Here is a 57671-nt window from a genome sequence, read left to right as displayed (position 1 = left end):
TATGCGATGGAGACGCTCAGCCGCGCCCGCAGGGCGGTCGAGGGCGGCGCGTTCAAGGCCGAGATCGCGCCGATCACGCTGACCGAGAAGGCTGGCCCACGCGTCATCGCCAATGACGAGCATCCGCTGAAGGTCGATCCGGCCAAGATTCCCGGACTGAAGCCGGCGTTCCGCGCCAATGGCACGATCACGCCGGCCGCCTCCTCCGCCAATGCCGACGGTGCCGCCGCGCTGGTGCTGACGAAGCGGTCGCTGGCCGATCGGGGCGGCCTTCCGGCGCTTGCCGTGATCAAGGGCCACGCCACCCACAGCCAGGAGCCGCAATGGTTCACCACGGCGCCGATCCCTGCGATCCGCAAGCTGCTCGACAAGATCGGCTGGAGCGCCGGTGACGTCGACCTGTTCGAGATCAACGAGGCTTTCGCCGTGGTGGCGATGGCGGCGCAGCGCGATCTCGGCATTCCCCGCGACAAGCTGAACATCAACGGCGGCGCCTGCGCGCTCGGCCATCCGATTGGCGCCACCGGCGCGCGGCTGATCGTGACGCTGCTGCATTCGCTCGAGGCGCAGAACCTCAAGCGCGGCGTCGCCGCGCTCTGCATCGGTGGCGGCGAAGCCACGGCCATCGCGGTGGAGCGGCTGCCGCACTAGCCGTGATGTCCGAAATTGAGGGAAGTCTGACATTTTAGACTTCCGACGAATATGCCAGATTATAACGATGACGCGAGTCCCGGGAGGGACCGCCAACCATGATTGAGGCCCAATGATCTCGAACTGGCTCGCGGCAAGGCTCAGCCGCCGCAATATCCACTACGGCTGGGTGATGGTCGGCGTGACCTTCCTGGCCGCGCTGATCAGCGCCGGCACGGTCGGTGCGCCCGGCGTGTTCATCGTTCCCCTGCAGAAGGAGTTCGGCTGGAGCACGGCGGAGATCTCTTCCGCGCTGTCGATCCGCTTCATCCTGTTCGGGCTGATGGCGCCGTTCGCCGCCGCCCTGCTCAACCGCTACGGTCTGCGCAACGTCACGCTCACGGCGCAGCTGATCGTGGTCTCGGCGCTGGTCGCATCGCTTGGCATGACCGAGGTCTGGCAGCTCATAGCCCTGTGGGGCGTCGTGATCGGTATCGGCACCGGGATGACCGCGCTGGTGCTGGGAGCCACCATCGCCACGCGCTGGTTCGCGGCGCGACGCGGCCTCGTCGTCGGCATCATGACCGCGAGCGTCGCCACCGGTCAGCTCGTGTTCCTGCCGCTGCTCGCAAGCCTCACCGAACGCTTCGGCTGGCGGCTGGCGCTCGGCTTCGTCTGCATCATGCTCGGCGTTTCCGCACTCGCGGTCCTGCTCGCGATGCGCGACCGTCCGAGCGATCTGGGCCTGCGCCCGTTCGGTGACGAGGGCAGCGAGCCCCTGCCCACCCCGCCCGTCAACCACGGCTCGATCACGGCGGTGGCGCTCGGCACGCTGCGCGACGCCTCGAAGTCGAGCGCGTTCTGGATCCTGTTTGCGACCTTCTTCGTCTGCGGCGCCTCGACCAACGGCCTCGTCCAGGTCCACCTGATCCCGATGTGCCTCGATTTCGGCATCCCGCAGGTGCAGGCCGCAAGCCTGCTGGCTGCGATGGGTATTTTCGACTTCTTCGGCACCATCTTCTCGGGCTGGCTGTCGGACCGTTACGACAATCGCTGGCTCCTATTCTGGTACTACGGCCTGCGCGGTCTCTCGCTGATCTTCCTGCCCTTCAGCGATTTCTCGTTCTACGGCCTGTCGATCTTCGCGATGTTCTACGGCCTCGACTGGATCGCCACCGTGCCGCCGACGGTGCGCCTCACCGCGCAGAAGTTCGGCCCCGAGCGCGCCAATCTGGTGTTCGGCTGGATCTTCGCCGGGCATCAGCTCGGCGCCGGCACCGCGGCCTTCGGAGCGGGCCTGTCGCGGACGCTGCTCCAGAGCTACCTGCCCGCCTTCTTCATCGCCGGCGCGCTCTGCGTGTTCGCCTCATTGATCGTGCTGGCACTGTCGCGGCAGCCGAAGCCGAAGACGCAACCCGCGATGGCGTAAGCCGCCCTAGTACCGGATCGTTGTGGTGACGCCGAAGACTGCGGCGTCACCGATCCGCGAAGTCCCGCTCGGATCGTTCGGATTGGGGACGCCGCCCGAGGGGCGGAACACGTACTGGAAATACGGCGCCACCAGCCAGCCCGGCTTGATATGCGCCTCGTAGATCATCTCGATCAGGGTCTCGTTGCTGCGCACCGGGCTCTGCACGCCGGTGAAGGCCTGCGTGTCGAGATCGAGCGTGCGGGCGGTGTTCGAAATCCGCATATAGGCCATCGCCACGCCGAAGCGGTCGAGCGGACGGCCTGGCGTGAAGCCGACGAAGCCGATGCCGCCGTCGAGATAGAGGTCGATCAGATTGCGGTCCGGCGGGCTGTAGGCGATGCGGCCGAACGCGGTGATGCCCGGGATCGAAGCTGACGTGGTGTTGTCCTTCACCTCCGGCGGGCGGTAGAGCACCTGCTCGATCACCGCGAAGATGCCGTAGTTGCCGCGGAGCTTCGCCGGAACGCCGCTTCCGGAGGGATCGGCGATCGACAGTCCCTCCGCGGTAAACCGCTGGCTGTCGAACGAGCCATAGTGCTTCCAGGCGCCCGGCGTGAAATTGCCGGCGAGCGAGCGGCCCCCGATATCGATGTCGTAGTTGAAGCGGACCTGCCCGATCACCCAGGGCGGATCGTTGACGCGGAACGCGAGGCCGTGATGGTCGCGAATCTGCGGATCGGCATCGCCCGGCCCGGACGGATCGCCGTTGAACACTGCAGCATAGGCGGTGATCTGGTCCGTCAACGCGGCCTTGACGCGAATGCCGGGCACCGCGATCGGCGGGGCCGGGCCGCCGGCCGGAAGGTTGCTCGCCTTGATCGCCGGCCAGCCGAAGGTGCCGTTGATGAAGAGGTCGTCGGTCTGGCTGTCGAAGAACTCCACATCCGCGGCCTGCTGGCCGGCCCTGATGTTCAGCCTGTCGCCAAAGAAGCTCTGCTCGAAATAGGCGTTGTAGAGCCGCTGATCCGGCAGCGCCTCGATCTCGCTGATGGTGGCGAGGTTCTGCACGTAGTTGCGCGAGAGCCCGCGGCCGTAGATCACGAAGGCGTTGGCGTAGAAGCGGCCGCCGCTCCAGCCGACGAGCTTGTCCAGATCGGCATCGACCGAGAGATCGAGGCGGCCGAAATGGATCGCGCCGCGCGCAACACCGCCGGACACATTGCCGATGTTGTCGGCGATGTAGGTGGCGCCGAAATTCAGGCCCTTGTTGGCGAGCCCGTCATGCCATTCGTTGAACCATTTTGGCGCCAGCCATTCCGCCGCGCTTTCGTCCTTGGCGCCGGCGCCCGCGCTCGTGCTCGCCAAGGTGCACGCCAGCGCAATTGCAGCCATGCTTCGCAGCAGAGAGCTATCGGCAATCGCGTTCACGGCTGGGTACGCTACTTGAAAATGCCCGTGCGCCGCATGAACAAATAGGCCGCGCCGACCGACGAGGCCATCAGCGCCGCCGCCCAGAGGAATCCGGTCTCGACGTCGGTGAGCGGCAGGCCCTTGGTGTTCATGCCGAAGATGCCGGTGATCAGCGTCGGCGGCAGCAGCAGCGACGTCACGATGGAGAGCGTGTGGAGGTGGTGGTTGCTCTCCTCCTCGTTCTTGAAGCGCAGCTCCTCCTCGAGCAGCCGGCTGCGCTCGCGGAGCTCGACGATGTCGTGATCGAGGCCATCGAGCCGCTGCGCCAGCTTGCCGGCGTGGATCCGCAAGCCCGGCGAGAGATGATCGGTGTTCTTCTGGTCGAGCCGGTGAAACAGCACGCGCAGGCCGGTGAGCTGCCGATGCAGCCTGACGCAGGTGCGGCGCAGGCGACCGAGAATGCGGCGCATCTCCGGCTTGGCATCGTCGGCGAGGATGCGTTCCTCGATGCCGTCGATCTCCTGCCCGAGCTTGTCGGCCATCCGATCAAGCGTGTCGGCGACCTCGTCCACGATCTTTTCCAGGAGATGGGCGACGTTGTCGACGCGGTAGCCGCCTTCGAGCACCCGGCGCGTCGCATCCGCCGAGCACAGCGCCTGATGGCGGCCGCTGACCAGCAGGTGCTCGGTCATGGCGAAGCGCAGGAACGCGGTCTCCTCCGTGGCGCTGTCGATGTCGCGCACGAGATCGGAGAACACGCCGTAGACGCAGTGGTCGATGACATGGAGCTGCTGGAAGGTGTCGTTGGACAGCAGCAGCTCGCGCGCAAGCGGCGGCAGCGTTGAGGCAGCAATCCACGGCCGCGCCCGCGCATCGGTCAGGTTGAAATGCAGCCAGAGCCGGCCGTCATGGCTGAACTCGATCGGCCGGTCGATCGGCAGCGCCTCGGCGCTGCCGTCGCTGTGCAGGCGGAACGCCCAGACGAGGCCCGGAATGACAGGCTCAGCCCCCGATATCGCGCTGACAAGCTTTGCCGGCTCAGCCATGGTAGCCCCAACCGTCAACAAATGCCCCGTCTCCGGAAGATGGCTGACGGCATCTTCCGGATCCACGCGGGTACTCAATTACGCCTTTGTTACAGTTTGATGATGGCGCCGCCCTACTCCGCGGCCAGCCCCGTCGCGGCCGCCGCCTCGGCTTCCCTGATATAGTCGTGCACGACGGCCGAACGGCAACGTCAGATCGGCGATGTAGTGATGCGCGCCGCACGCACAATCTCAAGGTCCTGCTCTACAAGGCCCTGGCGAAGCTGCCGGAGGAACAACTAAGCGAAGAAGAGCGCAAGCTGAAAGCGAGCCTGTGCCACATACCCGAGATCGCGATCCTGCATCTGATCTACCAGCAGAAGGCCTATGAGGGCGACGCCAAGGACCACGAATTCTCGGACACCTCGATGCGCGAGCACTGGCAGAGCGGCTTTGAGGACACCAAGCGCACGCTGAAGCGGCGCGACCGGATCAAGATGCCCGAGCAAGGCATGGGGCTGGTGGTGCACGACGTGCACCGGGAGACGGAGAGCGCGTAAGGGGCACTGGAGCGGGGGCGCAAACAAAAACCGCGAAAACAACCCCATGCACAGTAGCCGAGGCACGGCGGATCAATGACTTACGCGTCCGCAAGGCGATTTGACTCGTCGGGCAAGACACCGGCATGATGTGATCATGGCGGGATACACAAGTCGCCGATGCCCTGCCCGACATTGATGCAGGAAGCCTTGCTCAAAGCGTCGCGACGCGCGGGTTGACGACCGTATACCCCCGCAAGGAACGCGCGTGCATTCTTGTTGCGTGTCCGCCCGAGTTGGCGTCATACGCCATCCAGAGGTCTCCCCCGAGGTGCTGCTCCAGGACGAACACGTGGCCGCGTCGTGCCGCCACCATTCCCGGCGCTGGCGATGTACGCGGAAAACGTAGCCAGTTAGCCGCGAGATTCAATTCCGGCACCATACGACCAAACACGCGCAGGGCCGCGCCGCAACCGCAGAAGGACGACGGGCAACCGGCCGGTCGACCGCCGACGACCCGATCGCCAGGGGCATTCACCGCCGGAACGGCATTGCCAGCGGCGACCATTGTGAGTTGTCTTGAATGGGGCGTCTGTGACGAGTAACTGGAAACGCGCTCGCGGCGCGTTTGCGAAGACGAGAAGTCGCAGGGCATGATGACATTGCACTCGGGCGCGTGATCAATGCGGTAGGGTCGTGCTTCCGAAGCAATAGAGCTGACGGCAACAAAGAGACACGCAGAAAGAACTAGCTTGAACATCGCAGGACTCCAAATTGAAAGGTCCTGCCCCGGTCGACGAGCAACTGATAACAGTTTGGCTGAAATGGGCCTAAAGAGCGGCCGAAAATGGCTGCATTTGCGGGCGGCCCTCTTCAATCCCCATAAGCCACACGTTGCGACCGATATGATTAACCCGCAGAGTACGAACTCTTGCCTTGCCAGCACCAAGCGGTGGCCTCGCGCCAGATGCCACGTGCACCTATCGGACCGTTTGACACGTCGGACAGCGGCATCACGCCAGCATTGCCCGCCTGCATCCCGGTTAACCGGCGCCGCGTCGCGACGCTAGCAGGTCTTCTGCTGCAGATGCTGGACGCATGTGCACGTCGTCGTCGCCGGATACTTCACGTCGTAGTATGGGAAGCTCGAGTTGGCCGGGCTGTTGGTCGAGCAGCGCGGGAACAGGTAATAGCTGTCGGTCAGCTGCACGGTGCCGGCGATCGTATAGCCGAGGTTGGGCGTGTAGTCATAGGACACCTCGCTCAGGATGAGCGAGATGTTGGCGTTGTTGGGATTCTTCGGATCGGTGGCGGTGAACTGGGACAAGGTCATCTGCTGACCCACGGTTCGCGCTGCCCCCGATTTGGTCGACGTGCTCCATTGCACCGTCGCATTGCCCTTGCTGTCGGTCGAGACTCCGGAGACCGTGATCGTCATCAGGGAGGTACTGCCGCTCTTGACGGCATAAGGCGCCATGATGGCGGTCGAAGCGGCAAGGATGCCGGTCATCTGGGACGCTGTGACCTGGGTGTTCTGCGAAACCATGTCCGCGACACTGTGCGCGGTCGCGGAGACCTTGACGTTCATGGCCAACCCGTTCCCGAGCTCGACGCCGCCGATATAGAGCAGCAGCATGAACGGGCTCACGATGGCGAACTCCGTCGCCGCAACGCCGCGAGCGTCGGTCCACAGGTCCCGTGCGCGAAACGACAGGCCGGCGATCATCAGTCAGCTCCCTGGCTCATTCTGGAACGCGGCGGACGCCATGATCAGCCGGTTGCCGTTGGAAAGATTCGACAGATTGAAACCGAGTGGCCCGAGCATGACAGGCCAGACATACATCACCCGGAGGACGACGATATCGCCGGAGTCGCCGGGATTGAACTGCCAGGTGTTGGTGACCGCACCCGTAGCGTCGAAGGTCAGGGAGGGCATGGCCGTGTTCGCGGAAGTCCACGACGTGGCGACCTGCATGTCCACCATGATGCCGCTGCAGTTGAACAAGATCACGATCTGGTCGCAGACCTTCTGCTTGAATGCGGACTGCGTCATCTGCGCGGACTGAACCTGTCCCGTCATGACCAGGCGCGCCGATTGACGCACCACGGATTCGAGCAATTCCTGCGCAAAGAAAACGATGAACGTCTGAATGAGCGCAATGATGAGGGCGAGGAACGGCGCGGCGACGAGCGCGAATTCGACGGCCGTGGCACCCCTGCTGTCCCGGGCGAAAGCTGCGCAGCGACCGCCGCGCCTCGTTCTCGTTGTAGCCTTTGGACCAGTCATGGCGCTTGCTCTACTGCACGAGGCTGGCAGTGCTTGACGCCACCTTGATGAAGAGGTTCGTCAGCGCGTCGGAAATGTCGCCACCGGTTTGGACGGAGGCATAGAAGCCAGGCGAGGCGCATGATTGCAGTTTTTGCGCGATGGTCCCGGTCAAGGAAGTAGGCTCGTTGTACGGGTCCACCCAGCTCATGTACCAGCTGTTCGTGACCGGGATATTGGGGGTCTTAAGTTGCAAGTATTCCGTGTAGAGGACAGCGATCTTAATGCCCCGGTTCTTGATGGTCGTGCAGATCGTCGTGTCGAGCGGCTGCTGGCATCGATTGTTGGAGGCGAGGCTCGCGTTGGGGCAAGTCGAAGCGCCCGAGACGATCTTGTCCTCCACGCCGTCGGTGACAAGGAACACCACTTCCTGCGGCGTATCTCCCGACGCGTTGCTCCCAAGCCCGGGAGTGGGCATGACGTCGTTGAGGCTTTTAAGCGCGCCGGCGATATCTGTGCCATTGTCGGTCTTGCAGTTGGTCGTCACAACGACGCAGTTCTGGTAGGCGACCGGCATCAGCGCGATGTTGGAAACCTGGGTTCCGGCGCTGGTCGGGGTGGTCAGTGTGGCCAGTGCGTTCAAACCCAAATCGAACGTATAGAGCGCCGCTTTGTAGGTGGTGTTGTTCAACGCCGACATGCACTGCATGACGCCGCCCGAAACGCCCGACTGCGGGCAGTTCGACCAGCTATTCAGCAACTGGTTGACGGCACTCGTCACGAGATCGATCCGCAAGGTGATATTTCTTTGTCGCGCGATCGCGAGGTTATCCTTGGTCCCGCCGTCGTGAGCGATATTGGTTTCATGACAGGCGAAGCCGCAGTTCTGCGAGCCCCCTGCCGACTGGTACGCGGGGGCGGTGTATTTGATGAGATTGCTGATGTCGGTCGTGGTCGCGCCGATCCCCATGGACGGCGAGTCATCCATCAGCAGATAGAAATTCATGTTGGGCGCGCTCGACGCCCTCGCCGTCGCGGAACCGGCGACCTGCCAGGTCTGCTTGCCGAGAACGCCGGGGAAATTGTTCGTGGACTGCGCGGTGTAGGAAACCGTGATGGTTCGCGCGAGACCGGAATCGACGATAGTGACCGTCGGTGTCGGAACCGCGGACAGTCCGGGAAGATTCGCCTTCGCTGCGAAGACGGCTTCCGCGGTCGCCTTGACGACGGTGGTGTCGCTCTGCGTCAGCATCGCCGGCCTCACGGCCGCGATCGCGGCCGCGTCGGCAGCTGCGTTCAATTGCTCCCGCTTGCGCAGGGCCAGCGTATAGTCGAGCGCCATGCCCAGTAGAAAGATCGTGGGGACCATCATCAGCGCGAAGATGATGGCGACGTTGGCCTTCCTGTCTCTCGCGAAACGAAGCATTGCGCTGCGGAGCATGAGTTTCATCCTGGCTGCCGTCGCTACGGCAGCGGCCCTTCCCCTGAAATCGACGGAAAAGACTGCCGGGTTTCGATCCCGGCGCTCGCCGTCATGGGCGGAATATGCGGAGGGCTCCCTTAATCAAGACTTACGAGCAATCCACAACATGGGCTGCAACAGGTTGGATGTATCATATTGAGAAGGCATCATTAACGTCGGTTAAACGCGATCGCAGACACCCGCGGGTAAGCGGTAACAGGTGCCCCCTACGCCCGTTGCGGCCTCACGACCGGCGCTATCAGGCACGGCCGCGCGCCGTCTCCAGGCAGATCGCAAGCGGCGGAAAACCCGTCCCGCTCTTGGCAAGGGGGGGCCTGTCGGTCCGATTCGGGACTTTCGCGCCTCTGTGACGCGCCGGGCCGCCTACGGCCTGATCGTCATGTTCTCCGGCGGTCCGGCTTTTCGCAGCGGCTCGGCCAGCCTTGCGAACTCGCAGAGCAACGATCTCGTCTTCCTGGGATCGATGATCTCCTCGACCCAGAACTTCTCGGCCGAGCGGAACGGCGAGCGCAGCTTGTTCAGCCGCTCCTCGATCTCCCTCAGCTTCGCCGCCTTGTCCTCGGCCGCATCGATGTCGGCGCGGTAGGCCGCTTCAATGCCGCCTTCGAGCGGAAGCGAGCCCCAATAGGCCGACGGCCAGGCGTAGCGGATCGAGAAGCGGTCGGCCGGCTGATGCACCACGCCGGCGACGCCGAACGCGTTACGCAGGATCACGGTGCACCAGGGCACGGTGGTCTGGTTGACCGCGGCCATGACGCGGACGCCGTGGCGGATGGTCGCCGCCTTCTCGGCATCGAGCCCGATCATGAAGCCGGGGCAGTCCATGAGATAGACGATCGGCAGATGGAAGGTTTCGGCGAAATCGACCCAGCGCACCACCTTCTGGCACGCATCCGCCGTCCAGGAGCCGCCATAGTGAAAACTGTCGCTGGCAAGCAGCAGCACCGCCCTGCCCTCGAGCCGCGCGAGGCCGACGATGATTGGTTTGCCGAAATTCTTCGCGACCTCGAAGAACGAGCCCTTGTCGACAACGGACTCGATGATCGGCCGCATCTTGTAGACCTGCTTGCGGTTGCGCGGCACCGCGTTCATCAGCGCTTCCTCGGTGCGCTCCGGATTGTCGGTGCAGGGCAAGGTCGGCGGCAGCTCGTAGACCGACGACGGCAGATAGGACAGGAAGCGCCGCGCGCAGGCGAACGCCTCTTCCTCGGTGTCGACGGCATGGTCAATCGCGCCGGCGCGGGTCTGGATGTCGGCGCCGCCGAGTTCCTCCTTCGAGAGGTCCTGTCCCAGCGCCTTCACCACAGGCGGCCCCGCGACGAACATCGCGGACTTTCGGGTCATGATGGAATAGTGGCTGGCGGCGAGGCGCGCGGCACCGAGCCCTGCAACCGAACCGAGGCCGAGCGCGACCACCGGCACCTGCGACAGGTTTTCCGTCGTGAAGCGGTACCAGCGCGTGCCGCCGATGCCACCCGGCAGGTTCGCCGCGCCCTTGGTCTCGATGGTCTTGACCGAGCCGCCGCCGCCGGAGCCTTCGATGATGCGGACGATGGGCAGACGGAAGTCGTGCGCCATCTCCTCCGCCATCAGCGGCTTCGCGGAGATCGATGCATCCGCCGAGCCGCCGCGCACGGTGAAATCGTCGCCGACCACGACCACCGTGCGGCCGTCCACGCGCGCGCGGCCGAACACGCAGTTCGCCGGCGTCAACTTCTGCAACTCGCCGCTGGAATCGTACTCACCGTTGCCGGAGACGGCACCGATCTCGTGAAAGCTGCCTTTGTCGATCAGCTTGTCGATGCGCTCCCGAACAGTCAGCCGGCCCTGGTCATGCTGCCGCTTGACCTTGTCAACGCCGCCCATCTCCCGCGCGAAGGCTTCGCGCCGGGCGAGCTCGTCGAGTTCCGGCTTCCAGGTCATTCACTCCCTCCGAATTGATCGGCTTGTTATTGTTGTGCACGGCCATTGCGACCGGTTTGCGCGGGATACGGTTGCTGAAGACGTCGCCTTCCGCACCCTCGAGCAGGCTGCCCAGCGATCGGCCCAGCGCGAGCATCAGCGGCGCGACTTCCGCATGCAGACGCTGCTCGTCGTACATCGCAGACAGAAGGCCGATCGTGATGACGACGAAGGTCTGGTACTGCGGCGACCAGATCGGCACCGCGAGGCCGTTGATGTGCGGGCTCCAGAGGCCGCAGGCCGTGACATAGCCGCGCTCGCGCAGCGATTGCCGGTTGGCTTCGATGCGAGGCTTCAGGATCTTGGCCGCCTCGGGAGCTTCGCGCTCCATGTCCGCAATGAAGGCATCGCCGACCTCGGGCGCCAGCGCCGCGGTGTAGGCTGCGCCTGCCGCGGTCGAGGCCATCGAGATGCGGCTGCCGGTGCCTTCATGCAGGCCGAGCGCAGTCGCGGATCGCGCGAACTGGAGATAGACGAGATGGAAGCGATCGGGGACCACGAAGCCGACCGTCCCCGGCAGTTGCTCAGCGACCTCTTGCAGGCGTTGCCGGATCATGCTGCGCAGCTGCGCGCCCTTCATCATCGAGGCGCTCATCGCCACCGCGCTCGGGCCGATGCGATATTTCTGGTCGCGCGGCAGATAGACGAGCTGGCCCATGCGCGTCAGCGTGTGCGTGAGCCGCGACACGGTCGAGCGCGGCAGTCCGCAGCGATTTGAAATCTCGAGATTGCCGAGCCGCGCCTCGTGGCCCTCGAAGCATCGCAACACGTCGAACGCGCGCGACACCACCTGGATGACATCACCCTCACCGGCTTCGCCAGCGAGCGCACCTTGCCTACTCAACCGCTCCGAACGTCGTCCCATGTTCCCTACCATCTGTTCCGCTGTGCGGAATTAAATTCCACTTGCAGACGACGCTACCTCAGGCATTTTGCGACGACAACAAAAAGGCGATGGCATGCCAGAAATTAAGATCGTCACGGAGGTCGCTGGACGTATCTGCGCAACTCCCGTGCAAGTTGGAGGAACCGTTGCGGATGGTGACGACGTTGTGGTGGTCGAGGCGATGAAGATGGAGATCCCGGTACCCTCGCCTGCTTCTGGCACGATCACATCGCTTCTCGTCAAACTCGACGACGTCGTCGCCGAGGGACAGGCCATCGCGATCGTCGCGAGCTGAAGCGCATGCGCATCGCCTGACGTGGTTGCGCAATCTTTTTGTGGCCATCCTTCGAGACGCCTGCTTTTGGCAGGCTCATCGGGATGAGGCTGGTTTTCGCAGCAAATCACACATCCTCATGGTGAGGAGCGCCGCTCACGGCGCGTCTCGAACCATGGCCGAGCGATGCGCTATCGCCGTCAGTGGCCCGCGACAATCTGTCAGACCTCCGCTTCACCTCCGCGGTACGACGTTGCCATCGCCTGATACGGATGACATGATCTTTTCAAGCAAGAAGGTCTTCGCGAACCAAGCGAGGATGTTGGGAGGAAAACATGCTTCGTGGGCTGCTCGTGCTCGCGCCTGCCTTGGTTGCGGGCATTTCTTTTGCGTCTACACGCTATGCGTCGGCCGAAGACATCAAGCTGCCGCCGACATTGACGTTCACCGCCTATGACACCGGCACTGCCGGCTTCAACATCGCGGTCGGCGTCGGCAAGATGATGAAGGACAAGTACAGCACCGACGTGCGCGTGCTCCCCGCAGGCAACGACGTCGCGCGGCTGGCGCCGCTGCGCGCCAAGCGTGCCGCGGCGGCGGCGATGGGATCGGGCACCTATTTCGCGCAAGAAGGCGTGTTCGAGTTCGGTAGCAAAGAATGGGGGCCGCAGTCGCTTCAGATCCTGCTCTCGAGCGTCGATTGCAATTGCGGTTCGCTTGGCGTCGCAGCCGATACCGGCGTGAAAGATCTGAAAGACCTGAAAGGCAAGCGCGTCGGATTCGTCGTGGGCTCGCCCGCGCTGAATCAGAACTCGCTTGCGGTGCTCGCCTTCGCCGGGCTGACGCAGAAGGACGTCAAGGTCGTCGAGTTCGCCAGCTACGGCGCGATGTGGAAGGGCCTGATCAACAACGACACTGACGCGGCCTTCGGCACCACCATCACCGGCCCCGCCAAGGAAGCCGAGACCTCGCCGCGCGGCCTGATCTGGCCGCCGCTGCCGGCCAAGGACAAGGAGGGCTGGGCGCGGATGCAGAAGGTCGGCTCGTTCTTCTTCCCGCAAGTCGCGACCTGCGGCGCCGGCATCTCGCCGGACAAGCCGATCGAGCTCGGCAACTATCCCTACCCGATCTTCGTGACCTACGCCTCGCAAGCACCCGACCAGGTCTACGCGATCACCAAGGCGATGATCGTGAACTACGACGCCTACAAGGACTCCGCGCCCGGGGCCGGCGGTCTCGCCGCCGAACGCCAGACCAGGAACTGGGTGGTGCCGGTGCATCCCGGCGCGGTGAAGGCGCTGAAGGAGGCCGGGCAATGGAGCGATGCGCAGGACGCGCACAACAACAAGCTGATCAAGCGGCAGGAGGTGCTCGCGGCCGCCTGGGCGGACTACGGCAAGTCCAGTCCGCCGTCCGACGACAAGGCGTTCCTCGACGGCTGGATGAAGGCGCGCGCCACTGCGCTTGCGAAAGCCGACATGCCGAACGGGTTCGAGGACTAATCCACAGCGGTTAACTGCCTACGATCGGGGTCGATCATGTCGTCTGCTTCAGTCTCCACGGCCCCCAAGGACGAGGCCAAGCGGGTCGTGTTCGACGATCCGCACGGCGCCGCCGCCAACATGCAGGAGGCCGAGGTGACGCGCGTGCGCGCGTTGCGCGGCGCCTGGCGCTGGACGCTGGTGGCTGCGACCGCGGCGACCATCCTGCTCTGCATCAATCAGCAGTTCTCGCTGCGCTTCTTCATCGGCTACACCCAGCTCAACACGGAGTATTTCTATCTCCTGATCGCCTTGATGCTGCCCTTCACCTTCCTGATCTTCCCGGGGACCGAGCGCGCGCCGCTCGACCGCATTCCCTGGTACGACCTCGTCTTCTTCGTCGTGACCTTCGCGGCCGCGCTGCTGTTGATGTCGAACGTGCGCAAGGCGGCGGAGGCCGGGTGGGAATTCGGCGGCGCGCCGAGCAGCGTGATCGCCGCGGGCCTCGTGATGTGGGTGATGCTGATGGAGGCGCTGCGCCGCACCGGCGGCTGGAGCCTGCTGCTCAGCGTGTTTCCCTTCACCGTCTATCCGCTGTTCGCCGAATCCGGCTGGTTAGGTCCGTTCCGCGGCACGCAATCGACGCTGGAGCAGGCCACCGCCTATCACGTGCTGTCGGGCGAGAGCCTGCTCGGCATTCCCATCCAGGCCTTTGCCGACACCGTGATCGGCTTCCTCGTGTTCGGCACCGCGCTGATGATGACGGGGGCCGGCAAATTCTTCATCAACCTCGCCTTCGCGCTGTGCGGCACGTTCCGCGGCGGCGCGGCGAAGGTCTGCATCTTTGCCAGCGGCCTGCTCGGCATGATGTCGGGCTCGATCATCTCCAACGTGCTCACCGCGGGCACCATGACCATCCCCGTGATGAAGAAGAGCGGCTTTCGCGCCTCCTATGCCGGCGCGATCGAGGCCTGCGCCTCCACGGGCGCGGTGCTGGCGCCGCCGGTGATGGGCGCGACCGCCTTCGTGATCGCGCAGTTCCTCAATGTCAGCTACGCCGACGTCGCGGTCGCCGCGATCATTCCTGCCGCGCTCTATTATGTCGGCCTGTTCATGCAGGTCGACGCCTACGCGGCGCGCCACGGTCTCAAGGGCATTCCGCGCGCCGAGCTGCCGCGGATCATGGATACGATCAAGGACGGCTGGTACTACGTCTTCGTCATCGCGCTCCTGATCGTGATGCTGCTCTACTTCAAGCGCGAGAGCCACGCGCCGTTCTACGCCACCGCGCTGCTGCTCGTGCTCAACCAGCTGTTCTCCAAGGACACGCGCTGGACGCTCGCAACGATCGGCAAATTCCTCGAGGTCAACGGCCGTACCTTCGTCGAGCTGGTCGGCATCCTCGCCGGCTGCGGCCTCCTGATCGGCGCATTCTCGATGACCGGCGTGGTGTCGAGCCTCGCCAATGACCTGCTGCATATCGCCGGCGACAATCCCTTCCTGCTGCTCGGCATGTGCGCCCTCACCAGCCTCATTCTCGGCCTCGGGCTGACGACGACGGCCTGCTACATCTTCCTCGCCATCCTGGTCGCGCCGGCGCTGGAGAAGCTCGGGCTGAACAGGATGGCGGTGCACATGTTCATCTTCTACTGGGGCATGCTGTCGTCGATCACGCCGCCGGTCGCGATCGCCTCTTTCGCCGCCGCGGGCATCGCCGGCTCGCCCGCGATGAAGACGGGCTGGGAATCGATGTGGGTCGGCAGCATCATCTATTTCATCCCGTTCTTCTTCGTGCTCAATCCGGCGCTGGTGCTGCAGGGGTCGAGCCCCTATCTCGCCGGCCTCGGCCTGATGGCACTGGCCGCGTTCGGCACGCTGTTCATCTGCGGCGGCATCCAGGGCTACCAACCCTTCGTCGGCGACCTCCGCGGCGCAGGCGCGCTGGAATGGCCGATCCGCGTGCTGCTGGTGATCGGCGGATTCGTGGTGGCGACCCCCGGCGGCGGAATCATGCCGCTGTCGCAGATGCAGGTCACCATGCTGGGCCTTGCGATCCTCGCGCCAACGATTTTGATCGCGCTGCTGTTGATCCGACGGCAAGGGCCGATACCGGACGGGTTGCGCGTGCCCTGATTGCGTTGCACAAGGAGGCGATGACACCGCCGCACGCCTCCGCCTGGACCCGCTCGAAGCCGCCCTTGCTGCGGTTTCTCGACACCTGCCTCAACGAATTCTCCGCCGAAACCTCCGGCGCGGTGGCCGATTACATTCCGGAGCTGGGCAAGGCCGACCCTGCCTATTTTGGCATCAGCCTCGCCACGCTGGACGGCCATGTCTACGAGGTCGGCGACTCCAGGGTGCCCTTCACCATCCAGTCGATGTCAAAGCCGTTCGTGTTCGCGCTGGCGCTGGATCTTTTGGGCGCCGGCCGCGTCGAGAGCGCGATCGGCGTCGAGCCGTCGGGCGATCCCTTCAACTCGATCCGGCTCAATTCCGACAACCACCCGTTCAACCCGATGGTCAATGCCGGCGCGATCGCCTGCACCGGACTGATCTACGACAGCAAGGGCGCGGAGGCCTTCGAGCAGATCCGCCTTGCGCTCAGCCGCTTCGCCGGGCGCGATCTCGCCGTGGACGAGGCCGTCTACAGCTCGGAGAGCCAGACCGGCGACCGCAACCGCGCCATCGGCTATCTCCTGAAGACCAATGCGGTGATCTCGGACAACGTCGCCGCCGTGCTCGACGTCTATTTCCGGCAATGCGCGGTGCTGGTCACGGCGCGCGACATCGCGGTGATGGCGGCAACGCTCGCCAATCGCGGCATCAATCCGGTGACCGGCGAGCAGGTGATGAGCGCTTACGCGATCTCGCGCACGCTGTCGGTGATGACGTCTTCCGGCATGTACGACTATGCCGGCGAATGGATCTACCGCATCGGCATTCCCGCCAAGAGCGGCGTCGGCGGCGGCATTCTGGCGGCGCTCCCTGCCCGGCTCGGGCTCGGCAGCTATTCGCCGAAACTCGACAAGCACGGCAACAGCGTACGCGGCATCAAGGTCTGCGAGGCGCTGTCCTCGCATTACGACCTGCACATGCTCAACCGCAGCGACGACGCGCGCAACGCCGTCATCGCCGACTACGACATCGGCAAGAGCCCGTCGCGGCGCGTGCGCCGCGCGCAGGAGCGAGAGATCCTGGCCGCGCACGAGCAGGAGGTGCGGATCATCGAACTGGTCGGCACGCTGTCGCTGTCGGCGGTCGACTACGTGTCGCGGCGGCTCGCGGGCCGGCCACGGCCGCAATTCGTGATCTTCGACCTTCACCGCGTCACCTCCACCACGCGCGCCGGCGCGCGGCTCGTGGCCGAGGCTTTCGAGGAGCTCGCCGCGCTGAACGTCACGGTGGTGCTATCGGGCGTCAGGCGTGCCTCGAAGGAGTGGAATAGCCTGCGAGAGTGGACCGCGGAGCTGAAGAACGTCCGCGACTTCTACCTGCTCGACACCGCGATCGAATGGGCCGAAGACCAGATCGTCTACCGCTATGGCGGTTCGATCGATTTCCACGAGACCACCGAGCTTGCCGAGCAGCCGCTGCTGGAAGGTCTCAGCGCGGACGAGCTGGCGGAGCTCGGCGCGATCTGCACCATCAGGACCTATCAGTCCGGCGCAAAGATCCTCACGACAGGCGATCCCGCCGATGCCCTGTTCTTCCTGCGCAGCGGCGCGGTGCATGTCACGCTGCCCGACGGCGTGCGGCTGGCGACGCTCACTGCCGGCATGGCGTTCGGCGAGATGGCGCTGCTCGAGCAAACCCGCTCGGCCGACGTCTTCGCCGACATGGCGGCGACGGCCTTCGAAGCCCCGCTGAAGGATTTTGAGCGCTTCCGCGAGCAGCACCCGCGCGCCTCCGAGCGCATCATGCGCAACCTGGCGCAGCTGCTTGCCGATCGCCTGATTGTCGCCAACGCCAAGGTGGATATTTTGACGTCGACCTGAGCGACGCCGGTATGGCTTATCGGCTTGCCGCCTCGCTGATCCGCCGCCTGATCTTGGCGGCGCTAGCCTTGAGCAATTCGGATGGCTGCTGGCCGGTCGCGGCGCACAGGCAGGCCCAGTAGTAGATGACATCGCCGAGCTCTTCGACGAGACCCGCCTTGTCGAGCCAGTCATCGCGCAGCAGCTTCTTGATGTGGTCGGCGACCTCACCCGATTCACCGGCGAGGCCGAGCCCGAGATAGGACAGCCGCTCGTTCGACGGATGCTCATCGACTTTCGCAACGCTTGCGGCCCAGGCCGCATATTCATCGATCGTCATCGGCATCCCTCGCCCCGGCTTTCGGATCAGCCAACCACTTCCGTGACCGGCTGAAGATCGATCTCGAACGTCTCCAGGAATTTCGACGTCATGATGTAGAAGCCGACCGAGAGCTGCAGCTCGACCAGCGCGGCCGGCGTCAGCTTCGATGCGATCGCCTTGAAGGTCGCGTCCGTCGGCTTGTTCAGCTTGACGATCTCGTCGGTGAAGGCGAGCGCGGCGCGTTGCACCTCATTGAAGCAGCTCGCGGCCTGCCAGTTCTCGAGCGCCTCGTTCTGCTCGTCGGTGACGCCGACATTCTTGCCGATGCGCTTGTGGGCGACGATCTCGTACGGCGCCTCGCACAGGATGCCGGTGCGCGTGATGGCGAGCTCGCGCACGATCGGGTCGAGCTCGCCCTTGTGGCGGATGGCGCCGCCGAGCCGGCAATACTGCTCAAAATAGCTCGGCGAATGCGACATCATCCGGAAGATGTTGGCGTGGCGGTTCTTGTCGAGGATTTCGCGGGTGCGATCGGACGCCTTGGACGGGTCGCTGTAGTTGATACGGGCCATCAGTCACCTTGGGTCTTGGTCTTGTTGTCGTTTTTTCGGAGTTCCCAAGACTAATCTTGCGCTGACGCAAGCGCAACATCATCGCGCATCGCGTCATCGCTATGCAGTCGACGCTTTCGGCGCCTGGAACGGCGTGGAATCGGCAAAGCGGCGGACGATATTGGTCACCAGCAGGGCCGCCACGTTGTTGTAGCCGTCAACCGGCAACGCACCGATGAAATTCATCGAGCCGACGGAAAAGACCGCGCCGCCATTCGGCGTCTCGAAGAAGGTCAGGTCGGAACGGATGATCTCCTCGCGCGACGCCGGCCAGGTGTGGTCGTAGCGCTCTTCATTGACCGGCTGATAGGTCGGATCGGTAAGTACGGCCCGGCCGATGATGATCGCATGATGCGGCGTGCCGAGGCGCGTGTCGGCGCGGTCGAGCTCGTGGCCTGCGGCGCCACCGCCCATGAAGCCGCGCTCGCCGAGCTTGGCGCCCGGCCTTGCCAGATCCTCGATGCCCTCGCGCATGAATGCGACGCGGGGATCGAGAATGCCGTCGAGGAAGGTGTAGGGGAAGCCCATGTACTCCCCTTGCGTACTGAAGCCGACGCCGACCAGCGCCTGCGGCGGGCGGCCGAGCCGTCGCCAGAGGCCGCCATAGGACCCGTCGAAAGCATGATAGCTCTCGCCGGGGAGCGTTTCCCAGAGCCGGATGCCGCCCTCGGCGCGTCGCAATTCGAAAGCCCATGTGCCCGTCGCGTGCGGCACCACTTTCCAGTAGAAGCCGTTGCCGCCGAGATACATGAAGCGGCCGCCATTGCCGATATAGGCACCGAGCGAGTCGAGCGTCTCGTGCGTGTGGTATTCCGGATGCTGGCCGGTGAGAACGACGCTGTATTGCGACAGCAGGTCGACGCCTTCGGCATGGACGTCGTGATCGGTGATGACCTCGAAATCGATGCCCTTGCGGGTCAGAAGATCGGTGATGGCGCTGTCGGCGGAGATCCAGTACAGGCCGGAACCGTAGTCGCTGGGATCGACGAGGTGGATCTGGTTCACGCGCTTGTCGATCAGCGGCCGGCGCATGGTCGACATCACCACGCCGCTGCCGTCCGAATGGAAGTTGTAGGGCGACACGCCGTATTCGGGATGGCCGTCCGGCGCCTGCGCCAGCGCGCCCCAGGCGAGCGACCGCTCCGTGATCAGGGCCTGCCTGCCCTTCTTCTGATACTGGCTATAGACCGTGTAACTGAAGGTCGGGGCGAGGAATGCCACCTTGGCCTGCGATCCCGGTATGCGGGCGCGGACATAGAAGACGATGTTGTCGCGCGCGCCGTCCTTTTCCAGGTGCAGCGCATAGACGCCGCTCTTCCAGTCTTCCGGCACGGTGAAGGTCAACGACGGCTGCCAGCCGGAATCGCCGATATCGTCGTCGTGGAAATGGATCGCGCCCCAGAGCTTCGGCTGTTCCGTCCAGCGATGCGTCACGCCGCCTGTCCAGCGCGATCCCGTCATCGCGCGCGTCGGCAAATTGATGCAAACGCCGTGCGCCCTGGAAGGACCGATATCGGTGGCAATGTCGGTCGGAATGCCGATGGAAAAATCCCATTCGGCGATGGCCCGGGCCGCGGCTCCAGAGCCTTGCGCGGCGATGACATCATCAAGGCCGTTGCTGCCATCGGTGATGCGCGGCCGTTCGATCTTGCCGTTGAAATGGTGGACTGCGCCTTGCCCTGCGCGCTCCGCCGCAATCGCGACGGCCCCCATGCCGGCCAACGCGGTGCGCGGCGCGCCCAGCGTTTTCGTCGCGCGCTCGTCGCGGTCGAGCCTGATCTTGCGGGGGGCCTGTGCGATCGCCAGCGATCCGGTCACCGGGTCGAACAGACACGCGATATCGTGCCACGCCCGCTCGGTGAGCGCGATGCCGGTCTCGACCTCGAATGTTGTCTCGCCAACGACAAGCCGCGCAAAAGCGCCCGCCTTGCCGACGCCAAGCGTCAGCGCGCCGCCAGCGCCCGCCCAGTTCAGCACGGCCTGCCTGCCCGCGGCGAGCAGGGTCGGCCAGACGGTCGCGGCAAAGGCGATCGGGCCTGCCGGCAGCGCCAGTGCTGATACATCGACCCAAGAGCCTTTGGCGACGGTCTGCTCGATGCCATCGTGCTGGCCTTCGAGATCCCACTTGACCGGAATCTCGCGATAGCCGGGTCCCCTCGGGTTCGGGTCGCCACAGATCACGCGGGCGATCCGCGCCGAATAGCGGCCACCGCCCTTGACCGCGATCATGAAGTTGATGGCGTCGCCGGGGCGCACGCTCCAGCGGTCCGCATAGCCGGTGATCGGAAGCATCGAAAATCCCTCTTCAGGCCCCGCGCACGTTCCAGAACAACGGCAGGCCCTTGAGCATGCCCGTCAGGCTCTTCTTGTAAGCGGTCGGCTGATAGAAGACACCAAGCGGAACATAGGGAACGTCGATGAAGCACTGCTTCTGCATCTCGACGCCGATCCTGGCCTGCGCGGCGGCATCGGGAGCGGCGAACCAGGCATCCCGCAGCTGTTCCAGCTTCTCGCTCTTCGCCCAGCCGAACGTCGCCTTGTCACCGCTGCCGCGGATGAAGTTATGCGCCGACGGATTCAGCTGCGTGACACCCGCGGAATAGGTGCAGAAGGCGCTGTATCCCGCCTTGTCCGGCGTCTCGCGGTTGCCCATGCGCCGCAGCATCGAGCCCCAGTCCATCGCCGCGTAGTCGAGATTGAAACCGAGCTTGCGGAACAGATCAGCCGCGACTTCGCTCATCTGCCCGATCACAGGGAAATCGCCCGGCGCCATCAGCAGCACTTTCTCGCCCTTGTAGCCGGCGTCCTTGATCGCCTTGGCCGCGGCGGCGATATCCCGGGGGCCGGTCAGCGCTTCCATGCCGGCATCGTTCGCCATGTTGCCGCCGGGCGCGAAGAAGCCGATTTTGTCCCGCCAGAGACTGCTGTCCTCTCCCGCGACTGCGGACATGAATTCCTTCTGGCTGATGGCGGAGAGCACCGCGCGGCGGATGGCCGGGTTGTCGAAGGGCGGCTGCGTGTGGTTGAAACGCAGCACGCCGACATTGCCTATCGGGTCGAGCAGCTCGACATTCAGCGCCTTGTTGCCCTTCAGCTTCGGCAACAGGTCGACGATGGGCTGATCCCACCAGTCGATCTCACCCTGCTGAAGTGCGGCCGCCGCCGTCGCGGGATCCGGGATGACCTGCCACTCGACCCGGTCGAAATGCGCGACCTTCGGACCGGCCAGCAGGCTCGGCGTCCCCTCGGGGCGCGGCACATAGCCGTCGAAACGCGTGTAGACCAGACGCGCGCCGGGCACGTGCTGATCGGCCTGGAACTTGAACGGACCGGAGCCGATCAGCTCCTTGACCGGCGTGACGCTGTCCGTCTGTGCAAGACGCTCCGGCATGATGAAGGCAACGATGGCGCCCACTTTGCCGAGCGCTTCCGGCAGCAGCGGAAACGGCGACTTGAGACGCCAGCGCACGGTCTTGTCGTCAGGCGCCGAGACTTCGTCGACCAGGTTGAAGAGCGAATTGCCGAACGCATCGCGCGAGGCCCAGCGTTTCAGGCTCGCCACCACGTCGCGTCCGCGCACGGGCTCACCGTCGTGGAATTTCAAGCCATCCCGCAACGTCATCGTCCAGAGCTTGCCGTCGTTCTCGACGGTATGGCCGGCGACCATCTGCGGCTGAACCTGGAATTTCTCATCCACGCCGTAGAGAGTATCCCAGATCAGGAAGCCGTGGTTCCGGTTGACCAGGCCGGTGGTGATCATCGGATCGAGAATTGCGGCATCGGCCTGCGGTACGAAGCGCAGCACGCGCGAGGCTTGCGCGCGGGCCAGCCGCGGCATCGGCAAAGTCGAGCCCAAGGCGACGCCGAGACCGGCGCCCAGTGTGGATCGGAGCAGGTCTCGACGGCGCATGCTATGGTCTCCTCAACGGGTTACGCGGATGGACGTTTCTCGGCAAGCTTCGCTTCGGCGCTGAACAAGGTCCGCCCGAAAAGGTCGAGCGCCTCGTCAACCCCGGCTTCGTCGATGATCAGCGGCGGACAGAACCCGATCGTGTCGCCCATCGCGCGGATGATCAGGCCGTTCTCGATCGCGAGCGCGTCGAACATCGCGCCGACCTTCAGCGCGGGATCGAAGGCCTGCCGCGTCGCGGGGTCGGCGACCAGCTCGACCCCGATCATCAATCCCTCGCCGCGCACCTGCCCGACGATGCGCGAATCCCGCGCGATCTGCTCCAGCCCGGCACGGAGCCGGCTGCCCATGCGGCGGACATGCGGGACCACATCCATCTCGTGATAGATCTTCAATGTCTCGAGCGCGATGGCCGCGCCGACCGGGTGTCCGGAATTGGTGAAGCCGTGGCCGAACAGCTCACCGCCCTTGTTCATCTCGCTGAGTGCATCCCGGATCGGACGTCCCAGCAACACCGCTGACATCGGGAAGTAGGACGAGGTGATGCCCTTGGCGAGCGCCACCATGTCCGGCTTCATGCCGACCGTCTCGCAGCCGAACCAGTTGCCGGTGCGGCCGAAGCCGCAGACCACCTCGTCGCCAAGCACCAGGATGTCGTGACGGCGCAGCACCGCCTCGATCGCAGCGAAATATCCCTTGGGCGGCACGACGATGCCACCGCCGGCGTTGATCGGCTCGGCGATGAAGGCGGCGATCGTATCAGGTCCCTCGGCCATGATCAGCGCTTCGAGATCGGCGGCAAGGCGATCGACGAACGCCGCCTCGCTCTCGCCCGGCCTGGTGCCGCGATAGGCATCCGGGCAATGCGTGTGCAGGAAACCGTCGAGCGGGAGGCCGAATTCACGATGCATGCGCGGCAGGCCGCACATCGAGGCCGCAACGATCGTCGAGCCATGGAAACCGCGATCGCGGGCGATGATCTTCCGCTTCCCGGGCTTGCCACGAACCGCGTGATACACCCAGGCAAGCTTCACCATCGTCTCGGTGGCTTCCGAGCCTGAGGTGGCGAAATAAGCTTGCGCATCCGGGATCGGCGAGATCTCGACCAGCTTCTCGGCGAGCTCGATCGTGTTATCCGGCGTCTTGTGATTGAAGCTGTGATAGAAGCCGAACTTGTCGTAGGCCGCCGCCGCTGCCGCCTTGAGCCGCTTCTCGGAAAAGCCGAGCGAGGTGCACCAGAGCCCGGCCATCGCTTCCAGATAACGCTTGCCGCTCGCGTCATAGACATGGACGCCCTCGCCGCGCGCCATGATCAGCGGTCCGATTTCTGCATGACGCTGTGGGTTGGTCTGCGAGTGCAGATGGAACGCGATGTCGCGCGCCTCGGCTGAATTGGGCTTGCTGTCGAACACGCGCGCAGCCTCCATCGTTCCACCGACGGAGCATTCCCAACCCCGGTCGCGCGAAACTGGTCAGTCCAAATTGGTCTGACCAGCTTGGCTTTCGTGCGGCAGCTTGTCAAACTCAAATAAAGAGCTGATGAGCACGAAGATGTTGCACGATCCCCCGTCCAAGCCCGAACGCAGCTTCGAGATCGTCGCCCGGCGCATTGCTGCGATGATCCAGGCGAGTTACCGGATCGGCCAGCGCCTGCCGGCAGAGCGCGATCTCGCGAAGACCTTTGGCGTGTCGCGGCCGACGGTGCGCGAGGCCATCCTGTCGCTGGCGATGGCCGGCATGCTGAAGGTGCGCAGCAACAGCGGCGTCTATGTGATCAGTCGTCAGGAAGCACCCGACGTGCACGCGCTCGAAGGCTTCGGGCCGTTCGAGAATCTGGAAGCGCGCCAGCTCATCGAGCCGCAGATCGCCGCGATCGCGGCGCAGCGCGGCACCGAAGCCACCTTCGCGCAGCTCGCCGAAGCGCTCGCCATGATGCGCTGGGAACATGCGCAGGGGCGCGAGGCCGACACGTCGGATCACCGTTTCCACATGGTGCTGGCCGAGGCGACGGGGAACGGCGCGCTGGTGCAGATCAGCGACTCGCTGTGGCGCGCGCAAACCGAGTCCGGCATCTGGCAGGAAATTCACAACCACATGCAGATGGAGGACTATCGTCCCATGTGGCGCAGGGATCACGAGGCCATCTTCGAAGCCGTTCAAGCGAGGAACCCACGCAAGGCGAGCCTCGCCATGACGCGTCACCTCACCAACATCAGGGATGCGCTGATGGAGGCTTCGAATGCCAGATCGATGGCCACGACCAAGGCGCCCGCGAATCCTCCCAAGAAGGCCAAATGAAACTTTTTGCGGTTGAAGCAAGTTTTCGCAAACCCTGTGCTGCGCGACCGCAAGAGCAACATCATCGAGTCAAAATGCCGCCGCATTGCTGATCGACCTTGGCACAGTCGATATTCGCCGCGTGGGGACAAATCGCGGCGGATACTCGCAAGGGGTGTTCCGAGTAAAAACAATTGGCCGTCGGGTGCGCTAGCCGCGCAACGATGAGTCACGCCCAAGTCTAGGGAGAAAAGGCATGAAGGAAGCCACCAAGGGGGCGGCCTCGGGAGCGCTCGCGCATATGCTGGCGGTGACGGCGATGCTCGTCATCGCCAGCATCTTGTTCTACGGGCGCTAGTAAGAGTTGTAAGCGTTGTAAGAGTTTTCGTCGTTCCGGGGTGGCCCTCGCACAGGCCAGGCCCAGAATACCCGTTCCAGGCTCGGTCTTCCGGACCGCCCCCGAATGACGAAATCCCGCTATTTGCTTTTGGTGAAGAACGGCACGAGCTTCCCGGCGAACGGCTTGAAGCTCGCATTGACCTCGTCGCCGATGGCGAGGTCGGTCTCGCCGTGGGCCATCATGCGAAAACCCTCGGCACAATCGACCAGCAGGATGTTGTAGGGCACGTGCGCGCGCGTCTCGGGCGTGGCGGCGCGGCAGACCAGCGAGGTCGCGTAGACCCTGCCCTTGCCGCTGGCGCGCTGCTCGGATGGGCCGGACCCTCCGCAGGCCGCGCAGAAAGCGCGATGGAAATACTGCACATGACCGCATGCGCCGCAGGTCTGAAAGGTGATGGCCCGTTCGCCCGTGGTCCAGTCGGCCAGACGCTCGCTCATCGCACCCGCTCCAGGAACATGCTGACATGGGACGACAGCACGCCGCCGTCGCCGTGCAGCAGTGCTATCGAGGCATCGCGCACCTGGCGATTCGCCGCCCGCCCCGTCATCTGCAAATGCGCCTCGACCAGATGCGCCATCGCACCGCCGACGCCGCAATGGCCGTAGCTGAGCAGACCGCCATGGGTGTTGAGCGGCATCGCGCCGTCGCGGCCATAATGGCCAGAGCGTACGCGGGCCGCCGCTTCACCACGGCCGGCGAGGCCGAGATCCTCCAGCAGCATCGCAAGCGTGATCGTAAAACTGTCGTAGATCGCGGCGTAGCGCACGTCGGAGATCGCAAGGCCGGTGGCCTCCCTGGCGCGCGCGATCGAGATCTCGGCACCGAGCTCGCTCAAGCCGGGCGCGGCCGTGACGTGCTGATGGGTGTGGGCCTGCGCGCAGCCGCGGATGCGCACGTCGGCCTCGCCCGTCCGCTCGCGGCTGATGACGAAGGCGGCGCCGCCGTCCGACACCGGGCAGCAGTCGAGCAATTTGAGCGGCATCGCCACCGGCTTCGAGGCCATGACGTCCGCGACCGTGATGGGATCGCGGAACTGCGCGCCGGGATGGGTGCAGGCGTGGGCCCGCATCAGCACCGCGAATTCGGCGAGGTCCTCTTCGGTCACGCCATATTCGTGCATGTACCTGCTAGCAACGAGGCCGTAATAGGCGGGAATGGTCGGGCCGAGCGGCACCTCGTAATCGGGATGGCCGACCTGCGCGAGCGCCTGGATCGAGGCGTCGCGGCTCTGTCCCGTGAGGCGGTTCTCGCCGGCGACGACGAGCACATTGCGCGCGACGCCGGCCTCAACGAGATGATGCGCGAGCATCGTCATCGCCAACCCCGTGGCGCCGCCGACCTGCACGGCATGGGCGTAGCTCGGGCGGATACCAAAGTGCTCGGCGAAGACGGTCGCCAGCATGATGTGCGGCGAGACGGTGGAGTAGCCGCAGAGGACGCCGTCGATCTCGGCACGCTTCAGCCCGGCATCGTCGAGCGCGGCTTGCGCGGCCCTGCTCATCAGGTCGAGCGAGGATGAGCCTTCGTGCTTGCCGTACGGCGTGAGGCCGACGCCGGTGATGAAGCTCATGCTCTCTCCTCCCCGTCATTCCGGGGCGCGCCTTCTTTAGGCGCGAGCTCCGGTGCGCAATTGCGCACCTGAGAATCCCTACTCCCGATGGTGGTTATGGATTCCGGGCTCGCGACTTCGTCGCGCCCCGGAATGACGGATGAGAGGGTTTGCGCCATCGCTTCCTCCCCTACTCCGGCGAGGAGCGCGTCACGCCGTCACGGACCATGGCCGCGATCTCCTCGGCGGAATAACCGATCTCCTTCAGTATCTCCGCGCCGTGCTCATTGAGACGCGGCGCAAGCCTGGTGGTCTCGGCCTCGGTCTCCGACCAGCTCGCCGTCACCTTCATGCTGCGGATCGGGCCCTCGGTCGGATGGTTCACGACCGGGAAGAAGCCGGTCGCCTCGAGATGCTCGTCGTGCAGCATCGAGGCAAGGTCGTGCATCGGCATGACCGGCACGTCGGCCTTGGTCAGCAGGTCGATCCATTCGGCTGTCGTGCGCGTCTCGAAGATGCGGGCGAGCTCGGCATAGACGACGTCGATATTGCCGGCGCGGCCGGCAAAGGTCGCGAATTTGGGGTCGGCGCGCAGATCGTCGCGACCGGTCGCCTTGAAGAAGTTCTCCCACTGCTTGTCGTTGTAGACGATGACACTGAGATAGCCGTCCGACGTCTTGTAGGGCCTGCGGTCGCGCGAGAGGTGGCGGGCATAGCCGCCCTTGTCGAGCGGCGGCTCGAAGGTGAGCCCGCCCATGTGGTCGCCCATGACGAAGCCGGCCATGGTCTCGAACATCGGGATGTCGACGCGCTGGCCGCGCCCGGTGCGGTCGCGGTGCACGAGGCTGGCGCAGATCGCACCGACGGCAGTGAGGCCGACGATGCGGTCGACCAGCGCGTTGGGCACGTAGCGCGGCACGCCGTCGCCCGTCTGCGCCATTAGCGCCGGCAGCGCGGTGGCACCCTGGATCAGATCGTCATAGGCGGGCTTGGCCGCATAGGGCCCGTCCTGGCCGAAGCCGAACACGCCGGCATAAACGAGGCGCGGATTGATCTTGGAGACGACGTCATAGCCGAGCTGGAGCCGCGCCATCGCCTGCGGGCGGACGTTGTAGACGAGAACGTCGGCGTCCCGGAGCAGGCGCAGCACGGCATCGCGCCCCGAAGGCTTCTTCAGATCGAGGCAGATCGAACGCTTGCTGCGGTTGGTGTTGAGAAACACCGGGCCCATGCCGGCGTGGCGCATCGGGCCGATCAGGCGGGTGACGTCGCCGTCCAGCGACTCCACCTTGATCACGTCGGCACCGTAGTCGCCGAGCATCTGGGTCGCATAGGGCCCCATCAGCACGGTGGTCATGTCGACGACCTTGATGCCCTTTAGCGGCCCCATTCGTTCGCTCCCGATTGCGCGGGCTCGGCTCAGCCCGCGATTTCGGTCCAGCTAACGGCAGCGACGCCGCGCGCGCAAGGGCGGCCGGCGTATGGCTGCATGCGTGGTGGCGCGGCCGCTATTTCTTCTCGCGGGATTCCCGGATCTTCAGCAGCCGGTCGAGCTCTTCGTTCTGCTGGCTGATCCGGTCCGCGATGCGCGACTCGTTCTGCTCGCCGGAAGCGGCCGCGGCCTGCTCGATGAGCTGCCTGATATTGTCCTCGAGGATCGCGATGCGATCGTTGAGTGCGTCCATCGACAGCGAGTCTTCGTAGTCATTGCTCATGATGCATTCCCTGCAAATCAATCAAGAGCTTTAAGGGGCCCGGGCGGGGCCACCATGATCTAGCGCAATAAAGAAAGAAGGTGGGCACCGCGCTTCGCGCCTTTGCCCACCCTACAAGCCTTACTTCAGCGGCTCCAGCACGGAGACGTAGTTGGCAACCGCTGCACCGCCCATGTTGAAGATGCCGCCGAGTTTTGCATTTTTGAGCTGCATGCCCTCGGGCGCCTGGCCCGCAAGCTGCATCGCGGTCATCACGTGCATGGAAACGCCGGTGGCACCGATCGGGTGGCCCTTGGCCTTCAACCCGCCGGACGGATTGACCGGCAGCTTGCCGTCCTTGAGGGTCCAGCCTTCCTTGATGGCGCGGGCGCCCTGCCCCTTCGGCGTCAGGCCCATCGCTTCGTATTCGATCAGCTCGGCGACGGTGAAGCAGTCATGGGTCTCGACGAAGGAGAGATCGGTGAGCGCGACGCCCGCCTTCTCCAGCGCCCGCTGCCAGGCGACCGTGCAGCCCTCGAACTGGAGGATGTCGCGCTTGGACATCGGCAGGAAGTCCTGGGCGTGCGCGGTGGCGCGGAAGCCGATCGACTTGCTCATGCCCTTGGCGGTCTCGGCGTCGGCCAGGATCAGCGCCGCCGCGCCATCGGAGACGAGCGAGCAATCGGTGCGCTTCAGGGGGCCGGCGACGTAAGGGTTCTTCTCGCTCTCGGCGCGGCAGAACTCGAAGCCGAAATCCTTGCGCATCTGGGCGAAGGGATTGGCGACGCCGTTCTTGTGGTTCTTGGCCGCGATCAGCGCCAGCGCATCGGACTGGTCGCCGTATTTCTGGAAGTAGGAGCTGGCAATCTTGCCGAACACGCCGGCAAAGCCGCCCACCGTGTCGCCGTCCTCGGGCAGGTAGGACGCCTTGAGCAGGTTCTTGCCGATCTCCGGCCCCGGCGTGCGGGTCATCTGCTCGACGCCGACGACGAGCACGATCCTGGCCGCACCTGCGGCAATCGCGCGCAGGCCTTGGTGCACCGCGGCAGAGCCGGTCGCACAGGCGTTCTCGACGCGGGTTGCCGGCTTGAAGCGCAGCTTCGGGTCGGCCTGGAGCACCAGGGAAGCCGTGAAATCCTGCGGCGAGAAGCCGGCGTTGAAATGACCCAGCACGATCTCGTCGACGTCGCCGGCCGAAATGCCGGCATCCGCCAGCGCCTCATTGGCCACGCGGACGACGAGGCTTTCGACGGTCTCGGTGTCAAACTTGCCGAACGGCGTATGCGCCCATCCGACGATGCTGGCAGTCATGGTCTTTTCTCCCTGGAAGCTCTCCCCTGAGCTATGTCTTAGCCCAGGGATGGCAAGACTTCACGCGCCTTTCAGGGCCTTGAGGGTGCGCTGGCAGATGGCAGTTATGCCGGCCCAGTTCCCCGCCTTGATCTCCGCGGTCGGGCACAGCCAGGATCCGCCGACCGCGACCACGTTGGGCTCCGCCAGCCAGGTCGCCGCATTGGCCTCGCCCACCCCGCCGGTCGGGCAGAACCGCACGTTGGGGAATGGCCCGCCGAGCGCGCGCAGGCCCTTGATGCCGCCGGCCTGCTCGGCCGGGAAGAATTTTGCAACGTCGAAGCCGTAGGACAGCGCCATCATCAGTTCGGACGCCGTGGCAATGCCCGGCGCAAACGGCAACGAGCTATCGGTGGCGGCCTTCAACAGGTCCGGGGTCAGGCCCGGGCTGATGCCGAACGCGACGCCGAGCTTCTCCACACGGGTGAAGTCGGCCGGATTGAGAATCGTGCCGATGCCGACGACCGCCTCGGGTACCTCGGCCATCATCGCCCTCGCCGCCTCGATCGCAACGGGGGTGCGCAGGGTCACCTCCAGCGTGCGAACGCCGCCCGCAACCAGCGCACGGGCCAGCGGTACAGCATCCTGGATGCGCTCGATGGTGAGGACGGGAATAACGGTCGCAGCCTTGAATAGCGCGACGAGCTGGTTCTGTTGGGCAGTCGTGGTCATCTTGGCCTTCGTTTCACTTGGTCGCTTGGCGCGTAGCCGCCGGCCGGTGCCGCTTCTTCGGCGGCATGGCATAGCCCGGAATGATGGCGCCGGGATAGCAGATCACGAGGCTGGCGAGGCGATGACCGGCCTGGGCCGCCTCGACCGGCTCGGAACCGGCGAGCCGGGCTGCGATATAGGCCGCGGCAAAGCTGTCGCCGGCCGCCGTGGTGTCCACCACGGGCTTGGTCATGGGCTCGGCACGGACCTCGCTGGTGCCGCCCGGAAAGCGCAACAGGCTGACCGGCTCGGCGAGCCGGAACACCAGCTCGGGGCTCGGGATACGCGCCATCAGCTGGTCGTGGCTCTCGCCCGGATAGAGCGCGAGCAGATCCTCGGTCGAGGTCAGCACGATGTCGGCGGTCGCAAACGCCGCGGCAAAGGCCTCGCGGGCGACATCGCGATCGGGCCATCCCCGCGCGCGAAAATTGGTGTCGAACACGAAGCGGGTGCCGAGCAGGCGGGCGCGCTTGATCGCCGCGAACAGGCGCTCGCGGCCGGGGGCGTCGTAGATCGAGAGCGTGATCGCGGAGAGATAGACGATGTCGTAGCTCATCAGCGAGTTGAGCAGCTCGTCCGTCTCCGGCAGGCTCATCAGCTGGCGGGCGGCCGCGCTGTCGCGCCAGTGGAAGAACTGGCGCTCGCCCTTCGCATCCGTCTGGATCATGTAGAGGCCGGGCAGCTTGCCCGGCAACCGCACGACGCGCCGCGTGCCGACGCCCTCCGCGGTCCAGGCCGCGATCATCTCATCACTCAAGGCATCGTCGCCGAGCGCGGTGAAATAATCGACCTTGACCTCGAGCCGCGCCAGATAGACCGCGGTGTTGAGGGTGTCACCGCCGAAGCCGCGCGAATAGAGACCGCCGCCCTGCCCGGCGGATTGTCCACCTTGGGCCTGCCGGAGCTCGACCATGCATTCGCCGATGCAAGCAACGCTCGCCATCATCAGATCCACGCTGTTCATCGATTGCGTCAGGCGACGAAATTGCCGCCGAGCTCGTCTTCGATGTGAATGCGGATGATATCGTCGAAATTCTTCTCGGCGGTGGTGAAGCCGAGCTCGAGCGACCGCTTTGCGTTGAAGTTGCGCGGCCAGCCGCCGACGATGCCGACGATGAAGGGATCGGGTTCCCGCTTGATGCGGGCTGCGACCTTTTCGCCGGCAACGCGCTTCAAGGCGGCGATCTGCTCGCCGACGGTCGCCGACAGGCCCGGCATGGTCAGGTTGCGGCGCGGGCCGACGGTGGCGAGGTCCATGGTGCCGGCGTGCAGCAGGAAGCCGACCGCCGAACGCGGCGTCGCGTGCCAGTGGCGGACGTCCTCGGACACCGGGAGGATCGCTTCCTTGCCGGCCAGCGGCTCACGCAGGATGTTGGAGAAGAAGCCCGATGCCGCCTTGTTGGGCAGGCCGGGCCGGATGCAGATGGTCGGCAGGCGGATGCCGATGCCATCGAGGAAGCCGCGGCGGGAATAGTCGGCGAGCAGCAGCTCGCCGATCGCCTTCTGGGTGCCGTAGCTGAGCAGCGGGGTGTGGAAGAACTCGTCGCCGATCGCGTCCGGGAACGGGGCGCCGAACACCGCGATCGACGAGGTGAACACCACGCGCGGCTTGTAGCCGCCGCCGACGAGGCGGATCGCGTCGAGCAGCATTCGCGTGCCGTCGAGATTGATGCGGTAGCCCTTGTCGAAATCGAGTTCGGCCTCGCCCGAGACGATCGCGGCGAGATGGAAGATCGCGTCCGGGCGTCCGGCGATCAGCTTTTCGGCCGCCCCCGGCACGGCGAAATCGCCCGACACCGTCTCGACCGGAAAACCGGCCTTCTCCGGCTTCTTGGGCTCGACCACGTCGTGCATGGTCAGCTTGGTGATCTCGCTCTTGCCGAGCCGGCCGTCGCGCAGCAGCCGTTCGCAGAATTTACGGCCGACCATGCCGGCGGCGCCCAGAACCAGAATGTGCAAGAGCTTAACTCCTTCTTATTGGCCGGACCGCGCCGCTCCTGACGCGCCCTCGGCAAGCCCCGCGATCATTCCTTCACGGCGCCGGTCATCGCCGACACATAATGCTCCACGAAGAAGGCGTAAAGGATGACGAGCGGCAGCGAGCCGGCCAGCGCCCCCGCCATCAGCGAACCCCAACGGTAGATGTCACCATCCACGAACTCGTTGACGATCGCGACCGGCACCGTCTTGTTGCTGGTCGATTGCAGGAAGGTCAGTGCGTAGATGAACTCGTTCCAGCACAGCGTGAAACAGAAGATGAAGGCCGAGATGAGGCCGGGGATTGCGAGCGGCACGACGATCTTGATCAGGATCTGCCAGCGGCTCGCTCCGTCGATCAGCGCGCATTCCTCGAGCTCGAAGGGGATGGTCTTGAAATAGCCCATCAACAGCCAGGTCGAGAACGGGATCAGGATCGTCGGATAGGTCAAGATCAGCGCCAGCGGCGAGTCGAAAAGGCCGTACTGATACACGACGGTGGCGAGCGGAATGAACAGGATCGAAGGCGGCACGAGATAGGCAAGGAAGATCAGCCCTCCGACGAGGTTGGCGCCCTTGTAACGCAGCCGCACGATGGCGTAGGCCGCAAACACCGATGCGACGATCGAGAGCACCGTGGCGCAGATCGCCACATACATCGTGTTCCAGAGCCAATGCGGATAGTAGCTCTCGAACAGCAGCTTGTAGAAGTGCTTGAAGGTCGGATTCCAGGTCCAGAACGGATTGAACTTGTCGAGATCGAGCAGCTGCTCGTCCGGCTTCACCGAAGTCAGCGCCATCCAGTAGAACGGGAACAGCAGGACCACGACGATGATCGTGAGCGGCAGATAGAGCGTCACCATGCGCCGCGGCACGGACTGGAGATAGCTCATGCCTTCGCTGTTATCGGCGCGCGCCGGCGTCGATAGCACGGACTTGAGATCGACTTTCGAGGCAGGAAGATCAGTCATTGCTTTCTCCCTGTTGCCACTTGCGACGCTGGAGGCCGAACCACGAGACCATGATCGCGGCAAGCAGGAATGGAATCATGGCGCTCGAGATCGCGGCGCCCTCGCCCAGTTGCCCTGCGATGATCGCGCGCTGATAGGACAGCGTCGCCATCAGGTGGGTCGCATTGACCGGGCCGCCGCGCGTCATCGCCCAGATCAGCTGGAAGTCGGTGAAGGTGAACAGCACCGAGAAAGTCATCACCACCGCAATGATCGGCGTCAGCAGCGGATAGGTAATGAAGCGGAAATTCTGCCAGCGCGTGGCGCCGTCCAGGGTCGCTGCTTCATAGAGCGAGGGCGATACCGTCTGCAGGCCGGCGAGCAGCGTGATCGCCACGAACGGCACTCCGCGCCAGATATTGGCGAAGATAACGCAGATCCTCGCCCAGGTGGTATCCCCGAGGAAATTGATGTTCTGGCTGATCAGCCCGAGATGCCGCAACGACCATGAGATGATGGAAAACTGAGAGTCGAATATCCACCAGAACGCCAGCGCGGAGAGCACCGTGGGCACGATGAACGGGATCAGTACGGCTGCGCGCAGCATCGCCTTGAACGGCATGTGTTCGTTCAGGAGCAGCGCGAGATAGAGCCCGACCGCGAATTTAACGGCGCTGGCGACGAAGGTGTAGAGCAGCGTGTTGAACACCGACAGCCAGAAGATGGAATCGTCCCAGAGCCATTCGTAGTTCTCGGTGCCGATGAAGTGCCCGACGCGGCCGATGCGGGTATCGGTGAAGGACAGCCAGATCCCGAGCCCGAGCGGATAGGCCAGGAAGAAGATCAGGAATGCCATGGCCGGCACCATGAACCAGAAACCGAGCCAGTTGCGGTTGTGCTTGAGCTGGTCCCAGGCGCGTGCCTTTTGAATCTGCGGCTTGGCGCGGGGAGCAACTGCGATATCGGCCATGCTCGGATCCCTGATCGGAGTGTTGACGAGTGGGTGGCCGGCGAGACCACCCACTCCGCGACGGTTAACGATAGATGCGCTTCAACTGGCGCTCGGCTTCCGCCATTGAGCCCTTCACATCCTTGGTGCCGGTGCAATAGTTGGCGAACATGTCGACGACGATGAAGTCGGCGATTGCGGTTGCCGCCTTCTCGCCCACAGTGCCGATGCCCGAGGCCGGCAACGTACGCTTGGACGCCTGCGCAAACACGGCGTTCTTGGGATCCGCGGTCCAGACCGGGGCCGTCTCATAGGCGTTCAAGGTCTGCGTCAAATAGCCTTGCGCACCGCTCAACCACTTCTCGTAGTTCTCCTTCTCCAGCATGAAGGCGATGAAGGCCTTCGCTGCGTTCGGATATTTGGTGAAGTTGAACGCGAGGATGGGCAGCGCAAGCTGCAATTCGGTCGGCTTGCCGATCGGACCCACCGGCCACAGGGCGTGATAGGTGTCCTCAGTCAGCTCCTTCTTGGTCGGATCGGTCTTGGCCCCCACGTAGATCGAGATGCCGTTGGCCGTACAATAGAGTTCGCCAGCCAGGTACGCCTTGTTGTTGGAGGAGTCGTTCCACGACGGCGTGCCCGGGATGAAGGTCTCGTAAAGCGCCTTGCAATACTCCAGCGCCTTCGCCGTCTCCGGCGAATTGATGATGACCTTGTCGTTCTGGTCGACCGTGTAAGCGCCGTGGCCCCAGAGGACCCAGTGCAGCCATGAGTTGCCGTCGCCGCTGGCATGGCCGAGGGCAAAGCCGGCCGGCGTGTTGTTTGCCTTCAGTGCCTTGCACATCTCGAGGAAGCCGGGGAAGTCCTTCGGGAATTCCTTGAAGCCGGCCTTGTCCGTCGCCGACTTGCGGTACGTCATGTAGCCGCCGTTGGTCGCAACCGGGATTCCCAACCAGTCGTCACCGAGCTTGCAGGTCTTGGCTGCCGCATCGGTCCATCCGCCGTACTTCTTGCCGAGATAATCGGCGACGTCGTTCATCTTGAGGACCTTGGTCGGGAACAGCTGCGGCAGCGTGTGCAGGCCCCAGGCCAGATCGAGACCCGAGCCGGTGTTGGCGGCAACCGATGCCTTCGGCTGCACGTCCTCGAAGGACTCGCTGAACACGTTCATCTCGGTGCCGGTCGCAGTCTTGAACGCCGCGACCATGGCGTTGAATGCTTCGTCTTCCTGCGGCACGAAACGCTTCCAGCGCATCACCGTCAGCTTGGCGCCCGGCTCGGCCTTCCACGGCGAGTCCGCCGCCCAAGCCCTTGCGAAGTCGAACAGTGCCGGCCCGGTCAGTGCGCCGGTGGCAGCCAGCGCGGTTCCGCCTTGGAGCAGAGCCCGGCGGGTAAAGTCTTGCATGTCGTCCTCCCTGTGATGCTTTTTTGTAGTCTTTTGCAGTCTGCCTTATTCAGCTTGCATTACGCATTGAGCCGTTTCCCCGTCGCCTCGTCGAACAGGTGAACCACCGACGGATCGGGCCTCAGCCGGACCTTGTCGCCCGGGTTGAACTGGTGACGCTCGCGGAAAACGGCGACGACCTGCTCGCCGCCGAGCTTGGCGAAGACCTGGGTTTCCGAGCCGGTCGGCTCGACCACGACGATCTCGGCCTCAGCGCCATCGTCGGCGATGGTGAAATGCTCGGGCCGGACACCAAAGACCACGGGACGGCCGTCGGCCCCCGCCGGCGCGTTCCTGAGCGGCAGCTTGACGCCGTTCGGCCCTTCGAAGGTCGCAGTGCCGTTGACGCGGACATGCCCCTTCAGGAAGTTCATGGCCGGCGAGCCGATGAAGCCGGCGACGAACTGGTTTTCAGGCTTGTCGTAGAGCTCGAGCGGCGTGCCCATCTGCTCGACGATGCCGTCATGCATGACAACGATCTTGTCGGCCATGGTCATGGCCTCGATCTGGTCGTGGGTGACGTAGACAGTCGTGGTCTTCAGCCGCTGGTGCAGCTCCTTGATCTCGGTGCGCATGGCGACGCGCAACTTGGCGTCGAGGTTCGACAAGGGTTCGTCGAACAGGAAGACCTGCGGATCGCGCACGATGGCGCGGCCCATGGCGACGCGCTGACGCTGGCCGCCGGAGAGCTGGCGCGGATAGCGCTCGAGCAGCGGCGACAGCGCGAGGATCTCGGCGGCGCGCTTGACGCGCTTGTTGATCTCGTCGGAACTCGCGTTCCGCAGCTTCAGCGAGAAGCCCATATTCTCGCCAACGGTCATATGCGGATAGAGCGCGTAGTTCTGGAACACCATCGCAATGTCCCGCTCCTTGGGCTGGACATTATTGACGACGCGGTCGCCGATCGAGATCGTGCCGGAGGTGATGTTCTCGAGGCCTGCGAGCATGCGCAGAAGCGTCGACTTGCCGCAGCCGGAGGGGCCCACCAGAACGACGAACTGGCCGTCCTCGATCGGGATCGAGACGCCGTGCAGGACTTCAAAGTTGCCGAACGATTTCCGCACGTCGCGGATTTGCACAGACGACATCTAGCTCCCTCCTCGAAAGTCCACGGCGCCTCGCGCCGCGACCGTCTTGTTTTTTCTGAACTTCGCCGAACGAAGCCCGGTCTTAACAGGCGACATTGTCGGCAGTTTGTGCGGTTTTGGCAATTTGTCTTTGGTTAGTCGTTGCTGGTAGCGCTGTCAACGTTCCTTTGTTTGCGGCAGTGACTGTGTTAAGAGCAGCAATGGGTCGAAAACGCACCAAGTCAGGCAAAATCCGGCTGGCGGAAGTCGCCGAGCTTGCCGGCGTCAGCCCGATCACGGCGTCCCGCTTCTTCCGTAACCCCGAAGCGCTCTCAGTCGCCAAGCGGACGCGGGTCGAGAGCGCGGCCAAGGAGCTCGGCTATGTGCCGAACCTGGCAGCACGCGCGCTCGCCTCGCAACGCACCGAGGTGATCGGTGTCTTGATTCCGTCACTGACCAACAACGTGTTTTCCGACGTGCTGCGCGGCATCTATGACGCCTCCGAAGGCGGCCGTTACTCGATCCAGCTGTCCAACACACGCTACAGCATCCTCCAGGAGGAGAAGCTGCTGCGCCTGTTTCTTGCGCAGAAGCCCGCCGGGCTGATCGTCACTGGCATCGACCAGACCGCGGAATCGCGCGCGATGCTGGAGGCGGCCGACTGTCCGATCGTGCAGATCATGGAGATCGGGCCCAATCCGGTCGACATGATGATCGGCTTTTCCCACTATGAGGCAGCGCGCGCCGCGGTTGCCCACCTGTTCGCGCAAGGTCACCGCAAGATCGGATTCGTCGGCGCGCGCATGGACCCGCGGGTGCAGCGGCGGCTGGACGGATATGTCTCGGCCATGAAGGACGCCTCCCTGTTCGAGCAACGCCTCGTCGTCACGACCGCCACGCCGACGTCCGTAACGCTCGGCGGCGCCCTGTTCACCGATCTCCTGGCACGCGAGCCCGACCTCGATGCGGTGTTCTGCGCCAACGACGACCTCGCGCTCGGCGTGCTGTTCGAATGCCGGCGCCGCGAGATCGGCGTCCCCGAGCAGATCGCGATCGTCGGCTTCAACGACCTCGAATTCATGGCCTCCGCCGTCCCCACCCTGACCAGCGTGCGCACCAACCGCTACGAGATGGGCAAGACCGCCGCCACCATGCTGATCGAGGCGATCGACGGACGGCGCCCGGAGCAGCCGGTGCTCGATCTCGGCTTCAAGGTGATCGAGCGGCAAAGCTCGTCGGCGCGGCGTCCGGACGGCAGGCCGGCTGCGTCAGGTGCGGGCACTGCGAACAAAATGGTAGCGTTACCAAGTAGCCATGACTAGTATCGGATTTGTGAGGAAACGACCCGCCAGCGGGAAGGCAGGTCATCGCTAGCGCCGCTGGGCATCGCACAAGCCGACACCCCAAGACCGACGCCAGTGCGTTGCATTGCAGGAGAACCCAATGACAAAAAAGCCAACCAATGGGCACGCGCCCGCCGGTAACGGCGCCCGTCGCCACCTTCGCTCGCAGGAATGGTTCAACAACCCGCATAACCCGGGCATGACGGCGCTCTATATGGAGCGCTATCTGAACTATGGCCTCACCCGCGCCGAGCTGCAGTCCGGCAAGCCGATCATCGGCATCGCCCAGACCGGCAACGACCTCTCCCCTTGCAACCGCCACCATATCGAGCTCGCCCACCGCGTCCGCGAGGGTATCCGCGAGGCCGGCGGCATCGCGATGGAATTCCCGACCCATCCCATTCAGGAGACCGGCAAGCGCCCGACCGCGGCGCTCGACCGCAACCTCGCCTATCTCGGCCTCGTCGAAATCCTTTACGGCTATCCGCTCGACGGCGTGGTGCTCACCACCGGCTGCGACAAGACCACGCCCGCCTGCATGATGGCGGCGGCGACCGTGAACCTGCCCGCGATCGTGCTGTCGGGCGGCCCGATGCTGAACGGCTGGCATGCCGGCGAGCGGACCGGCTCCGGCACCATCGTCTGGAAGTCGCGCGAGCGGCTTGCCGCCGGCGAGATCGACTATGAAGAGTTCATGGAGATCGTGGCGTCCTCGGCGCCCTCGGTCGGCCATTGCAACACCATGGGCACCGCCTCGACCATGAACGGGCTGGCCGAAGCGCTCGGCTTCTCGCTGCCGGGCTGTGCGGCGATCCCCGCCCCCTATCGCGAGCGCGGCCAGATCGCCTACGAGACCGGAAAGCGCATCGTCGAGATGGTCTGGGAGGACCTCAAGCCCTCGGACATCCTGACCCGCAAGGCGTTCGAGAACTGCATCGTGATCAATTCGGCGATCGGCGGCTCGACCAACGCGCCGATCCACATCAACGCGCTGGCGCGCCACATCGGCGTCGAGCTCTCGATCGACGACTGGCAGAAGGTCGGCCACGACGTGCCGCTGCTGGTCAACATGCAGCCGGCCGGCTTCTATCTCGGCGAGGAATTCCACCGCGCCGGCGGCGTGCCGGCCGTGGTGCGCGAACTGATGAAGCACAAGCGCATCCACGAGGACGCGGTCACGGTGAACGGTCGCGGCATCGGCGAGAACTGTGCCAATGCGCCCACGCCCGACAACGACGTGATCTGGTCCTACGACAAGCCGCTGGTGAAGGACGCCGGCTTCCTGGTGCTGAAGGGCAATCTGTTCGATTCCGCGATCATGAAGACCAGCGTGATCTCGAAGGAATTCCGCGACCGCTATCTCAGCAAGCCTGGGGATCTCAACGCCTTCGAGGGCCGCGCCATCGTGTTCGAGGGTCCGGAGGATTATCACGCGCGGATCGACGATGCCTCGCTCGACATCGACGAGCGCTGCGTGCTGTTCATCCGCGGCACCGGCCCGATCGGCTATCCTGGTGGCGCCGAGGTCGTGAACATGCAGCCGCCGGCGGCGCTGATCAAACGCGGCATCCTGTCCCTGCCCTGCATCGGCGACGGCCGCCAGTCCGGTACCTCGGGCTCGCCGTCGATCCTGAATGCCTCGCCGGAAGCGGCCGCCAATGGCGGCCTCGCGATCCTCAAGACCGGCGACAAGGTCCGCATCGACCTCAACAAGGGCAGCGCCAACATCCTGATCTCGGACGACGAGCTGAAGAAGCGCCACGCCGAGCTCAAGGCCAATGGCGGCTTCAAGCATCCGCCGAACCAGACGCCGTGGCAGGAGATCTACCGCAACACCGTCGGCCAGCAGTCGACCGGCGCCTGCATGGAGCTCGCCACGCGCTACCAGAACGTCGCCGGCACCTTTGGAGTGGCGCGGGATAATCACTGACACTGTCATTCCGGGGCGCGACGAAGTCGCGAGCCCGGAATCCATTGATCAACCGACGCTGTGGCCTGATGGATTCCGGGTTCGCGCAAAGAGGCGCGCCCCGGAATGACGACAAAAAATTCAAAGGAGAACAAATAAATGGCAGACCGCCTCAAGGGAAAGCGCGCCGTCATCACGGCTGCGGCAGCAGGCATCGGGCGCGCATGCGCCATCGCATTCGCGCGTGAAGGCGCGACCGTGATCGCCACCGACATCAACGAGAGCGGCATCGCGGGCCTTGCCAAGGAAGGCATCGCCGAAACCGCAAAGCTCGACGTGCGCAACACCGCCGACGTCAATTCTTTTGCAAAACGAGTCGGCAAGATCGACATCCTGCTCAATGCGGCCGGCTTCGTGCACCACGGCACCATCCTGGAATGTTCGGAAGAGGATTTTGACTTTTCGTTCGATCTCAACGTCAAGTCGATGCACCGGACCATCAGGGCCTTTCTGCCGGACATGCTCGCTGGCGGCGGTGGCAGCATCGTCAACATCTCGTCCTGCGCCGCGCTGCGGCCGCCTGCCAACCGCTATGTCTACAGCTCTTCGAAAGCCGCCGTGTCGCTGCTGACCCGCGCCGTCGCGCTCGACTTCATCACCAAGGGCATCCGCTGCAACAGCATCTGCCCGGGCACCGTCGAGACGCCCTCGATGCTCGACCGCGCCGCCGCGCAAGGACCGCAGGGCAAGGAGATGTTCATCTCCCGCCAGAAGATGGGCCGGCTCGGCACCGCCGACGAAATCGCCTCCATGGCGGTCTATCTCGGCAGCGACGAGAGCGCGTTCACCACCGGCGTCGACCTCGTCGTCGACGGCGGCTACATGCTCTGATCACGTCTCGTCCCGAGGAGGCGCGACAAGCGCCGTCTCGAGGGACGGGCCACGGGCTCCATGGGTCGAGACGCGCGCCAAGCGCGCGCTCCTCACCGTGAGGGACAGATAGAGGGATTTTTCGATGAACAAGATCGACCTCAACGGCCGCGTCGCCATCGTCACCGGCGGCGCACAGGGCTTTGGCCGCGCCATCGTTCAGCGCTTCGCCGCCTCCGGCGCCAAGGTCGCGATCTGGGATTTCGACGCCGCGCTGGCCGAGATGACGGCAAAGGAGATCGGCGGCGAGACCAAGGTGTTCAAGGTCGACGTCACCGACACCGCAGCCGTCGAGCAGGCCCGCGATGCCACGCTGGCCGCCTTCGGCAAGATCGACATCCTGGTCAACAATGCCGGTATCGCCGGCGTCAACAAGCCGGTCTGGGAGACTGACCTCGAGGAATGGCGCAAGGTGCTGCGCATCAACCTCGACGGCCCCTTCATCTGCTGCAAGGCGATCGTGCCGGAAATGCTCAAGCAGAAATACGGGCGGATCGTGAACATCGCCTCGATCGCCGGCAAGGAAGGCAATCCGAACGCCTCGCACTATTCGGCGTCCAAGGCCGGCCTGATCGCGCTGACGAAGTCGCTCGGCAAGGAGCTCGCCGCGCACGACATCCTCGTCAATGCAGTGACGCCGGCGGCGGCGAAGACCGCGATCTTCGACCAGATGACGCAGCAGCATATCGACTTCATGCTGTCGAAGATCCCGAAAGCGCGCTTCGTGCAGGTGGAAGAGCTCGCCGCGATGGTGAGCTGGCTCGCATCCGAAGATTGTGCCTTCTCCACCGGCGCGGTGTTTGATATTTCCGGTGGACGGGCGACCTACTGAAGCATTGGCCGCCCCTGGAAGGGGCGGACCATGCGGCTTGGGCGTCGGGATTTTGGGCGTCGGGATTTCGTGAAGCTCGCAGCGGGCGCGGGCGCGCTGCCGCTGCTGTCGTCGACGACGTTCGCGCAACTCTCGCCCAACCCGCCGAACATCCGCCCGCCCTCACCCGCCGAGCGCGGCGCCATGGCGCGGCTCGCGCACAGCTTCATGGACAAGTACGGCGTGCCGGCACTCTCCGTTGCTATCGGCTATGCCGGCACTGTTGTCCATGAGGACGCCTTCGGTGTTGCCGATATCGAGCGGAACGAGGCCGTAACACCGCGGCATCTGTTCCGGATCGCCAGCGTCAGCAAGATGATCACCTCGGTCACGATCTTCCGCCTGATCGAGGAGAACCGCCTCAAGCTGGCGGATCGCGTGTTCGGCCCGGGCGCGTTGCTCGGCACCGATTACGGACAGCCGCCCTACTCCGCCGGCATTGACCAGATCACGCTCGAGCATCTGCTGACCCACACCGCCGGCGGCTGGAGCAACGACAACCGCGATCCCATGTTCACCCATCCGCGGATGGATCATGCCGAGCTGATCGCCTGGACTCTGGCCAACCGGCCGCTCGACCGCCCGCCGGGCCAGCACTACGCCTACTCCAATTTCGGCTATTGCGTGCTCGGGCGCGTGATCGAGAAGCTCACCGGCCAGCCCTATGCCGAGCACGTCCGCACCGATGTGCTCGCGCGCTGCGGCGTCACCGACATGACCATCGCGGGCAACACGCGCGAGCAGCGCCAGACCGGCGAGGTCGCCTATTACGGCCAGGGCGAAAATCCCTACGACATGAAAGTGAGGCGGATGGATTCCCATGGCGGCTGGATCGCGACGCCGGCGGATCTCGTGCAGTTCCTGATGCATGTCGACGGTTACACGAGACCCGCGAACATCCTGCGGCCGCGCACCATAGAGATCATGACCACCGCGCCCAGCTACAGCCCGGACTATGCCAAGGGTTTCTGTGTCAACAAGTCAGACAATTGGTGGCACAATGGCAACCTGCCGGGCACGAGCACGATTGCCGTGCGCACCCATGGCGGCTTCTGCTGGGCAGCCTTCACCAACACAAGACGCGGGAATTCCAACATGGATGGCGATCTCGACAATCTCAACTGGAGCATGGCGCGCCAGGTCGACGAATGGCGGGTGGCCTGACATGATCCGGGAAGGTGGATGCCTGTGCGGCGCGGTGCGGTTCAAGGCGGAGGGCGAGCCGCTCAACGTCCGCATCTGCCATTGCCGCTTGTGCCAGAAGGCGATGGGCTCGCCCTACTTCGCCCGCGCACAATTCGACCAGCGTGCGCTGACCGTCGAGGGCGAGACCGAGCGCTATGCCTCGTCCGAGAACATCGACCGCGTGTTCTGCAAGCGCTGCGGCACACGCCTGTTCGCCTGGCGACGCAACGGCACGCTGGCCGGTGTAGCACTCGCCACCTTCGACGACCGCAACGCCTTCGCGCCGACCGAGCACATCTGGGTGTCGGAGAAGCTCGCCTGGCTGAACCTCGACGACGGTCTGACGCAATATCAGACGACGATTCCTGCATGAATTTGCACGACTGCACGGCGGGGGCGGCCCGCCGGTCATCTGCAGCGTGGTATTTCGGAACCCGCCACCCTATCTTGAGCTGAAGCGTTGCTGCACCGCCGGTTTGGCTGGGACGGTTGCAAGGCCGCAGGCAAACCGGGACGGACGAGCCGTGAACATTTCCCTTTATGACCTTTCGGTGTGGGTGCTGCCGCTGGTGCTCGCCATCACCTTCCACGAGGCGGCGCACGCCTTCGTCGCGCATCGGCTCGGCGACAACACGGCCTGGCAGCTCGGCCGCGTCAGCTTCAACCCGCTCCGCCACATCGACCCTTTCGGTACCCTGATCCTGCCGGCAATGCTGCTGTTTGCGCATTCGCCGTTCCTGTTCGGCTACGCCAAGCCGGTGCCGGTGAATTTCCGCAAGCTCAACAACCCCAGGCTCGACATGGTCTGGGTGGCGCTGGCCGGGCCCGCGACCAACATCCTGCTGGCGCTGGCGGCGGCTCTCACTCTCCACGCCCTGCCCTTGGCGCCGGCGGGGTCCGCGCAGTGGATCTTCGACAATCTCAAGAATGCGCTGCTGATTAACGCCGTCCTGGCCGTCTTCAACATGATGCCGATCCCGCCGCTCGACGGCGGGCGCGTCGCGGTCGGGCTGCTGCCACGGCCGCTCGCCCTGCCGCTGGCCCGGCTGGAGCCGTTCGGTATGCTGATCCTGATCGGCCTGTTGATCCTGCTGCCGCTTGCGGGCTCGCAGTTCGGTCTAAATCTTGATGTTATTTCAGCAATACTGCGAACGTTGACCGGTTATGTGATTCAGGCTGTTCTCTTCCTGACCGGCAACGCGTAGTTGAACTACGACACCCGAACACAAGCCGAAGGGCCAGAGGCCGACTTGGTCAAAGCTGCCGATATGCTGATCGCGCGACGCGCCGACACCCGAGCCCGCGCCGATTTTGCCACCTGGAAGATGATGGCCAAGCTCAACGGGTCGTCCGCGCTGCCGCCGGAAGCCCAGGAGTTCCTCGCGAGCTACAAGAACCTGCTGGCGCAGATGAGCGAGGGCGAGGCTACCGAAGCCACCATCGGCGCGATCTACCGGGCCTATTATGCCGAGATGGGCGGCGCCGGAACCCCGCCCGACGTCCGCACCCGCCCGCCTGAAACGGCGGCGGACAATGTTACCGCTTTCCGCCGTCCGGCACCGAAGCCGAAGAGGTCTGCCGCCTTCGGGGCGACGACACTCGGTGGAACCCAGAAGCGACCGCTTCCGGTGGCGCTGATCTTCGCCTGCCTGGTCGTGGTCTATGTCGGAATCCGGCTCTACTGGCGCTGAGCCGTCTTCTTCTTTTTCTTCTCGTCCGGCGGCTTGAAGATGATGGGGACCGTGCGCTCGATCCGGTCCTCGGTCAGCGCGGCGGGCGGTGTCGGGAAAGGATCGGATTTGTGGACCATGGAGATCGCGGCGGCATCGTAAGCCGCATCTCCGGACGACTCCACGACGTCAACCGAGATCACGTTCCCCCGTCGGTTGAGCGCGAAGCTCACCTTTACCGTCTGGTTATTGGGCTCCTTGCCCTCCGGGTTGACCTTGTGCGCAGATAGGTGCGCGCTGATCTTACGGTTCCAGTCGGCCGTCAGCTTCAGGATGTCCTTGCCGATGCCGAGAACCGGCGCCATCGCCTTCTCGGCCTCGCGCGTGGCGTCTTCAAAGGTTTGGCGCTCCATGGCGACCGACTTCTGCGATGCCTCCATGGCCGGCGTTTCGACGGCGGCCACCTTCGGATCGTCGTCCTGCTCCTTCTTCGGCTTGTTCTCGGTGACGAGGCGATCGGGATCCTCGGCCTGTTGCGGCCGATCCTGTGGAAGATCCGTCTCCTTGACCTCGGCCTTCTGCTCGGGCAGCGCCGGGCGCTCTTCCTGCTCCTCAGAGTCCGTCGGCCCGGGTGCCCTGTCGGACTCCTGAACCGGCGGCGACGTCATCTCGACCGCGAACTCCGCTCCCGCAGCGCCCAGCCCCTCGTCGCCATCGTCGGCCCGCAGGTTCGCGAGCGCCAGCGCGGCCCCGCCCAAATGGAGCGCGAGCGCCGCAACCGCCGCCAAAATCCAAAGCCGCCGGGCTGGTCTGGGTTCGAGTTCGACGTCGGACATGACGCCCCCTATGGCTGCGCCGCGCCGGCGGCGGCCGATCCCGCCGCCGTGGGCGGGCCTTCGAGCGCAACCAGCTTCACCCGCGTGTAGCCGCCGGAGCGCAACAGCTCCATGACGCCCATCAACTCGCCATAGGGCACGGAGCGATCGGCACGCAGGAAGACGTACTTGTCCTTGCTCATGTCGGACAGCCCGTCGAGCGTGCCGATCAGCTCGGCGCGGTGGACGGAATCCTCTCCGATGGCGAGCGTCAGGTCGCGCTTGATGCTGAGATAGGTCGGCTTGTCCGGCTTCTTCTGCGGCGTCGAGCTCGACGTCGGCAGATCGATCGGCAGATCGACCGTCGAGAGCGGGGCTGCGACCATGAAGATGATCAGCAGCACCAGGATGACGTCGATGAACGGCGTGACGTTGATGTCATGCGTTTCCGAGAAGTCGTCGTCATCATCGTTGTCTGCGAGCGAAACGGCCATGGTTCACTCCGCCGCGCGCGAATGCACGCTGCCGTGGCTGCGATCGAGATCGCGCGAGAGCAGCCGCCCCGCCGCGCCCGAGGCACGGCTGACGAGCTCGAGATAGCTCTTCGTCACGCGCGAGAAGTGATTGTAGATGATGACCGCAGGGATCGCGGCGACGAGGCCGATCGCGGTGGCGAGCAGCGCCTCGGCGATGCCGGGCGCGACCACGGCGAGGTTCGTGGTCTGCGACTTCGAGATGCCGATGAAGCTGTTCATGATGCCCCAGACCGTGCCGAACAGGCCGACGAAGGGCGACGTGGAGCCGATGGTCGCGAGCACGCCCATGCCGATGCGGATGCGCCGCGCCTCTGCGCGCACGATCTCGGAAAAGCTCGAGGCCGCGCGCTCCTTGATGCCGGCATCGCTGGACAGGCCGGCCGACATCCGTGCCTCGCGCAGCGCTGCCGCCAGGAAGGACGGCAGGATCCCCTCCTTGGTGCCGAGCGCCATCTGCGCTTCAGCGAGCGACCGTGCCTCCGAGATCTTCTTCAGCGCCGAACGAAGCCTGCCGGACGCGACCGACAGCTCGATCGACTTGGCGATGAGGACGGTCCAGGTCATCAGCGATGCGAAGGCGAGCCCGATCATCACCGCCTTCACAATGACGTCCGCCGACATGAACATCACCCAGGGCGACAATTCCTTCATGGCCGGCGCGGTAACGGACGCGGCGTCGGGCTTCGCAGTCGCCGGAGCGGGGGATGCCGTCGGTGCCGCGGGAGCGGTCGCCGTCGAGGCCGCAGGCGCCGGGGCGGCAGGCGCGGCCGTCGATGGTGCCGCTGGGACCAGAGCCGGCCGGGCCGTAGACTGTGCCGGGGCCGCAGGCGGGGTCTGTGTCTGGGCAGAAACCGGAGATGCGAGCCAGGCGGCCGCCAGCATCAAGACTGCGGCACGGCTTGCTTGGAAGGACATGATCTTCATACTTCGGCCCAGTAGCGAATGAGGTTGTGATAGATACCCGTCAATTTGACCGTTTCGGGATCGTCACGCCCGAGCCGTTCCACCAGCGCCTGTATCGCGGTGTCGAGGTCAAAGATCATGCTCCGGGCTTGATCGTCCCGTATCATGCTCTGAAGCCAGAAGAAAGATGCAACCCGCGCTCCCCGGGTCACCGGCGTCACCAGATGCAGGCTGGTCGAGGGATAGAGCACGCAGTCGCCGGCTGGCAACTTGACTTCGTGCGAGCCGTAGGTGTCCTCGATCACAAGTTCGCCACCGTCATACTCGTCCGGCTCGGCGAGGAACAGCGTGACCGACAGGTCTGTGCGGATGCGAAGGCCGGTCAGGCGGTCGCCGCGGATCGCATTGTCGACATGCAGGCCGAAATGGTGACCGCTGGTCGCCGCATAGCGGTTGAACAGCGGCGGGAAGATCTGAAGCGGGATCGCCGCCGCGATGAAGCGCGGGTTCGACGTCAGCGCCGAGATGATGCGGTTGCCGAGCTTGCGCGCGACCTCGCTGTCCGGCGGCAATTGCTCGTTGCGCTTGACCATGGCCGACTGCGAGCCGGCAGTGGAGCGGCCGTCCTCCCATGCGCTGGCGTCCATGATGCGGCGGAAATCCGCCACATCATCCTTGCTGAGAACGTTTTCGATGCATGTCAGCATGAAACTGATTATCGCTCCATCAGTAGCGCGCCGAGAGCACCACATAGGCGGCACGGCCCGGAGCCTCCAGCACGAACGGTGCCGCGCTCTGGTACAACGCGTCGTAGTAGCGCTTGTCGAAGATGTTGTTCACGAACAGCTTGACCTGCCAGTTCTTGTTGATCTTGGCCTCCGCGAACATGTCGAAACGCCAATAGCTCGGAATCGACGTGCCCTGGTTGGCCGCGAGCAAAGTGCCGCCGTAAATCTTCGAACGGTAGACCGCCTGCCCACCCAGTTCCCAGACGTCGGTGAGCTGGTACTTCGTCAGCAAGCTGAAGGACTCATGCGCGATGTTGGCGAGCGGACGCCCGACATTGGTCGGATACAGCGCCTTGTTGGCCGACGGCGCCAGCGACTGCGTCACTTCCGACTGCATCAGCACGAGACCGCCGAACACGCTCCACTTGTCGGTGATCTTGCCGCCGACGCCGAGATCGATGCCGCGGATGCGGTAGGCTGCTCCGGCGGTGATACACGATATATTGCCGCTCGTTCCGGTCGGATAGACGCATCCCAAAGGAGCTGCAGCGGCCGCACTGCCCACGTTCTGCGACTCGCGCGCGTTCTCCTTCGTGGTCTGGAACAGCGCCGCGGTCAGAAGCAGATGACGATCGAACAGCTCCCACTTGGTGCCGAGTTCGATGGCCTTGTTCTTCTCGGGGCCGAATATCTGCGTATTGCCGCCCGGCAGGTTCGGGTTGAGGCCGCCATAGGCTGTGCTGGTGCCGTCGAATTCGGCACCAACCGGGTTCGCCGAGGTCGCATACGCCACATAGACACTGCCGTTCGGTGCCGGCTTCAACGTCAGGCCGAGGTTGAAGTTCGGAATTAGAAACTCCGCCGATTGCTGGCCAGGACTGCCGACCTTCCGCGTGTTGATGCTGTAATCATCATAGCGGAACCCGCCGTTCAGGATCACCAAGTCACGATAGTTTGCGCTATCCATGACGTAGCCGCTGACGGTGTCGATGCCGATCTTGGTGGGACTGCCGGTGAGGCTCGGAATCCCGAAGGGAAGATTGGTATATTGCGGAGCGAATACGCTGACGTCGGTCTTCGATCCGCTGCCGCTGAAGGGCGTGCCGGTCGTCAGCTCCGAGCTGAGGCCGGTATAACTGTCGATCGACGATCTCTCGCGATCATACTCGACACCGCCGAGCAAGGTGTGCCTGAAGCCTACATCGTCGTTGAACTTGTAAGTTGCCTCGGTCTGGTTGGCGAACACGTCCGTGACCTGGAATCGGCTCTGCGGATTTGCACTCAGCGTCGAGGCCGAGAGCGGATCGACAAGCTTCGGCGCTTCAGGAAGCGTACCGATGTAATTCTGCGTCGAGCGGGACGCGCGGATCTTGTTGCTGACCATCAGGTCGGGGGTGATCTGCACTTCCGCGTTGATTGTGCCGATGTCCTGGCCGGTCCGGAAGAAGTCCCGGTTGACGAAGCCGTACCAGTTATTGCGATTGGCGCCGAAGTCCGGAAACGGACCGCCGGCAGTCGACGTCGTGCTGGGCCGATAATATGGCACGCCAAAATCCGGGCGGCCGGTCAGCTCGGTGTGAATGTAGTTGCCGGTGACCTTGACCGTATCGGTCGGCTTCCAGGTCGTGGCGACGAAGGCGCCGTTTCGATTGTCGGTGACGTAGTCGCGGCCGGCGACGTTGGCATCCTGGAACAGGCCGCCGACGCGGACGGCGAGCGTCGGGTCGATCACCTGATTGACGTCGAGTGTGACACGCTTGGTCTGGTCGGTGCCAAACGTGGTGTCCATGTTGTAGAAGCTCTTTGCCGTCGTCGCCTGCTTGGTGACGATGTTGATCGCACCACCGGCGACACCGCGGCCGGAAAAGGTCGAGCCGGGACCGCGCAGGATCTCGACCTGCTCGGTGAAGAAGTTCTCGCGCACACTGACGCCGGCATCGCGCACGCCATCGATGAAGATGTCGTTGCGCGCGTCGAAGCCGCGGATGAAGAAGCGGTCACCGAAGGCATTGCCGCCCTCGCCCGATCCAAGCGTCACGCCAGCCGTGCTGAGAATCGCCTGCTTCAGCGTCGTGGCGTTCTTGTCCTCGAGCACTTCCTTGCTGAGAACCGTGATCGACTTAGGCGTATCGACCAATTTCTCCGGAAACTTGCCCCCGGCCTGCACGTGATCGACCTTGTAGGGCGCGGCCGGATCGGCATAGGGATCCGCGTCGGCGGGTCCGGAGGGCGTCGCCGGAGCAGCCTGCTGGGCCTGCTGGCGCTGCGCGGCGCGGCGAAGCGCGTTGCGGGCGCGGACCTGATCCGGCGTGGGCTTCGAGGCCGTCGGGCGCGGACGCTGGACCGGAGCATCGACCGTCACCGGCGGCAGGTTCGACTGCTGCGCCTCTGCGCCGCTCGACACCGACGCCGCCGCGATCAGGCTTGCGACTGCCGAGACCTTCTTGCCGGAAATGCCCGCGGACTTTTCATACGCCAGATCGAATGCTGCGACCGAACGCAACGACTTCGGTGCGACCACCTGCCCCATTACAACACGCCCCATCTTCATGTCCGCTCATTCACTTCGATGAGCGATTGGGCTGTTGGTATCGACGGCAAAATAGTGGGTCAATGCGGGCAAGCCGCGAGAACGCTTGAATAAGTCCAGATCAAAACGATTCTAATCTACAGTTTCAAACGGTTCTAAAGTGAGATTGGAGTCGTTCTAAAACGAGCGCGAAAAAAGCCGCGAAATCAACGATCGCGCGCGCAGCGTCAATCGCTGCTCGGCGGCTTCATCAGAGAGAACAATTCGTCGACAGTCTTCTGTGCAACGGCACGCACGCGATCGGTGTTGTCCATACCGGCGATGTTGACTCCCTTCACCACCGCCTTGATCTCGTCGCGGAAGTCGGTGAGGAAGCGCAAGGGGTCGCGCTGCTCGTTGGCGACGCGGGCGATCAATCCCGTGATCAGAATCTGACACGCGATCAGCTTGCCGTTCAATTCGTCCATCCTGCGCTCCCGTTGTGGCGCGCCGATATGAACGATGCCGATTTTCCTGACAACCGAAACACCGCCCGCGCGATTTAGAACCGTTCTCGGAACGCGCACATCCCGACGCTCCTGCCCGGGTGTTGCGCCAGCCTCGTTCCCAACTCGCCGCGGCCACCCACACCGGCTACGGGCATTGCCGCATTTTTGCACGCTGATCGCTCGCGGCGGGAAAATGCAGCACTGCACACCGGCGCGCCAGCGAGTTGCCTAAGCCGTGCAAAGCTTTCCAATTGTTTAGGTTTCCCGATCGAGAGTGCTGTTTACACTGGAACTTGGCGTGTATTATACAAGCGCCTTGGAACCCAATGATTGCCCCACAATTCGTAACTGAGGGCACAAGAGCCGACACGAGCCGATATGAAAAAAACACGGCCGATCCTCTGGATTCTGATCATCGCGGCCGTGGCCTCCGCGGGTTACTATGGTTGGCAGAAATTCGGCTCGTCGGATGCCGGAAAAACCCAGACGGCACAAAAAGGTCCGCCCCGCGCCCTCGCCGTTCCCGTGAGCGTTGCGCCGGTCCAGAAGGTCGATTTCCCGGTCTACCTGACCGGTCTCGGCACGGTTCAGGGTTTCAACACCGTCCAGGTCCGGCCCCGGGTTGACGGCCAGATCGACAGGATCGCCTTCACCGAAGGCCAGATCGTCAAAGAGGGCGAGCTTCTGGTCTCGATCGATCCCCGCCCCTATCAAGCCGCGCTCGACCAGGCCAAGGCCAAGAAGGCGCAGGACGAGGCAAATCTGGCGAACGCCAATCTCGAGCTCCAGCGCGCCATGAAGCTCGGCGAATTCGCCACCGCGCAGCGGGTTGACACCCAGCGCTCCACTGTCGCCCAGCTAACCGCCCAGATCGCCGCCGACGACGCCGCGATCTCCAATGCCCAGACACAGCTCGACTACACCCAGATCAAGGCGCCGATCACCGGCGTCGCCGGCCTGCGCCAGGTCGACGTCGGCAACATCGTCAACGCCTCGACGCAGACGGGTATCGTCACGATCTCGCAGGTCGAGCCGATCTCGGTGATCTTCACCGCGCCGGAAGATCAGCTCGCCTACATCAGCGAGGGCCAGAAGGCCGGGGCACTCAAGGTGATCGCGTTCACCACCGACGGCAAGAAGACACTGGCCGAGGGCAAGCTCGCCGTCATCAACAACCAGGTCGACACGACCAGCGGGACGATCCGGCTCAAGGCGGTGTTCGACAACAAGGACCACACGCTGTGGCCGGGACAGTCGGTCTCGACGCGGCTTCTGGTGCGGACGCTGAAGGACGCGACGGTGGTCCCGGATGACGCGGTCCAGCATTCGACCAACGGCCTTTACGCCTATACCGTCAACCAGGACAACAAGGCCGAAGTGCACAAGGTCAAGGTCAGCTACGCGATCGACGGACGTTCGGTCGTCGACGAAGGTCTCACGCCGGGGCAGCAGGTGATCACCGGCGGCCAGTTCAAGGTGCAGCCCGGAAGCCTCGTCTCGACGGCGGTGGCGAGTTCGGATCCGGCCCAGAACAAGGTTCGACAGGAATGAACGCGGGCGGGATTTCGGCACCTTTCATCCGTTATCCCATCGGCACCTCGCTGCTGATGGCGGGCATTCTCTTTGTCGGTCTCGTCGCCTATCCCCTGCTCCCGGTCGCGCCGCTGCCGCAGGTGGACTTTCCGACCATCCAGATCACCGCCAACCTGCCGGGCGGCAGCCCCGAAACCATGGCCTCGTCGGTGGCGCAGCCGCTGGAGCGCCAGTTCGCCCAGATCCCCGGCATCGCCCAGATGACCTCGACGAGCTATCTGGGCACCGCGTCGATCACCATCCAGTTCGACCTCAACCGCAGCATCGACGGCGCGGCCAATGACGTGCAGGGCGCCATCAACGCCGCCAGTGGCCAACTGCCGAAGAATCTTCCCTCGCCGCCGACCTATCGCAAGGTCAACCCGGCCGATGCGCCGATCCTGCTGCTGTCGGCGACGTCGGAGACGCTGCCTCTGACCAGCGTCAGTGACGCAGTCGACGCCCAGCTCGCCCAGCAGATCAGCCAGCTCTCCGGCGTCGCGCAGGTGTTCATCGGCGGCCAGCAGAAGCCGTCCATCCGCATTCAGGTCGATCCGGCGAAACTCGTCGCCAAGGGCCTGTCGATGGAGGACGTGCGCAGCCAGATCGCGATCACCACGGTCGACAGCCCCAAGGGCAATATCGACGGCGACAAGCGCGCCTACACGATCTACGCCAACGATCAGCTCACCCAGTCCAAGGACTGGAACGACGTCATCATCGCCTATCGCAACGGCGGTCCGTTGCGGATCCGCGACATCGGCCAGGCGGTCAGCGGCGCCGAAGACGCCAAGCAGGCGGCCTGGGCCAACGGCAAGCGCGGCGTGTTCCTGGTGATATTCAAGCAGCCGGGCGCCAACGTCATCGAGACCGTCGACAAGATCAAGGCGACCTTGCCCCGCCTCGTGGCGGCGATTCCGCCCGCGATCAAGATCGAGCTCATCAGCGACCGCACCACGACCATCCGCGCCGCAGTCGAGGACGTGCAGTTCACACTGCTGCTGACCATCGCCCTGGTGGTCATGGTCATCTTCATCTTCCTGCGCAGCTTCTGGGCGACCGTCATTCCCACCATCACGGTTCCACTGGCGCTATTGGGCGCGTGCGCCCTGATGTGGGTCGTCGGCTATTCACTCGACAATCTGTCGCTGATGGCACTCACGATCGCAGTCGGATTTGTTGTCGACGACGCCATCGTGATGCTCGAGAACATCACCCGCTACATCGAGGAAGGCGAATCGCCGATGGCGGCCGCCTTCAAGGGTTCGAAGGAAATCGGCTTCACGATCGTCTCGATCAGCATCTCGCTGGTCGCGGTGCTGATCCCGCTGCTGCTGATGGGCGGCATCATCGGCCGTCTGTTCCGCGAGTTCGCCGTCGTGCTGGCGATGACCATCTTCGTCTCGATGTTCGTGTCGCTGACGCTGACGCCGATGATGGCCTCGCGCTTCCTGCGCGCCCATGGCGAGGTGACCCACGGCAAGTTCTACCAATGGAGCGAGCGCGCCTTTGACGGGATGCTGCGGGGCTACGAATACATCCTCGATCATGCCCTGGCCTGGCGCCGTACCACGCTCACGATCTTCTTCGCCACGCTTGGCCTGTCGATCTACCTGTTCGTCCTGATCCCGAAGGGCTTCTTCCCGCAGCAGGATGTCGGCCTCATCACGGCGACCTCCGAAGCCTCGCAGGACATCTCGTTCAAGGAGATGGTGAGACGCCAGGAGCAACTGGGCAAGATCATCCTGGCCGATCCCGACGTTGCCAGCGTTGCCATGTCGATCGGCGGCAGCGGCCGCGCCGGCAACAACGGCAACCTGTTCATCACGCTGAAACCTCGCAACCAGCGCGAGGCATCGGCCCAGCAGATCATCGCGCGACTGCGTCCGCAGTTCGACAAGGTCGAAGGCGCCCGCCTCTACATGCAGGCGGCCCAGGACGTCCGGCTCGGCGGCCGGCCGACCCGCACGCAGTTCGAGTTCACCCTGCAGGATGCCGATCTCGGCGAGCTCAACGACTGGGCACCGAAGATCCTCGCCAAGATGCAGACGCTGCCGGAGCTGCGCGACGTCGCGACCGACCAGCAGACGCAGGGCACCACGGTCCAGCTCAAGATCAACCGCGACACCGCCTCACGCTACGGCATCCAGCCGCAGCTGATCGACGACACGCTGTACGACGCCTTCGGACAGCGCCAGGTCACGCAGTATTTCACCCAGCTCAACACCTACAAGGTGATCCTCGAGATCCTGCCGGAGATGCAGGGCAGTCTCGAGAGCCTGAACAAGCTCTATCTGAAATCGCCTTTGACCGGCGACCAGGTGCCGCTGTCGACCTTCGCGACATGGACCACCGATCCGGTCCGCCCGCTCTCGATCAGCCACCAGGGCCAGTTCCCGGCGATCACCATCAGCTTCAACCTCGCCCAGGGCGTCGCGCTCGGCCAGGCCACCGAAGCCGTGCAGAAGGCGATGGCCGATCTCGGCGCGCCGCCGACGCTGAACTCGAGCTTCCAAGGCACTGCGCAGGCATTCCAGCAGTCGCTCGGCACCGTGCCGCTGCTGATCCTCGCCGCGCTCGTCGTGGTCTATCTGATCCTCGGCATCCTCTACGAGAGCTACATCCATCCGATCACGATCCTGTCGACCCTGCCCTCGGCCGGCGTCGGTGCGCTCCTGATCCTGATGGCGTCCGGTTTCGACTTCAGCCTCATTGCATTGATCGGAATCATCCTCCTGATCGGCATCGTGAAGAAGAACGGCATCATGATGGTCGACTTCGCCATCGCCGCGGAACGCGACGAGCACAAGACGCCGGCGGAATCGATCCGCCAGGCTGCGCTGCTGCGCTTCCGCCCGATCATGATGACGACGATGGCGGCGCTGCTCGGCGGCGTGCCGCTGATGCTCGGCCACGGCACCGGCGCCGAGATCCGCCAGCCGCTCGGCTACGCCATGGTCGGCGGGCTGATCGTCAGCCAGGCGCTGACGCTGTTCACCACCCCGGTGGTCTATCTCTATCTCGACGAGCTCAACAATTGGTTCTCGGGCTGGGGCCGTTCGGATGACGGCGAAGGCCACGAGGCACCCGCGCGCGGCACCGTCAAGCAGGCCGCCGAGTAAGCTTGCGCCGCCGCTCCCGCGACGCTACAGCGAGGCTTCCGGTTCACGTCAACGCAGTCTCGCCATGCCCATGCAATCCAGACTTGTCGCCCTTACCGCCGGCCTCCTGTTGTCGACCGGTGCCGCGTATGCCCAGCAGAGCGCCAAGAAGAACGCGGCTCCTGCCCCGGCCGCACAGCCCGCGCCGGCGCCGACACAGCCGCAGGCTGACGGCGCGCAGCAGGCCGGCTGGGTCGTGCGCTGCACCAGCGTCAGCCGCGATGCGCCGCTCGAATGCGCGATGGAGCAGAACGCGGTGCTGACCAAGACCGGCCAGACCATCGTCCTGATCAACATCCGCATCGCGCCCGACACCCGCACGCCGGTGGCACTGCTGCAACTGCCGCTCGGCCTCAACCTTCCGATCGGCGCCAAGCTCCAGGTCGACGAGGGCAAGACGGTCGACCTCCAGATCCAGACCTGCGAGAACCGCGGCTGCTACGCCTCGACGCCGATCGCGGCGGACTTGCTCGCAGCCTTGCGGTCGGGCAAGCAGCTGAAGGTCTCCTTCCAGAACATGGCCAAGGAGACGATCGCGATCCCGATGCCGCTGGGCGATTTCGCGGCCGCCTACGACAAGATCAAGTAACGGGACGTTTCGCCCCTACTGCCGCGCCATCTGCGCGTTGCCGACGGCATCACCGTCGAGCTTCTGGTCGTTGTGCATGGTGACGGTGACGCGCAGCAGCCGGCCCTCGAACTCGAACGGCGCTTCGTAATGCGACACCGGGCTGCCGCGGTCGCGGCCGATGTCGAGGCCGGACCACGAGATCAGCGTGTGGAAGCCGAGCTGGGTCTGGAGCGTGCCCGCCGGCTCGCCGTCGATCAGCAGCGTGTATTCGGTAACGCCGGTGCGCGAGCCCTTGGCCGGCGGCTCCTTGCGCAGGAGGCGCTCGACGCGCACACCGAGCCGCCGCGCACCTGACGGCACCTTGCGGTTCGAGTGCACGACCTGGTGGCTGCCGCCGATGTTGAGGTCGTGCACGAGATGGCCGTCCTTGACGTAGAGGCTGTAGCCCGACGTCGCATCGCCGTGCGCGATCAGCACGCCGTTGGCGCCCGCCTCGTCGATCTCGACATGCGCCTCGATCGTGTAGCTGCGGCTGCGCACGTCGGGCGCCACATCGGTCGGCACGTGACCCATGCCGTGGTGGAAGACGAAATGGTGGCGCGCACCGTGGAAGCGCGCGGCGTTCTCCGCAAAGCGCGGCCCGAAACGGTCGTCGAGCGGCAGCACGTTGTGCTTCTCCGCCTCCTCCCACCAAGTCGCGATCATGCGGCCGAGACGCTCCGGCTCCTTGGTGGCGAGATCATTCGTCTCGGAGAAATCCTGATCCAGATGGAACAGCTCCCATCTGTCGTTCTCGAACGGCGTGCCGGGCGGATGGAAGGCGACCGCCTTCCACCCCGCCTGCCAGAGGCCGCGATGGCCGAACATCTCGAAATATTGCGGCGAGCTTTTTGAGGGCGCGGACGCGTCCGTGATCGAGCGCGCAAAGCTCTCGCCTTCGAGCGGCATCTGCCGGCAGCCCGCGATCGTCGGCGGCGACTCGATGCCGATCAATTCCAGCAGCGTCGGCGTGAGGTCGCAGGCGTGCACGAACTGGTGCCGCAGCTCGCCTTTGCCTGCGATCTTCTCCGGCCAGTTGATGACGAAGGGATCGCGGATGCCGCCGCCATGGGTGTTCTGCTTGTAGCGGCGCAGCGGCGTGTTCGACGCCATCGCCCAGCCATGCGGGAAATTGCTGTGGGTGTCGGGCCCACCGATGTCGTCGATGCGGGCGAGCTTCTCCGCGATTGGCTCCGGCTTGAAGTTGAATGGCCCCATCGCGTTGACGAAACCGAGCGGCCCGCCCTCCTGGCTCGCGCCATTGTCGGACATCACGATGATGACAGTATTGTCGCGGATGCCGGCCGTCTCGAGAAACGCAACGAGCCGGGCAAGATGGCGGTCGGAATGGTCGAGCATGCCGGCGAAGGCTGCTTGCAGGCGCGTGAAGACGCGGCGCTCGTCCGCGGTATGCTCCTCCCAGGCCTTCACGCCGTCGTTGCGCGCGGGCATCCGCGTTGCCGCCGGCACGAGGCCCATCGCCCTCTGGCGCGCCAGGCGCTGCTCCCGTTCGACGTCCCAGCCGTGCGCGAAGGCCGCGTCGTAGCTCCTGATGATATCGGCGGGCGCCTGATGCGGCGCATGGCAGGCGCCCAGCGCGACCCAGGTGAGCCAGGGAATATCCGGCCGGTCGGCGACGTGATCGCCGATGAAGCGGATCGACTGGTCGATCAGGTCCTCGGTCAGGTGATACCCGTCGGCATAGGTGCCCGGCGGATCAATGTGCGTGTTGTCCGAGACGAGCTCGGGCGCATACTGGTCGGTCTCGGCATCGAGGAAGCCGTAGAAACGATCAAAACCACGCCCGAGCGGCCAGCCGTCGAACGGGCCCGTGGCGCCGCTCTCGGTCAGCGGGGTGACGTGCCACT

The 57671-nt window shown here is 64.5% G+C and carries 50 protein-coding genes and 1 pseudogene (2 of these 51 running past the window's edge); 19 read left to right on the top strand and 32 right to left on the bottom strand.

Annotation, left to right across the window (positions count from 1 at the left end):
• A protein-coding gene (locus AAFG50_RS18625; protein WP_028170982.1) for an acetyl-CoA C-acyltransferase crosses the window boundary here: on the top strand, window positions 1-651 show its 3' portion. Its footprint begins 546 nt before the window's first position; only the last 651 of its 1197 coding nucleotides appear in the window; its start codon lies off the left edge, out of view; the stop codon is at window positions 649-651.
• A gap of 112 nt (window positions 652-763) precedes the next feature.
• Complete coding sequence (locus tag AAFG50_RS18620; protein WP_028170981.1) at window positions 764-2059, top strand: MFS transporter; 1296 nt, start codon at window positions 764-766, stop codon at window positions 2057-2059.
• Window positions 2060-2065: 6 nt separating this feature from the next.
• Here AAFG50_RS18620 and AAFG50_RS18615 read toward each other — a convergent pair whose 3' ends face one another.
• Window positions 2066-3433, bottom strand: coding sequence for a carbohydrate porin (locus AAFG50_RS18615; protein WP_049832369.1), 1368 nt, complete (start codon window positions 3431-3433; stop codon window positions 2066-2068).
• Between the two features lie 47 nt (window positions 3434-3480).
• Entirely contained in the window at window positions 3481-4497 is a 1017-nt protein-coding gene (locus tag AAFG50_RS18610) for a transporter (RefSeq protein WP_028170979.1), read from the bottom strand.
• Window positions 4498-4712: 215 nt separating this feature from the next.
• On the opposite strand from AAFG50_RS18610, the pseudogene AAFG50_RS18605 reads away from it, so the two are divergent.
• Window positions 4713-5036: pseudogene (locus AAFG50_RS18605) on the top strand (DUF3734 domain-containing protein); the annotation flags it as partial.
• 193 nt (window positions 5037-5229) lie between these two features.
• Here the strand turns inward: AAFG50_RS18605 and AAFG50_RS18600 are convergent.
• The 6 genes from AAFG50_RS18600 to AAFG50_RS18575 form a co-directional block, all read right to left on the bottom strand.
• Window positions 5230-5775, bottom strand: coding sequence for a hypothetical protein (locus tag AAFG50_RS18600; protein WP_039184353.1), 546 nt, complete (start codon window positions 5773-5775; stop codon window positions 5230-5232).
• A gap of 306 nt (window positions 5776-6081) precedes the next feature.
• The gene (locus AAFG50_RS18595) at window positions 6082-6741 is read right to left on the bottom strand and encodes a TadE/TadG family type IV pilus assembly protein (protein ID WP_011086720.1); all 660 of its coding nucleotides are present in this window, start codon (window positions 6739-6741) and stop codon (window positions 6082-6084) included.
• Between the two features lie 3 nt (window positions 6742-6744).
• The gene (locus AAFG50_RS18590; RefSeq protein ID WP_011086719.1) at window positions 6745-7302 is read right to left on the bottom strand and encodes a TadE/TadG family type IV pilus assembly protein; all 558 of its coding nucleotides are present in this window, start codon (window positions 7300-7302) and stop codon (window positions 6745-6747) included.
• Window positions 7303-7312: 10 nt separating this feature from the next.
• Window positions 7313-8722 (bottom strand): TadE/TadG family type IV pilus assembly protein, encoded by a 1410-nt coding sequence (locus AAFG50_RS18585; RefSeq protein ID WP_028170976.1) that lies wholly within the window; start codon window positions 8720-8722, stop codon window positions 7313-7315.
• Between the two features lie 405 nt (window positions 8723-9127).
• Entirely contained in the window at window positions 9128-10687 is a 1560-nt protein-coding gene (locus AAFG50_RS18580) for a carboxyl transferase domain-containing protein (RefSeq protein ID WP_028170975.1), read from the bottom strand.
• Entirely contained in the window at window positions 10617-11591 is a 975-nt protein-coding gene (locus AAFG50_RS18575; protein WP_028170974.1) for a helix-turn-helix domain-containing protein, read from the bottom strand. The genes AAFG50_RS18580 and AAFG50_RS18575 overlap by 71 nt, the downstream gene beginning before the upstream one ends.
• Before the next feature lie 94 nt (window positions 11592-11685).
• On the opposite strand from AAFG50_RS18575, the gene AAFG50_RS18570 reads away from it, so the two are divergent.
• The 4 genes from AAFG50_RS18570 to glsA all read left to right on the top strand — a co-directional run bounded on the left by AAFG50_RS18570 (window position 11686) and on the right by glsA (window position 17362).
• Window positions 11686-11907, top strand: a complete 222-nt coding sequence (locus AAFG50_RS18570; RefSeq protein WP_011086715.1) for a biotin/lipoyl-containing protein — start codon at window positions 11686-11688, stop codon at window positions 11905-11907.
• Window positions 11908-12221: 314 nt separating this feature from the next.
• On the top strand, window positions 12222-13388 hold the full coding sequence (locus tag AAFG50_RS18565; protein ID WP_028170973.1) for a TAXI family TRAP transporter solute-binding subunit: 1167 nt from the start codon (window positions 12222-12224) through the stop codon (window positions 13386-13388).
• 36 nt (window positions 13389-13424) lie between these two features.
• Complete coding sequence (locus tag AAFG50_RS18560) at window positions 13425-15500, top strand: TRAP transporter permease (protein ID WP_028170972.1); 2076 nt, start codon at window positions 13425-13427, stop codon at window positions 15498-15500.
• Window positions 15501-15520: 20 nt separating this feature from the next.
• Window positions 15521-17362, top strand: coding sequence for a glutaminase A (glsA, locus tag AAFG50_RS18555; RefSeq protein WP_028170971.1), 1842 nt, complete (start codon window positions 15521-15523; stop codon window positions 17360-17362).
• Between the two features lie 16 nt (window positions 17363-17378).
• On the opposite strand, the gene AAFG50_RS18550 is transcribed toward glsA, so the two are convergent.
• The 5 genes from AAFG50_RS18550 to AAFG50_RS18530 all read right to left on the bottom strand — a co-directional run bounded on the left by AAFG50_RS18550 (window position 17379) and on the right by AAFG50_RS18530 (window position 23596).
• Window positions 17379-17681, bottom strand: coding sequence for a nucleoside triphosphate pyrophosphohydrolase family protein (locus AAFG50_RS18550; RefSeq protein ID WP_027543134.1), 303 nt, complete (start codon window positions 17679-17681; stop codon window positions 17379-17381).
• 26 nt (window positions 17682-17707) lie between these two features.
• On the bottom strand, window positions 17708-18235 hold the full coding sequence (locus AAFG50_RS18545) for a carboxymuconolactone decarboxylase family protein (protein WP_028170970.1): 528 nt from the start codon (window positions 18233-18235) through the stop codon (window positions 17708-17710).
• Between the two features lie 99 nt (window positions 18236-18334).
• The gene (locus AAFG50_RS18540; RefSeq protein ID WP_039184346.1) at window positions 18335-20566 is read right to left on the bottom strand and encodes a N,N-dimethylformamidase beta subunit family domain-containing protein; all 2232 of its coding nucleotides are present in this window, start codon (window positions 20564-20566) and stop codon (window positions 18335-18337) included.
• 13 nt (window positions 20567-20579) lie between these two features.
• Window positions 20580-22184: an ABC transporter substrate-binding protein gene (locus AAFG50_RS18535; protein WP_028170969.1), complete on the bottom strand. Its 1605-nt coding sequence runs from the start codon at window positions 22182-22184 to the stop codon at window positions 20580-20582.
• Window positions 22185-22204: 20 nt separating this feature from the next.
• The gene (locus tag AAFG50_RS18530; RefSeq protein ID WP_311995481.1) at window positions 22205-23596 is read right to left on the bottom strand and encodes an aspartate aminotransferase family protein; all 1392 of its coding nucleotides are present in this window, start codon (window positions 23594-23596) and stop codon (window positions 22205-22207) included.
• A gap of 127 nt (window positions 23597-23723) precedes the next feature.
• Between AAFG50_RS18530 and AAFG50_RS18525 the strand changes: the two genes are divergently transcribed.
• Window positions 23724-24482: a FadR/GntR family transcriptional regulator gene (locus AAFG50_RS18525; RefSeq protein ID WP_028170967.1), complete on the top strand. Its 759-nt coding sequence runs from the start codon at window positions 23724-23726 to the stop codon at window positions 24480-24482.
• A gap of 456 nt (window positions 24483-24938) precedes the next feature.
• Here the strand turns inward: AAFG50_RS18525 and AAFG50_RS18520 are convergent, their stop codons facing one another.
• The 12 genes from AAFG50_RS18520 to ugpC all read right to left on the bottom strand — a co-directional run bounded on the left by AAFG50_RS18520 (window position 24939) and on the right by ugpC (window position 36573).
• Window positions 24939-25298, bottom strand: a complete 360-nt coding sequence (locus tag AAFG50_RS18520; RefSeq protein WP_011086705.1) for an OB-fold domain-containing protein — start codon at window positions 25296-25298, stop codon at window positions 24939-24941.
• Entirely contained in the window at window positions 25295-26431 is a 1137-nt protein-coding gene (locus AAFG50_RS18515; RefSeq protein ID WP_028170966.1) for a thiolase family protein, read from the bottom strand. The genes AAFG50_RS18520 and AAFG50_RS18515 overlap by 4 nt, the downstream gene beginning before the upstream one ends.
• Before the next feature lie 169 nt (window positions 26432-26600).
• Entirely contained in the window at window positions 26601-27800 is a 1200-nt protein-coding gene (locus tag AAFG50_RS18510; protein ID WP_028170965.1) for a CoA transferase, read from the bottom strand.
• Window positions 27801-27918: 118 nt separating this feature from the next.
• Window positions 27919-28125 (bottom strand): hypothetical protein, encoded by a 207-nt coding sequence (locus tag AAFG50_RS18505; protein WP_011086702.1) that lies wholly within the window; start codon window positions 28123-28125, stop codon window positions 27919-27921.
• A 120-nt stretch (window positions 28126-28245) separates the two neighbouring features.
• Entirely contained in the window at window positions 28246-29415 is a 1170-nt protein-coding gene (locus AAFG50_RS18500) for an acetyl-CoA acetyltransferase (protein WP_011086701.1), read from the bottom strand.
• 60 nt (window positions 29416-29475) lie between these two features.
• The gene (gene eda / locus AAFG50_RS18495; RefSeq protein ID WP_028170964.1) at window positions 29476-30126 is read right to left on the bottom strand and encodes a bifunctional 4-hydroxy-2-oxoglutarate aldolase/2-dehydro-3-deoxy-phosphogluconate aldolase; all 651 of its coding nucleotides are present in this window, start codon (window positions 30124-30126) and stop codon (window positions 29476-29478) included.
• A 13-nt stretch (window positions 30127-30139) separates the two neighbouring features.
• Window positions 30140-31108: a sugar kinase gene (locus AAFG50_RS18490; protein ID WP_028170963.1), complete on the bottom strand. Its 969-nt coding sequence runs from the start codon at window positions 31106-31108 to the stop codon at window positions 30140-30142.
• 29 nt (window positions 31109-31137) lie between these two features.
• Complete coding sequence (gene denD / locus AAFG50_RS18485) at window positions 31138-32124, bottom strand: D-erythronate dehydrogenase (RefSeq protein WP_028170962.1); 987 nt, start codon at window positions 32122-32124, stop codon at window positions 31138-31140.
• 65 nt (window positions 32125-32189) lie between these two features.
• Entirely contained in the window at window positions 32190-33113 is a 924-nt protein-coding gene (locus AAFG50_RS18480; RefSeq protein WP_011086697.1) for a carbohydrate ABC transporter permease, read from the bottom strand.
• On the bottom strand, window positions 33106-34062 hold the full coding sequence (locus tag AAFG50_RS18475) for a sugar ABC transporter permease (RefSeq protein ID WP_028170961.1): 957 nt from the start codon (window positions 34060-34062) through the stop codon (window positions 33106-33108). The genes AAFG50_RS18480 and AAFG50_RS18475 overlap by 8 nt, the downstream gene beginning before the upstream one ends.
• Window positions 34063-34126: 64 nt before the next feature.
• Entirely contained in the window at window positions 34127-35446 is a 1320-nt protein-coding gene (locus AAFG50_RS18470; protein WP_011086695.1) for an ABC transporter substrate-binding protein, read from the bottom strand.
• 59 nt (window positions 35447-35505) lie between these two features.
• On the bottom strand, window positions 35506-36573 hold the full coding sequence (ugpC, locus tag AAFG50_RS18465) for a sn-glycerol-3-phosphate ABC transporter ATP-binding protein UgpC (RefSeq protein ID WP_028170960.1): 1068 nt from the start codon (window positions 36571-36573) through the stop codon (window positions 35506-35508).
• Between the two features lie 200 nt (window positions 36574-36773).
• Here ugpC and AAFG50_RS18460 point away from each other — a divergent pair, with 200 nt between their 5' ends.
• The 8 genes from AAFG50_RS18460 (at window position 36774) to AAFG50_RS18425 (ending at window position 44481) form a co-directional block, all read left to right on the top strand.
• Complete coding sequence (locus tag AAFG50_RS18460) at window positions 36774-37874, top strand: LacI family DNA-binding transcriptional regulator (RefSeq protein WP_028170959.1); 1101 nt, start codon at window positions 36774-36776, stop codon at window positions 37872-37874.
• 121 nt (window positions 37875-37995) lie between these two features.
• Window positions 37996-39825 (top strand): IlvD/Edd family dehydratase, encoded by a 1830-nt coding sequence (locus tag AAFG50_RS18455; protein WP_028170958.1) that lies wholly within the window; start codon window positions 37996-37998, stop codon window positions 39823-39825.
• Window positions 39826-39963: 138 nt separating this feature from the next.
• The gene (locus AAFG50_RS18450; protein WP_028170957.1) at window positions 39964-40695 is read left to right on the top strand and encodes an SDR family oxidoreductase; all 732 of its coding nucleotides are present in this window, start codon (window positions 39964-39966) and stop codon (window positions 40693-40695) included.
• A 124-nt stretch (window positions 40696-40819) separates the two neighbouring features.
• Window positions 40820-41566, top strand: coding sequence for an SDR family NAD(P)-dependent oxidoreductase (locus tag AAFG50_RS18445; protein ID WP_028170956.1), 747 nt, complete (start codon window positions 40820-40822; stop codon window positions 41564-41566).
• Window positions 41567-41635: 69 nt separating this feature from the next.
• Window positions 41636-42769 (top strand): serine hydrolase domain-containing protein, encoded by a 1134-nt coding sequence (locus AAFG50_RS18440; RefSeq protein ID WP_231166697.1) that lies wholly within the window; start codon window positions 41636-41638, stop codon window positions 42767-42769.
• 1 nt (window position 42770) lies between these two features.
• Window positions 42771-43163, top strand: coding sequence for a GFA family protein (locus AAFG50_RS18435; RefSeq protein WP_028170954.1), 393 nt, complete (start codon window positions 42771-42773; stop codon window positions 43161-43163).
• 151 nt (window positions 43164-43314) lie between these two features.
• Window positions 43315-43995 carry a site-2 protease family protein gene (locus AAFG50_RS18430; protein ID WP_011086687.1) on the top strand — a complete coding sequence of 227 codons (681 nt, stop codon included), beginning with the start codon at window positions 43315-43317 and terminating at the stop codon, window positions 43993-43995.
• Window positions 43996-44058: 63 nt separating this feature from the next.
• Window positions 44059-44481 (top strand): hypothetical protein, encoded by a 423-nt coding sequence (locus AAFG50_RS18425; RefSeq protein WP_011086686.1) that lies wholly within the window; start codon window positions 44059-44061, stop codon window positions 44479-44481.
• On the opposite strand, the gene AAFG50_RS18420 is transcribed toward AAFG50_RS18425, so the two are convergent.
• The 6 genes from AAFG50_RS18420 to AAFG50_RS18395 form a co-directional block, all read right to left on the bottom strand.
• Window positions 44469-45296, bottom strand: a complete 828-nt coding sequence (locus tag AAFG50_RS18420; RefSeq protein WP_011086685.1) for an energy transducer TonB — start codon at window positions 45294-45296, stop codon at window positions 44469-44471. The genes AAFG50_RS18425 and AAFG50_RS18420 overlap by 13 nt on opposite strands.
• Before the next feature lie 8 nt (window positions 45297-45304).
• Window positions 45305-45769, bottom strand: a complete 465-nt coding sequence (exbD, locus tag AAFG50_RS18415) for a TonB system transport protein ExbD (RefSeq protein WP_011086684.1) — start codon at window positions 45767-45769, stop codon at window positions 45305-45307.
• Window positions 45770-45772: 3 nt separating this feature from the next.
• Entirely contained in the window at window positions 45773-46735 is a 963-nt protein-coding gene (exbB, locus tag AAFG50_RS18410) for a tonB-system energizer ExbB (protein WP_028170953.1), read from the bottom strand.
• Complete coding sequence (locus AAFG50_RS18405) at window positions 46732-47421, bottom strand: Fe2+-dependent dioxygenase (protein WP_011086682.1); 690 nt, start codon at window positions 47419-47421, stop codon at window positions 46732-46734. The genes exbB and AAFG50_RS18405 overlap by 4 nt, the downstream gene beginning before the upstream one ends.
• 19 nt (window positions 47422-47440) lie before the next feature.
• Complete coding sequence (locus AAFG50_RS18400) at window positions 47441-49972, bottom strand: TonB-dependent receptor (protein WP_028170952.1); 2532 nt, start codon at window positions 49970-49972, stop codon at window positions 47441-47443.
• A 227-nt stretch (window positions 49973-50199) separates the two neighbouring features.
• On the bottom strand, window positions 50200-50439 hold the full coding sequence (locus AAFG50_RS18395) for a hypothetical protein (RefSeq protein ID WP_028170951.1): 240 nt from the start codon (window positions 50437-50439) through the stop codon (window positions 50200-50202).
• A 399-nt stretch (window positions 50440-50838) separates the two neighbouring features.
• Here AAFG50_RS18395 and AAFG50_RS18390 point away from each other — a divergent pair, with 399 nt between their 5' ends.
• The 3 genes from AAFG50_RS18390 to AAFG50_RS18380 all read left to right on the top strand — a co-directional run bounded on the left by AAFG50_RS18390 (window position 50839) and on the right by AAFG50_RS18380 (window position 55782).
• A complete protein-coding gene (locus AAFG50_RS18390) occupies window positions 50839-52011 on the top strand; it encodes an efflux RND transporter periplasmic adaptor subunit (RefSeq protein ID WP_028170950.1) in 1173 nt (390 codons plus the stop codon).
• The gene (locus AAFG50_RS18385) at window positions 52008-55154 is read left to right on the top strand and encodes a multidrug efflux RND transporter permease subunit (RefSeq protein ID WP_011086679.1); all 3147 of its coding nucleotides are present in this window, start codon (window positions 52008-52010) and stop codon (window positions 55152-55154) included. The genes AAFG50_RS18390 and AAFG50_RS18385 overlap by 4 nt, the downstream gene beginning before the upstream one ends.
• Before the next feature lie 64 nt (window positions 55155-55218).
• The gene (locus tag AAFG50_RS18380; RefSeq protein ID WP_028170949.1) at window positions 55219-55782 is read left to right on the top strand and encodes an invasion associated locus B family protein; all 564 of its coding nucleotides are present in this window, start codon (window positions 55219-55221) and stop codon (window positions 55780-55782) included.
• Between the two features lie 15 nt (window positions 55783-55797).
• Here AAFG50_RS18380 and AAFG50_RS18375 read toward each other — a convergent pair whose 3' ends face one another.
• A protein-coding gene (locus tag AAFG50_RS18375; RefSeq protein ID WP_028170948.1) for an arylsulfatase crosses the window boundary here: on the bottom strand, window positions 55798-57671 show its 3' portion. The gene runs 415 nt beyond the window's last position; only the last 1874 of its 2289 coding nucleotides appear in the window; its start codon lies beyond the right edge, outside the window; its stop codon occupies window positions 55798-55800.

This window comes from Bradyrhizobium sp. B039 (genome assembly GCF_038965675.1).
GTDB lineage: Bacteria > Pseudomonadota > Alphaproteobacteria > Rhizobiales > Xanthobacteraceae > Bradyrhizobium > Bradyrhizobium diazoefficiens.
Note: the sequence above shows the minus strand (reverse complement) of the source record. Positions and strands in the feature narration are given on the sequence as shown.

Excerpts from the sequence above, each read along its gene's own strand:
- AAFG50_RS18620 (WP_028170981.1), top strand. The coding sequence starts at position 764 with ATGATCTCGAACTGGCTCGCGGCAAGGCTCAGCCGCCGCAATATCCAC.
- AAFG50_RS18615 (WP_049832369.1), bottom strand. The coding sequence starts at position 3,433 with ATGGCTGCAATTGCGCTGGCGTGCACCTTGGCGAGCACGAGCGCGGGC.
- AAFG50_RS18610 (WP_028170979.1), bottom strand. The coding sequence starts at position 4,497 with ATGGCTGAGCCGGCAAAGCTTGTCAGCGCGATATCGGGGGCTGAGCCT.
- AAFG50_RS18600 (WP_039184353.1), bottom strand. The coding sequence starts at position 5,775 with ATGTTCAAGCTAGTTCTTTCTGCGTGTCTCTTTGTTGCCGTCAGCTCT.
- AAFG50_RS18595 (WP_011086720.1), bottom strand. The coding sequence starts at position 6,741 with ATGATCGCCGGCCTGTCGTTTCGCGCACGGGACCTGTGGACCGACGCT.
- AAFG50_RS18590 (WP_011086719.1), bottom strand. The coding sequence starts at position 7,302 with ATGACTGGTCCAAAGGCTACAACGAGAACGAGGCGCGGCGGTCGCTGC.
- AAFG50_RS18585 (WP_028170976.1), bottom strand. The coding sequence starts at position 8,722 with ATGCTCCGCAGCGCAATGCTTCGTTTCGCGAGAGACAGGAAGGCCAAC.
- AAFG50_RS18580 (WP_028170975.1), bottom strand. The coding sequence starts at position 10,687 with ATGACCTGGAAGCCGGAACTCGACGAGCTCGCCCGGCGCGAAGCCTTC.
- AAFG50_RS18575 (WP_028170974.1), bottom strand. The coding sequence starts at position 11,591 with ATGGGACGACGTTCGGAGCGGTTGAGTAGGCAAGGTGCGCTCGCTGGC.
- AAFG50_RS18570 (WP_011086715.1), top strand. The coding sequence starts at position 11,686 with ATGCCAGAAATTAAGATCGTCACGGAGGTCGCTGGACGTATCTGCGCA.
- AAFG50_RS18565 (WP_028170973.1), top strand. The coding sequence starts at position 12,222 with ATGCTTCGTGGGCTGCTCGTGCTCGCGCCTGCCTTGGTTGCGGGCATT.
- AAFG50_RS18560 (WP_028170972.1), top strand. The coding sequence starts at position 13,425 with ATGTCGTCTGCTTCAGTCTCCACGGCCCCCAAGGACGAGGCCAAGCGG.
- glsA (WP_028170971.1), top strand. The coding sequence starts at position 15,521 with ATGACACCGCCGCACGCCTCCGCCTGGACCCGCTCGAAGCCGCCCTTG.
- AAFG50_RS18550 (WP_027543134.1), bottom strand. The coding sequence starts at position 17,681 with ATGACGATCGATGAATATGCGGCCTGGGCCGCAAGCGTTGCGAAAGTC.
- AAFG50_RS18545 (WP_028170970.1), bottom strand. The coding sequence starts at position 18,235 with ATGGCCCGTATCAACTACAGCGACCCGTCCAAGGCGTCCGATCGCACC.
- AAFG50_RS18540 (WP_039184346.1), bottom strand. The coding sequence starts at position 20,566 with ATGCTTCCGATCACCGGCTATGCGGACCGCTGGAGCGTGCGCCCCGGC.
- AAFG50_RS18535 (WP_028170969.1), bottom strand. The coding sequence starts at position 22,184 with ATGCGCCGTCGAGACCTGCTCCGATCCACACTGGGCGCCGGTCTCGGC.
- AAFG50_RS18525 (WP_028170967.1), top strand. The coding sequence starts at position 23,724 with ATGAGCACGAAGATGTTGCACGATCCCCCGTCCAAGCCCGAACGCAGC.
- AAFG50_RS18520 (WP_011086705.1), bottom strand. The coding sequence starts at position 25,298 with ATGAGCGAGCGTCTGGCCGACTGGACCACGGGCGAACGGGCCATCACC.
- AAFG50_RS18515 (WP_028170966.1), bottom strand. The coding sequence starts at position 26,431 with ATGAGCTTCATCACCGGCGTCGGCCTCACGCCGTACGGCAAGCACGAA.
- AAFG50_RS18510 (WP_028170965.1), bottom strand. The coding sequence starts at position 27,800 with ATGGGGCCGCTAAAGGGCATCAAGGTCGTCGACATGACCACCGTGCTG.
- AAFG50_RS18505 (WP_011086702.1), bottom strand. The coding sequence starts at position 28,125 with ATGAGCAATGACTACGAAGACTCGCTGTCGATGGACGCACTCAACGAT.
- AAFG50_RS18500 (WP_011086701.1), bottom strand. The coding sequence starts at position 29,415 with ATGACTGCCAGCATCGTCGGATGGGCGCATACGCCGTTCGGCAAGTTT.
- eda (WP_028170964.1), bottom strand. The coding sequence starts at position 30,126 with ATGACCACGACTGCCCAACAGAACCAGCTCGTCGCGCTATTCAAGGCT.
- AAFG50_RS18490 (WP_028170963.1), bottom strand. The coding sequence starts at position 31,108 with ATGGCGAGCGTTGCTTGCATCGGCGAATGCATGGTCGAGCTCCGGCAG.
- AAFG50_RS18480 (WP_011086697.1), bottom strand. The coding sequence starts at position 33,113 with ATGACTGATCTTCCTGCCTCGAAAGTCGATCTCAAGTCCGTGCTATCG.
- AAFG50_RS18475 (WP_028170961.1), bottom strand. The coding sequence starts at position 34,062 with ATGGCCGATATCGCAGTTGCTCCCCGCGCCAAGCCGCAGATTCAAAAG.
- AAFG50_RS18470 (WP_011086695.1), bottom strand. The coding sequence starts at position 35,446 with ATGCAAGACTTTACCCGCCGGGCTCTGCTCCAAGGCGGAACCGCGCTG.
- ugpC (WP_028170960.1), bottom strand. The coding sequence starts at position 36,573 with ATGTCGTCTGTGCAAATCCGCGACGTGCGGAAATCGTTCGGCAACTTT.
- AAFG50_RS18460 (WP_028170959.1), top strand. The coding sequence starts at position 36,774 with ATGGGTCGAAAACGCACCAAGTCAGGCAAAATCCGGCTGGCGGAAGTC.
- AAFG50_RS18455 (WP_028170958.1), top strand. The coding sequence starts at position 37,996 with ATGACAAAAAAGCCAACCAATGGGCACGCGCCCGCCGGTAACGGCGCC.
- AAFG50_RS18450 (WP_028170957.1), top strand. The coding sequence starts at position 39,964 with ATGGCAGACCGCCTCAAGGGAAAGCGCGCCGTCATCACGGCTGCGGCA.
- AAFG50_RS18445 (WP_028170956.1), top strand. The coding sequence starts at position 40,820 with ATGAACAAGATCGACCTCAACGGCCGCGTCGCCATCGTCACCGGCGGC.
- AAFG50_RS18435 (WP_028170954.1), top strand. The coding sequence starts at position 42,771 with ATGATCCGGGAAGGTGGATGCCTGTGCGGCGCGGTGCGGTTCAAGGCG.
- AAFG50_RS18425 (WP_011086686.1), top strand. The coding sequence starts at position 44,059 with ATGCTGATCGCGCGACGCGCCGACACCCGAGCCCGCGCCGATTTTGCC.
- AAFG50_RS18420 (WP_011086685.1), bottom strand. The coding sequence starts at position 45,296 with ATGTCCGACGTCGAACTCGAACCCAGACCAGCCCGGCGGCTTTGGATT.
- exbD (WP_011086684.1), bottom strand. The coding sequence starts at position 45,769 with ATGGCCGTTTCGCTCGCAGACAACGATGATGACGACGACTTCTCGGAA.
- exbB (WP_028170953.1), bottom strand. The coding sequence starts at position 46,735 with ATGAAGATCATGTCCTTCCAAGCAAGCCGTGCCGCAGTCTTGATGCTG.
- AAFG50_RS18405 (WP_011086682.1), bottom strand. The coding sequence starts at position 47,421 with ATGCTGACATGCATCGAAAACGTTCTCAGCAAGGATGATGTGGCGGAT.
- AAFG50_RS18400 (WP_028170952.1), bottom strand. The coding sequence starts at position 49,972 with ATGGGGCAGGTGGTCGCACCGAAGTCGTTGCGTTCGGTCGCAGCATTC.
- AAFG50_RS18395 (WP_028170951.1), bottom strand. The coding sequence starts at position 50,439 with ATGGACGAATTGAACGGCAAGCTGATCGCGTGTCAGATTCTGATCACG.
- AAFG50_RS18390 (WP_028170950.1), top strand. The coding sequence starts at position 50,839 with ATGAAAAAAACACGGCCGATCCTCTGGATTCTGATCATCGCGGCCGTG.
- AAFG50_RS18385 (WP_011086679.1), top strand. The coding sequence starts at position 52,008 with ATGAACGCGGGCGGGATTTCGGCACCTTTCATCCGTTATCCCATCGGC.
- AAFG50_RS18380 (WP_028170949.1), top strand. The coding sequence starts at position 55,219 with ATGCCCATGCAATCCAGACTTGTCGCCCTTACCGCCGGCCTCCTGTTG.